General features: G+C 40.0%; 45 protein-coding genes, 1 pseudogene and 1 riboswitch (1 of these 47 running past the window's edge). Of the genes and pseudogenes, 43 read left to right on the top strand and 3 right to left on the bottom strand.

Going from position 1 to position 57,671, the window contains the following annotated elements:
- The 3 genes from BLS24_RS13415 to eno all read left to right on the top strand — a co-directional run.
- Positions 1–2,204, top strand: partial view of an ABC transporter permease gene (locus BLS24_RS13415; protein WP_091760189.1) — the 3' portion only. It extends 118 nt beyond the left edge of the window; the window shows 2,204 of its 2,322 coding nt (coding positions 119–2,322); its start codon lies beyond the left edge, outside the window; the stop codon is at positions 2,202–2,204.
- Positions 2,205–2,443: 239 nt separating this feature from the next.
- On the top strand, positions 2,444–5,386 hold the full coding sequence (locus tag BLS24_RS13410; protein ID WP_091760186.1) for a hypothetical protein: 2,943 nt from the start codon (positions 2,444–2,446) through the stop codon (positions 5,384–5,386).
- 147 nt (positions 5,387–5,533) lie between these two features.
- Positions 5,534–6,835: a phosphopyruvate hydratase gene (eno, locus tag BLS24_RS13405; protein ID WP_091760183.1), complete on the top strand. Its 1,302-nt coding sequence runs from the start codon at positions 5,534–5,536 to the stop codon at positions 6,833–6,835.
- Between the two features lie 46 nt (positions 6,836–6,881).
- On the opposite strand, the gene BLS24_RS13400 is transcribed toward eno, so the two are convergent.
- Complete coding sequence (locus tag BLS24_RS13400) at positions 6,882–7,931, bottom strand: ATP-binding protein (RefSeq protein WP_091760179.1); 1,050 nt, start codon at positions 7,929–7,931, stop codon at positions 6,882–6,884.
- 234 nt (positions 7,932–8,165) lie between these two features.
- Here BLS24_RS13400 and BLS24_RS13395 point away from each other — a divergent pair, with 234 nt between their 5' ends.
- Complete coding sequence (locus BLS24_RS13395; protein WP_091760176.1) at positions 8,166–8,672, top strand: O-acetyl-ADP-ribose deacetylase; 507 nt, start codon at positions 8,166–8,168, stop codon at positions 8,670–8,672.
- Here BLS24_RS13395 and BLS24_RS13390 read toward each other — a convergent pair.
- The gene (locus BLS24_RS13390; RefSeq protein WP_091760173.1) at positions 8,669–9,643 is read right to left on the bottom strand and encodes a helix-turn-helix transcriptional regulator; all 975 of its coding nucleotides are present in this window, start codon (positions 9,641–9,643) and stop codon (positions 8,669–8,671) included. The genes BLS24_RS13395 and BLS24_RS13390 overlap by 4 nt on opposite strands.
- A 364-nt stretch (positions 9,644–10,007) precedes the next feature.
- Here BLS24_RS13390 and BLS24_RS13385 point away from each other — a divergent pair, with 364 nt between their 5' ends.
- From BLS24_RS13385 to BLS24_RS13205, 37 genes and pseudogenes are all read left to right on the top strand, one after another.
- Positions 10,008–11,465, top strand: coding sequence for an extracellular solute-binding protein (locus tag BLS24_RS13385; RefSeq protein ID WP_176764441.1), 1,458 nt, complete (start codon positions 10,008–10,010; stop codon positions 11,463–11,465).
- Between the two features lie 133 nt (positions 11,466–11,598).
- Entirely contained in the window at positions 11,599–12,510 is a 912-nt protein-coding gene (locus BLS24_RS13380) for a carbohydrate ABC transporter permease (RefSeq protein ID WP_242872309.1), read from the top strand.
- Positions 12,510–13,424, top strand: a complete 915-nt coding sequence (locus BLS24_RS13375; protein WP_242872308.1) for a carbohydrate ABC transporter permease — start codon at positions 12,510–12,512, stop codon at positions 13,422–13,424. Before BLS24_RS13380 ends, BLS24_RS13375 begins: the two co-directional genes overlap by 1 nt.
- Positions 13,425–13,448: 24 nt before the next feature.
- Positions 13,449–15,443, top strand: a complete 1,995-nt coding sequence (locus BLS24_RS13370; RefSeq protein ID WP_091760163.1) for a right-handed parallel beta-helix repeat-containing protein — start codon at positions 13,449–13,451, stop codon at positions 15,441–15,443.
- Positions 15,444–15,675: 232 nt separating this feature from the next.
- A complete protein-coding gene (locus tag BLS24_RS13365) occupies positions 15,676–17,454 on the top strand; it encodes an ABC transporter ATP-binding protein (protein WP_091760159.1) in 1,779 nt (592 codons plus the stop codon).
- Between the two features lie 2 nt (positions 17,455–17,456).
- A complete protein-coding gene (locus BLS24_RS13360) occupies positions 17,457–19,190 on the top strand; it encodes an ABC transporter ATP-binding protein (protein ID WP_091760209.1) in 1,734 nt (577 codons plus the stop codon).
- Between the two features lie 130 nt (positions 19,191–19,320).
- A riboswitch (purine riboswitch) is annotated at positions 19,321–19,422 on the top strand.
- 144 nt (positions 19,423–19,566) lie between these two features.
- Positions 19,567–20,826 carry a BMP family ABC transporter substrate-binding protein gene (locus tag BLS24_RS13355; RefSeq protein ID WP_072700060.1) on the top strand — a complete coding sequence of 420 codons (1,260 nt, stop codon included), beginning with the start codon at positions 19,567–19,569 and terminating at the stop codon, positions 20,824–20,826.
- 99 nt (positions 20,827–20,925) lie between these two features.
- Positions 20,926–22,458, top strand: coding sequence for an ABC transporter ATP-binding protein (locus BLS24_RS13350; protein ID WP_091760156.1), 1,533 nt, complete (start codon positions 20,926–20,928; stop codon positions 22,456–22,458).
- Between the two features lie 2 nt (positions 22,459–22,460).
- A complete protein-coding gene (locus BLS24_RS13345) occupies positions 22,461–23,561 on the top strand; it encodes an ABC transporter permease (protein ID WP_091760153.1) in 1,101 nt (366 codons plus the stop codon).
- Positions 23,561–24,553 carry an ABC transporter permease gene (locus BLS24_RS13340; RefSeq protein ID WP_091760150.1) on the top strand — a complete coding sequence of 331 codons (993 nt, stop codon included), beginning with the start codon at positions 23,561–23,563 and terminating at the stop codon, positions 24,551–24,553. The genes BLS24_RS13345 and BLS24_RS13340 overlap by 1 nt, the downstream gene beginning before the upstream one ends.
- Before the next feature lie 40 nt (positions 24,554–24,593).
- Complete coding sequence (locus tag BLS24_RS13335; RefSeq protein ID WP_091760147.1) at positions 24,594–25,172, top strand: xanthine phosphoribosyltransferase; 579 nt, start codon at positions 24,594–24,596, stop codon at positions 25,170–25,172.
- 262 nt (positions 25,173–25,434) lie between these two features.
- The gene (locus BLS24_RS13330; RefSeq protein ID WP_091760144.1) at positions 25,435–26,730 is read left to right on the top strand and encodes an ATP-binding protein; all 1,296 of its coding nucleotides are present in this window, start codon (positions 25,435–25,437) and stop codon (positions 26,728–26,730) included.
- Positions 26,731–26,925: 195 nt separating this feature from the next.
- On the top strand, positions 26,926–28,023 hold the full coding sequence (ychF, locus tag BLS24_RS13325) for a redox-regulated ATPase YchF (RefSeq protein ID WP_091760142.1): 1,098 nt from the start codon (positions 26,926–26,928) through the stop codon (positions 28,021–28,023).
- A gap of 12 nt (positions 28,024–28,035) precedes the next feature.
- Positions 28,036–28,932, top strand: a complete 897-nt coding sequence (gene lgt / locus BLS24_RS13320) for a prolipoprotein diacylglyceryl transferase (protein ID WP_091760139.1) — start codon at positions 28,036–28,038, stop codon at positions 28,930–28,932.
- Positions 28,933–29,202: 270 nt separating this feature from the next.
- On the top strand, positions 29,203–29,643 hold the full coding sequence (gene mraZ, locus BLS24_RS13315) for a division/cell wall cluster transcriptional repressor MraZ (RefSeq protein ID WP_091760135.1): 441 nt from the start codon (positions 29,203–29,205) through the stop codon (positions 29,641–29,643).
- Between the two features lie 9 nt (positions 29,644–29,652).
- Positions 29,653–30,588, top strand: coding sequence for a 16S rRNA (cytosine(1402)-N(4))-methyltransferase RsmH (gene rsmH / locus BLS24_RS13310; protein ID WP_091760132.1), 936 nt, complete (start codon positions 29,653–29,655; stop codon positions 30,586–30,588).
- Positions 30,589–30,622: 34 nt separating this feature from the next.
- Complete coding sequence (locus BLS24_RS13305; RefSeq protein ID WP_091760130.1) at positions 30,623–31,063, top strand: cell division protein FtsL; 441 nt, start codon at positions 30,623–30,625, stop codon at positions 31,061–31,063.
- 68 nt (positions 31,064–31,131) lie between these two features.
- Positions 31,132–33,372, top strand: a complete 2,241-nt coding sequence (locus BLS24_RS13300) for a penicillin-binding transpeptidase domain-containing protein (protein ID WP_091760128.1) — start codon at positions 31,132–31,134, stop codon at positions 33,370–33,372.
- 19 nt (positions 33,373–33,391) lie between these two features.
- Positions 33,392–34,357 (top strand): phospho-N-acetylmuramoyl-pentapeptide-transferase, encoded by a 966-nt coding sequence (gene mraY, locus BLS24_RS13295; protein ID WP_091760125.1) that lies wholly within the window; start codon positions 33,392–33,394, stop codon positions 34,355–34,357.
- Between the two features lie 31 nt (positions 34,358–34,388).
- Positions 34,389–35,765: a UDP-N-acetylmuramoyl-L-alanine--D-glutamate ligase gene (gene murD, locus BLS24_RS13290; RefSeq protein WP_091760122.1), complete on the top strand. Its 1,377-nt coding sequence runs from the start codon at positions 34,389–34,391 to the stop codon at positions 35,763–35,765.
- 21 nt (positions 35,766–35,786) lie between these two features.
- Complete coding sequence (locus BLS24_RS13285) at positions 35,787–36,929, top strand: FtsW/RodA/SpoVE family cell cycle protein (protein WP_091760119.1); 1,143 nt, start codon at positions 35,787–35,789, stop codon at positions 36,927–36,929.
- Positions 36,930–37,047: 118 nt separating this feature from the next.
- Positions 37,048–37,749, top strand: a complete 702-nt coding sequence (locus tag BLS24_RS13280; RefSeq protein ID WP_242872307.1) for a cell division protein FtsQ/DivIB — start codon at positions 37,048–37,050, stop codon at positions 37,747–37,749.
- Positions 37,750–37,859: 110 nt separating this feature from the next.
- Positions 37,860–39,107, top strand: coding sequence for a cell division protein FtsZ (gene ftsZ, locus BLS24_RS13275; protein ID WP_091760112.1), 1,248 nt, complete (start codon positions 37,860–37,862; stop codon positions 39,105–39,107).
- Positions 39,108–39,407: 300 nt separating this feature from the next.
- A complete protein-coding gene (gene nrdR / locus BLS24_RS13270) occupies positions 39,408–39,920 on the top strand; it encodes a transcriptional regulator NrdR (RefSeq protein WP_091760109.1) in 513 nt (170 codons plus the stop codon).
- 110 nt (positions 39,921–40,030) lie between these two features.
- On the top strand, positions 40,031–41,620 hold the full coding sequence (locus BLS24_RS13265) for an ABC transporter substrate-binding protein (protein WP_091760106.1): 1,590 nt from the start codon (positions 40,031–40,033) through the stop codon (positions 41,618–41,620).
- Between the two features lie 26 nt (positions 41,621–41,646).
- Positions 41,647–42,591 (top strand): ABC transporter permease, encoded by a 945-nt coding sequence (locus tag BLS24_RS13260; RefSeq protein ID WP_091760103.1) that lies wholly within the window; start codon positions 41,647–41,649, stop codon positions 42,589–42,591.
- An 11-nt stretch (positions 42,592–42,602) separates the two neighbouring features.
- Positions 42,603–43,403, top strand: a complete 801-nt coding sequence (locus BLS24_RS13255; RefSeq protein ID WP_330388273.1) for an ABC transporter permease — start codon at positions 42,603–42,605, stop codon at positions 43,401–43,403.
- The gene (locus BLS24_RS13250; RefSeq protein ID WP_091760098.1) at positions 43,394–44,194 is read left to right on the top strand and encodes an ABC transporter ATP-binding protein; all 801 of its coding nucleotides are present in this window, start codon (positions 43,394–43,396) and stop codon (positions 44,192–44,194) included. Before BLS24_RS13255 ends, BLS24_RS13250 begins: the two co-directional genes overlap by 10 nt.
- Before the next feature lie 10 nt (positions 44,195–44,204).
- A complete protein-coding gene (locus BLS24_RS13245; RefSeq protein WP_091760095.1) occupies positions 44,205–44,960 on the top strand; it encodes an ABC transporter ATP-binding protein in 756 nt (251 codons plus the stop codon).
- A gap of 144 nt (positions 44,961–45,104) precedes the next feature.
- Positions 45,105–45,518: a hypothetical protein gene (locus BLS24_RS13240; protein WP_091760092.1), complete on the top strand. Its 414-nt coding sequence runs from the start codon at positions 45,105–45,107 to the stop codon at positions 45,516–45,518.
- A 254-nt stretch (positions 45,519–45,772) separates the two neighbouring features.
- Complete coding sequence (gene aroE, locus BLS24_RS13235) at positions 45,773–47,173, top strand: shikimate dehydrogenase (protein ID WP_091760089.1); 1,401 nt, start codon at positions 45,773–45,775, stop codon at positions 47,171–47,173.
- A complete protein-coding gene (locus BLS24_RS13230; RefSeq protein WP_091760086.1) occupies positions 47,170–47,886 on the top strand; it encodes an epoxyqueuosine reductase QueH in 717 nt (238 codons plus the stop codon). The genes aroE and BLS24_RS13230 overlap by 4 nt, the downstream gene beginning before the upstream one ends.
- Complete coding sequence (locus BLS24_RS13225) at positions 47,879–48,463, top strand: hypothetical protein (protein WP_091760083.1); 585 nt, start codon at positions 47,879–47,881, stop codon at positions 48,461–48,463. The genes BLS24_RS13230 and BLS24_RS13225 overlap by 8 nt, the downstream gene beginning before the upstream one ends.
- A gap of 5 nt (positions 48,464–48,468) precedes the next feature.
- Positions 48,469–49,080: a prolipoprotein diacylglyceryl transferase family protein gene (locus BLS24_RS13220; protein ID WP_091760080.1), complete on the top strand. Its 612-nt coding sequence runs from the start codon at positions 48,469–48,471 to the stop codon at positions 49,078–49,080.
- A 55-nt stretch (positions 49,081–49,135) separates the two neighbouring features.
- Positions 49,136–50,905: an arginine--tRNA ligase gene (gene argS, locus BLS24_RS13215; protein ID WP_091760077.1), complete on the top strand. Its 1,770-nt coding sequence runs from the start codon at positions 49,136–49,138 to the stop codon at positions 50,903–50,905.
- An 11-nt stretch (positions 50,906–50,916) separates the two neighbouring features.
- Positions 50,917–52,291, top strand: a pseudogene (locus BLS24_RS13210) (MATE family efflux transporter).
- Positions 52,292–52,316: 25 nt separating this feature from the next.
- Positions 52,317–53,372: a CPBP family intramembrane glutamic endopeptidase gene (locus BLS24_RS13205; RefSeq protein WP_091760074.1), complete on the top strand. Its 1,056-nt coding sequence runs from the start codon at positions 52,317–52,319 to the stop codon at positions 53,370–53,372.
- Between the two features lie 65 nt (positions 53,373–53,437).
- Here the strand turns inward: BLS24_RS13205 and BLS24_RS13200 are convergent, their stop codons facing one another.
- Positions 53,438–55,483 (bottom strand): HelD family protein, encoded by a 2,046-nt coding sequence (locus tag BLS24_RS13200; RefSeq protein WP_091760071.1) that lies wholly within the window; start codon positions 55,481–55,483, stop codon positions 53,438–53,440.
- Positions 55,484–55,680: 197 nt separating this feature from the next.
- Between BLS24_RS13200 and BLS24_RS13195 the strand changes: the two genes are divergently transcribed.
- Both BLS24_RS13195 and BLS24_RS13190 read left to right on the top strand, forming a co-directional pair.
- On the top strand, positions 55,681–57,255 hold the full coding sequence (locus tag BLS24_RS13195; RefSeq protein WP_176764440.1) for a cellulase family glycosylhydrolase: 1,575 nt from the start codon (positions 55,681–55,683) through the stop codon (positions 57,253–57,255).
- Positions 57,256–57,387: 132 nt separating this feature from the next.
- Positions 57,388–57,671 (top strand): transposase (locus BLS24_RS13190; protein WP_143015186.1); only part of this gene is annotated, 284 nt, incomplete at its 3' end.

Here is a 57,671-nt window from a genome sequence, read left to right as displayed (position 1 = left end):
CAGGCGAGAGCATGATACTTGCTTATAATGAGAGCTTTGACAAGTACAACATAGAAGATGGTAATTTTAGAACGGAAGATAGATTATCTGATTCACAAAAGGAGTCCATAGAGAAAAAAGGAGTTACAGTTTACGAGAATTTTTATGTGGAAAAGAGCTTTGATAATAGTACGAAGCTTAGAATATTTGCTAATAGAGAAGAGGTCGATAAGGTATGTGTAATGCAGGGAAGGCTTCCAGAAGCTTCTGGTGAGATTGCTATAGACAGGATGTATGCTGATAATAACGATCTTAAAGTCGGCGATACACTTACTTCTTGTGAAAAGACCTATGAAATAGTGGGACTTGTAGCACTATCTGATTACAGCGCACTTTTTTACAACAACAATGACATGATGTTTGATGCATCAGCTTTTGGTGTTGCCGTTGTTTCAAAAAAGCAATTTGCAAAGTTCAGTGAAGATGATGTTCATTACAACTATGCATGGATCTATGATAGAGCGCCTGCTTCAGAGGAAGAAGAAAAAGAGATGTCTGATGATCTTATGGAGGCAATATCCAAAAAGGTTACGCTAGAAAACTATATCCCAAGATATCTTAATCAGTCTATCACTTTTACAGGAGAAGATATTGGAAGCGACAAAGCTATGATGGAGGTACTTCTTTATATCATCATAATAATAGTTGCTTTCGTATTTGGAATAACTATCAACAACACCATACACAAAGAGGCTACAGTTATAGGTACTCTCAGAGCATCTGGCTATACCATAGGTGAGCTTATAAGGCACTACATGGAGATGCCTCTTATAGTTACTATTATTGCAGCAGTTATTGGTAATATTCTTGGATATACCATCTTTAAGAATATGTGTGCTGCAATGTACTATGGAAGCTATTCGCTTACCACCTATGTGACAGTGTGGAACGCAGAAGCCTTCCTAAAGACTACCATTATTCCTGTAGTGATAATGGTGATAGTAACGTATTTTATTCTTAGGAAGAAATTATCCCTTAGCCCGCTTAAGCTTATAAAAAGAGATCTTTCAGGCAAAACTCAAAAGACAGCGGTTCGCTTAAATAAAAGGATCAGATTCTTTGACAGATTCCGTATCCGTATCCTGATCCAAAATAAGAGTAGCTATATTATTCTCTTTTCAGGACTACTATTTGCAAACATGCTTTTGTTTTTTGGAATGATGTTGCCACCACTTCTTATTCATTATCAGGGAATTGTTACAAAAAACATGTTAGCAGAGCATATATATTTGCTTCAGATCCCTGCAGGAGCAATAGATGGGGATGATGGTATCTCAGCAGCTTTTTCATACACTTTTTTACAAAGTAAGATCACAACAAATAATCCTGATGCAGAAAAGTTCTCGGCCTACAGCCTGAAAACTACAGGAGAAGGCGGAACCAGAGTTGAGGATGTTACCCTATATGGTATTCAGGAAGACAGCAGATATATAGATGCCGAATTCGATGAGAAGACGGTCCTTATATCCTCGGCCTATGCGGATAAATACGGCCTTGGAAAGGGAAATGTCATTACCTTAAAAGAGCCCTACGAAGACAGATATTATGGCTTTAAGGTTTCGGGAATTTATGATTACGACGGCGGAATCACAGTATTTATGAGTAAGAAGCATCTAAATGATGTTTTGGGCTATGATGAGGAGTTCTTTTCAGGATACTTCTCAGATAGCGAGATCACTGATATAGAAAGTAAATACATCGGTACAACAGTTGATGAGGAGTCCCTTACAAGGGTTTCAAGACAGCTTATGATATCAATGGGTAACCTTATGTACATGGTTGATGGCTTTTCTGTGATAATGTTTGTTGTGCTCATATATCTTTTATCCAAGCTTATTATAGAGAGAAACGTGCAATCCATCTCAATGGCCAAGATACTAGGATATTCCAAGAAGGAGATATCTGCCTTATACATTATTCCAACGGCAATAGTTGTCATTGTTTCACTTCTTTTATCCTATCCAATCCTGTCATACATCATGGTAGGCATATTTAGAGTGATGCTCAAAAAGATGATGAGCGGCTGGATGGTGATCTGGCTCGATCCAGCAGCATATGTTAAGATGTTCCTCCTTGGAGTCATCACTTACGCAGTAGTAGCAGTTATCGAGTACCGCAAGATTGGTAAGATTCCGATGAATGAAGCATTGAAGAATGTGGAGTGACGGAAAGTGAGCCCTAGGGACGGAGGTTGGAGCTCATTTTTCGGGACAATGGGTTTTATCAGATGTCGAACACCAGGGCTTTCCCGAAAAATGAGCTCTAACCTCCGTCCCTAGGGCTCATTTTTGATAAAAGTTATCAATAGCCCATGTTGTCTGCGTTGACATGTTAGCATATACTAACTAGGACTGCTGACTATCGGTCATTTAGGCAGTAGTAATAAACATTAAAGGGGAATGCTATGAGAAAAGTAAGGACAGTGGGGAAGAAAATCCTGGCTTTGATCAGTGCGGTCGTAGTCGTTGCAACTATGATCGTACCAGGGAAAATGGTTAAAGCCGCAGACTTAGGAGAACTTCAAAATGGAGGAAGTACTCAGCTAAGCGTAGGGGATACGGTAACACTTAAATGTTCCAGTAACTATGCCTATAATGGCAGAACAGTTGAGTGGAGCATGGATCAGGAAGGTATCGTAGAGATTACAGATACTGATGACGGAGATTCCTATAGTTCCATCACAAGTGCAGACATCAAAGCAGTAGCGGCTGGTAAAGTTACTGTTACAATGCATGCAGAGGATTACTGGGGATGGTACAAGGATGATGAGGTTTTTGAAATAGAGGTAGTATCTGATGATCAGGAAGATCCAGAACAGCCTGAAGAGCCAACAGAACCTACAAATCCAAGTGAGCCAACAGAACCTGAGACCCCAGTGGAATCAGACAAGGCAGAGCTTAAAGTTAGTGATGTTTCACTTTCTGGCGGAGCAATCGTTATTTCTTTTAACTGTACAGGAGATGAGCTCTATAGCGTAGTACAGGCGGGACTTAAGGTAACAGTTGGGGAAAAAGAGATTTTCTATGAGCCTAACTACAGTTACTACGGAAATAACAATGTAGGAACATATATCAAGAGCGGTAACGGAATCTATTTCTATCCATCTGACTTTGCAGAGGGAGAGAATGTTGTAACACTAGTAGCAGCAGATCAGACTATCAAATTGGGCGTAAAAAAGACTACAACTGATCAGGGATGGTTTGGAAATACATATGAGATAGAGACTTTTGATGTAAAAGAAGATAGCGAAGGTGGTAATGAAGAGACACCAGTTATCAAGACACTCTATATTAGACTTGTAGGTGCCTTTGAATCCAAGATGGTTGGAGAAGAGGATATTGATGCTGTATCAAGTGCTACAACAGTATCTTACATGCCAGAGCAGACAAACTCTGTAAAGCTTCAGGCAGCACTTGTAGAGAATGTAGAAAAAGCTGAGGACGTAAGCGAATCTGATTGGCATGAGCTTAGCTTCTACAATAAAGAAGAAGGCGCTATTAAGGTAAACGAAGATCCAACTAAAACAAAGATAGTAATCGAGCCAGACTGTGAAGGTATTACAGCCGGCTATAACATCTTTACAGGTGACGTGGTCTTACAGGGAACACCTAAAAAAGAAGGGACCTATAAGGTATATGTAGTATTTACAGATAACGAAGGAAGAACTGCTACAAGTAATTCTGTAGATTTCAAGGTAAACTCTCAGCATGAGAAGCTTGCCGACAAGCTTACTTTGGAAAATTGCACCAAGACAGCAGATGGTAAATATATCTATGACCAGGATCCATGGTATCTTGAAGAGTTTGGCGAGGACACAGTCGTAGTTCCAAAAGAGATAAAGGCATGGTTTGGTTCACATACAATGGGAACATATTCAGAAGTTGGAGAGATCATCTCACTTACTAATGGAGATGAGCCAAAGCAGACACTTATAGTTCCTGATGGCTGCGACCTTACCCTTGTAAATGTAAGAGTTCATAGCGGCGTTAAGATCATTGTTCAGGGCGGTGGTAAGCTTACTATCAGACAGTCCACCTTAGAGGGAATTGTTGAAGTAGAAAATGGCGGAACCTTCTCTAGTGACTATTCAGGCTACGGTGGAAAAGGCTCTTTTATCTACGGATCAACAGTAAATGGACAGATCAGATTAAAAGATGGCGCAACCATCGAAAATGCAAGGATCATCTCAAAGACTAATTACTCGGTAAGAGATGATATGAATAGAAGAAATCAGGAGCCAGTCGTTGTAGTTGATGGAAATGTAAATGTCAAAGGAGATGTTTACATTCTTGCAAGCGAAGCTCCTAACGGCTCTTATGGACAGTCAGGACTAAAGGTAAATGGAACGCTTAATATTCCAGCTGGTTCAAGTGTTGCAGTTTATGGCGGTGGTGAGTCACATCTTACAGCTAAGGGCGGAGATGCAGTAGTTATGAATGGCGGTCTCATACAAGGCGATGGTAATCTTATTGCTGTTGGCGGCTTTGGAATGAATATCACAGGCGACAGGTCACTTCTTGGAGGCGGCGCAGCGATTTCGGGAAATGGCTCTGTGGATGTTAAGAATGTGTACGTTGAAGGTGGTTCAAGCTTTGATACTGTGAATAAGACAGTTCAGGGAAATGTTCTGGTTTCAACAAGGTCAGATGTTACAATGGTCAGTGGTAAAGCGACAGGTGAGACCAGCGATAAGTACTGGCACGGAACAGGTGATGAGAGTACTATTCCTGTTGTGAGCGCATATTTTGATGAGGGCAAGCTTTCTGCACCTGAGGTAAAAGAGAATACGAATAAGACTGAGAACACTGAAAAGAAGGATGCTTCTCAGAATAAATCTTCAGATACTTCAAATGATACTTCAAATAAAGCAGATGGAAGCGGCAACTCAGAGAGTACGGAGCGTTCAGATAGTAGCAATTCAGATAATGGTCATAGTAATACTATAGGTAATAATGTGACCACTCCTACAAACACTGCTAAGGCTTCTGTTCTTGGAGAGAATAGGGGAGAAAATATAGCTCAGGTTGCTAAGAATGACATGGCAAGTAATAAAACAATTCATACAACTTCTGCTAAAGCGCCTGCAATCGATACCTCTGATAAGTCAGAGGAAAAAGTGGATGATGCTTCAGATAACGATAACAGCGTTGAAAAGAAGGAAACTGTAGAAACTTCAGATAAAGAAATCACAGAATCAGAAACTCCACTTGCTGACGCAGTTGTAACACCAGCAGATGATGCCAAGAATTTCCCAATAGTAGCTACGTTAGTAGCAGTTGCTATCTTAGTTATCTTTTTTGTTGGAGCTAATACACTATTGAGAAAACAAGTCATGAAGAAGCATTGACGTTGGAAATTCAGTAATATAGAATAAACATTGTTAGCAGAAGCTAACATGTTGAGTAAATCATGTGAATTCCTCTTTTTATAACGGACCTATGAACCAGTTATGAGAAGAGGAATTCTGTGTTTAATAACGAAAGGAGCATTAGAAATGAATTACTTGGAAATTGAAAAGGTTGTAGGAAGAGAAATCCTTGATTCAAGAGGAAATCCTACAGTTGAGGCAGAGGTTACACTTGTAGATGGAACAGTAGCTACAGGTACTGCACCTAGCGGAGCTTCTACTGGCGAGTTTGAGGCTCTTGAGCTTAGAGATGGTGACAAGAACAGATACCTTGGAAAGGGCGTAACAAAGGCAGTAGAAAACATCAACACAGTTATCAGTGATGCAATCGTTGGACTTGATGCATCAGATACATATGCTGTTGATGCGGCTATGATCAAGGCTGATGGAACAAAGGATAAGTCAAAGCTTGGAGCAAATGCTATCCTTGCAGTTTCAATTGCTACAGCTAGAGCTGCTTCAAAGGCTTTAGAGATTCCTTTATACAGATTCCTTGGCGGCGTTTCAGGAAACAGACTTCCTGTACCTATGATGAATATCTTAAATGGTGGAGCACACGCTGATAGCGCAGTAGATACACAGGAGTTCATGATCATGCCTGTTGGAGCACCATCATTCAAAGAAGCTCTTCGCTGGTGTGCAGAAGTTTTCCACAACCTCAAAAAGCTAATCAAGGACATGGGAGACGTTACAGCTGTTGGTGACGAGGGAGGATTTGCTCCTAATCAGTTAAAGAGCGATGAAGAGGCTATCGAGAAGATCCTGGAAGCTATCAAGGCAGCAGGCTTTGAACCAGGAAAAGACTTCATGATCGCCATGGATGCAGCTGCATCAGAGTGGAAGAGTGAAAAAGGAAAGGGCTTCTATAAGCAGCCTAAGTCAGGAAAAGAGTTTACATCAGACGAGCTTATTGCTCATTGGGAGAGCCTTGTAGATAAATATCCAATCATTTCTATCGAAGATGGTCTTGATGAAGAGGATTGGGAAGGCTGGCAGAAGATTACAGCAAAGATTGGTAACAAGGTTCAGCTTGTTGGAGATGACCTCTTTGTAACAAACACTGAGCGTCTTAGCAAGGGTATCAAGCTTGGCGCAGGTAATTCAATCCTTATCAAGCTCAATCAGATCGGTTCAGTATCAGAAACACTTGAAGCTATCAAGATGGCTCATAATGCCGGCTACACAGCTATTTCATCACATCGCTCAGGTGAGACAGCTGATACAACTATCGCAGATCTTGCAGTTGCTCTTAACACATGCCAGATCAAGACAGGTGCACCTAGCCGTTCAGAGCGTGTTGCCAAGTACAATCAGCTCCTTAGAATCGAAGAGATGCTTGGAGACAGTGCAGTATATCCTGGAATGAATGCATTCCATGTTTGTAAGTAATGAGATAAGAAAACCTCAGATGCTAAAACATCTGAGGTTTTTACTATTATATTTCCATCTGCATATTGTTTACGAAAGTATCGAATCTAGGGAGTTTATATTTGATAATTCCTCTGGCAGATACATCAATAAGACCCTTGTCTCTTAAGCGTTCGCGGTACTGCGAAAATTCATTTTTCTTTTGACCTGTGATTTCAAGCAGTTCTGATACAGGCATAGATTCTTTTTTTACTATAAAAGACATGAACCACTTATCTTTTTCTGATAGTTCAGACCACATCTTTTTATATACATAGTGGCTTAATGCATCATCAAACTTAAGCATTACTGAATCAGTGATCTCGTGATCTTTTTCATCCCAAATGTATTTTCCAAGAGCCTGATAAGCAAAAGGATAACCTTTTGTGATAATGGCCATATCCATTGCCTTCTCTCTTGAAATGCCAAACAGAGTAGAATACCTATCAGCTATAAGGGTGAGATTTAATGGTTCCATCTCATATTGAGGAGTTCTGTACAAGAAGGTAAGATTTTTTTCATCCTTTAAGTCACTGATATTTTCATAAAGTCCTGCCATAAGTAAAAAGACAGGAAGATTTTCTCTTATAAGAATCTGAAAACTACTTACGAATTCTCTCATGTAAACGGTGTCTGATACTTCATCAACTGATACAAGAAGCTTTTTCTTTTTTCTCTTTATTTCTTTTATCAACAATTCGAGAGCAGATTCTATGTCAGCAACAGGAGATTTGGTACTTATATTAAGACCAATTCCAAATTTTGAAAGATTTAGATTTGCATCTACGAATTTAGTCATGAATTCTCTGCTGTCATAGAGCTTGGCAACAAGACTTTCAAGCATATTGCGCTCAGCGTTAAGTCTGACAACTATCCAGTCATCAGATTCAGATATTTTTTGCTCTATTGCGGTCATGGTAACGGTTTTGCCACTTCCTCTGGTACCTGTTAGCATAAAGCAGTTATTCTGAGAATCGTCTTCGGTCATATCCTGAACTATTTCATCTATGAGAAATTCTCTACTGATATATTGTTTTGGAACTTTGCCAAAATTAAGAACGAAGGGGTTTCTTTCCATGTATCAAGCACCTCCTATATACTCTTATATACTTCTATATACTTTTAAAAAGCTTATATACTTTTATATACTCTTATATACTTTCAAATTAATTATATACTCTTATATACTTTTGTCAAAATGCAGTCTCTTAACTTGCGGGTGCTAAACTTGAAACTATTTCTAATTTAATGGAAAATGAGTATTAGGATTTGAAAAATGTACTAATTTCGAAGGAGCATGCGAGTAACTAATATGGATAGAATAAAATATTATGTTGGTGATATAACTGTTCTTCATGTAGATGCTATCGTAAACGCAGCCAACAGTTCACTACTTGGTGGAGGTGGCGTTGATGGAGCTATTCATAGGGCAGCAGGACCAGAGCTCTTAGCTGAGTGCAGAACTCTTAATGGCTGCAGAACAGGTGAAGCCAAGATCACAAAGGGCTATAACCTACCAGCTGGGCACGTGATCCATACAGTTGGTCCTATCTACAGCGGAAAACCATCAGATCCAGAAGATCTTAGGAATTGCTACTATAACAGCTTAGAGGTTGCTAAATCTAATAATCTTCATAGCCTAGCGTTTTCAGGCATATCTACAGGAGTCTATGGCTATCCAAAGAAAGAGGCAGCTAAGATTGCTATTACCACGGTAAAAGAGTGGCTTAAAGAAAATGAAGGCTACGATATGGAAGTTACCTTCGTGCATTTTTCAAAAGAAGATCATCAGATATATCATGAGCTTATGGAAGTTTAAGTTTTAGCAAAATAAGGATTTGCAGTAAGCGGGTGCTTGGCCTCATTTAACATTCTAAATTGTGAGGGCGGGTACCCGGTACTTTTTTTGAAGGCTCTTGTAAATGCAGTGCAACTTGCAAAGCCTGCCTGAAAAGATATATCAGTAATAGAAAGCTCAGGATTAGATAAAAGAGTCTGAGCATAGTTAATACGCATCTGCTGCAGATACTGGTAGAAGGTCATTCCGGCGTATTCGCTGAAGATCCTTTCAAAGTGATACTTACTAAAACCAGCATAAGTTGCGATGCTTTCAAGACTTATATTCTCGGCAAAATGTTCTGAGATATAAGAGCACACATTACTAAGTGAGATAGTGTTCTTATAAGCTGATGAAACAGAGACAGAATCTGACTCTCTAAAGGTGCTTATGTTCTTGCAGCAGAAAGCGATAAATTCCAAAAGGATAGAATAAATCTCAAGTTCACCATATAGAGGAAGCTCAGAAAATAAAACAACATTTTCATCGTCTTTTTCCCCATCTCTTAATCGAATAGGTGGAGCAGAGCCAAAGTAAAGCTCCATGATCTTATTTAGATAATCGCAGACCTTACTATATATTTCTGGAGGACAGGTCTTTTTCTTTATATGTAAGGCTGGAGACATGAGTCGAAAGGCTTTGTCTATTTCTTTTAACGAAATAATGCCAGAAAAATCTGCCTGAATGTAGATCCGTGATCCAGGAGTAGGGGAAAAGATCTCATGTAGAACCGCTGGGCAGATGAGGAGTATATCATCTATCTCTACATCATAGGTCTGATTGGAGCATACTACCTTGTAAGGGGCCTCTTTTGGCCATATGATCTCAACGTCATTGTGCCAGTGGGGCGGAAAGTCAGTGTGGAGCCTGTTGATGAACATCCTAAGGTTGGTGCCAACTTTGTGCTGAATGTTTTCTTTTGCGCATGCTGCAAGGTCTAAGTCGCTTCTCATATTCTGTATATTCTCCTGAAGTAATTATAGAGATGCTAAATAGGTTAAAAATTGCTATGGGTAAAATACATATTGCCTAATAGCAATAAATGTATTCTGAAGATTGATGTAAATTATAACATATTCTTGCTTGATAAAAGCAATAAAAACCGACATTTTGATGTAAAAAGCAATATAAATCAAAAAAAACATTAATAATATGCATATCAAAATAGCAATTATGGTATGGTTATTAGCAACTTTGCACAAGCCAAAAAATATGAATCATTATAAAGTTGTATTAACAAATGATGATCCAATTGTTTCGAAACAAGGATATTCTCAGACTGTACAAAAACAAGGTATTTTATTAGGAGGATACGGTATGAAAAACAAATTTTTGGCTGTTTTGTTTGCGTCAGTACTTGCTGTAACAACACTTGCTGGCTGCGGATCAAGTTCAGCGCCTGCATCAGGAACATCTGATAGCAAATCATCTGAAACAAAGACAGAAACAACAGAGACAACAACAGATACTGCTAGTGCTTCAACAGGTAAGCAGACAGATGGAAAGAATCTTCCAACTCTTACAACAGAGCCTTTAGAGATTCTTCTTTGGGATATCGCTACAGATGATCCTGGAAAATCAACACAGGAAGCAGCAGTTCAGAGATTCATGGCTGATTATCCTAACATCAAGGTTACTCAGGTTCATCAGCAGAATGATAACTACAAGCAGCAGCTTGTTGTTGCTATGAGTTCAGGACAGTGTCCTGATATGTACATGCACTGGGGCGGCGGTCCTATGGCTGAGTATTACAAGTCAGGTCATGCGATCGATATCACAGATATGTATGCAAAATATGATCACCCTGAATTTATTGATGCTGCTATAGCTCAGTCTTCATATGATGGAAAGCTTCTTGCTATTCCTTTCGGTGGACTTTCTGGATGTGATATCTACTATAACAAGACAATCTTTGCTGAGCAGGGAATCGAAGTTCCTGAAACTATCGACGAACTTGAGGCAGCTTGCGAAAAGCTTAAGGCAGCAGGCTACATTCCATTCTCACTTGCAAATGCTTCTAAGTGGACAGGTTCAATGTACTACATGTATCTTGTAGCTCGTCACTCAGGAAATGCTGAATTCGATGCAGCTTATACACAGGAAAATGGTGGCTCTTTTAACAGCCCAGCATTCATCTATGCAGCTGAGAAGATTCAGGATTGGGTAAGAAAGGGATATTTCCCAGATGGTGTTAACTCTCTTACAGCAGATGACAACCAGGATAGAGCACTTATGTATGATGGCTCTGCAGCAATGATGCTTCATGGTTCATGGCAGTCTTCAGGAATGAAGAACGACAATGAAGAGTGGTACACACAGAACATCGGTGTATTCCGTTTCCCAGAGGATACAGAAGCTAAGGCAGCTGGTGTTCCTCAGAACGTTGAGATCGGAACAGCTATTGGTAACGGATTCTCATTCAACTGCTTCAAGGAAGATGGTTCTATCGACCAGGAGAAGCTTGATGCTTGCTACGTTCTTGCAACTCAGTACTACAACGATGATACATATAATCAGATGCAGGTTGCAGTAGGTGCAATCCCTTCAATCAAGGGCTACGGTGCTGATACTGTTGATGACCCTAACGATAAGGTTGTAGCAAACGTATTCTTTAGCGCATCAAACGTACAGCTTTGGTATGACCAGTACCTTCCAGCATCTGTTACAGAAGTTCACAAGAACTGCATGACAGAACTCTTTGGTCTTGAAAAGACTCCAGAAGAGATTGGTGCGGAAGAAGATGCAGCAATGCAGAAGGCAATAGCCGAACAGTAAGACGAAGGGGAACGTCTTTACTGTAGTCTTATAGAAAATAACTGCTCGCAGGATATAGAGCTTCCTGCGGGCGGTTTTTCATAATCACTAGTTGAGAATGTTTCGTCTTATAGGCGGCAGGGAAGGAGCTAATGTGAGTAAAGGTAAAAAAGAAGGGCTTGCTCAGGCAAAAGCAAAGAGTACAGCCAAGGCAGCAACTGTGTTCCTGTTGCCAGCGCTTTTGCTGATAGCAATATTTATCGTATATCCTGTAATAGATACATTTGCCATAAGTGGCTACAAATGGAATGGTATATCTACGGATAGAATATTTATAGGTTTTGAAAACTGGAAAACACTTATACACGACGAGATGTTCTGGAAATCCTTCAGACATAATCTGACTGTAATGGTTTTCTCTATTCTTTTACAGATTCCTATTGGAATGCTACTTGCAACTTTCCTTGATGCAGGTGGCAAGAAGTTTAATATCTTTAAGATCATCTGGTTTTTACCATATCTTATGAGTTCTGTTGCAATCGCGTTTCTTTTTATATACGCACTTGCAACTAATGGAGGTATCATTTCATCTCTTGCAACACTTATAAATGGTAAAAGAACTACCGTCGATCTTCTTGGAACATCTCCAAACGCTTTATTTACAGTTATTGGGGTAATGGCATGGCAGTTTACACCTTTCTATATGGTATATTTCATTGCCGGTTACGGAAATATCGATACTTCCATATATGAGGCAGCTATCATAGATGGCGCTACAAGAGGCCAGTATATCCGCCACATTGCTATACCTCTTTTGGGACCAATCTTTAAGACTGCATGCACTATGTCACTTATTGGATCTCTTAAGTATTTCGATATGATCTGGAATATGACTCAGGGTGGCCCTTCAGGCTCCACAGAGCTCATGGCTACATATATGTACAAGCTGTCGTTCCAGCAGTTTAACATGGGATATGGTTCGTGCGTAGCAGCAGGAATGTTCGTTCTGATCACAGCTATAGCACTGCTCTTTAACAAAGTATTCAAGGTTAAGGAGGATTACTAATGATAATCACACATGAAAGTGAACAGAATATGGTAGCTTTAGACAATAATCAGGATACTACAATTGAAAATGAATATAGAAAGTCCAAGATCAAATCTAGGATTGCTTGGACAATTGCTTTTATATTTGCACTTATACAGTTAGTGCTTACACTTACACCATTTTTCTTTATGCTGATCAATTCCTTCCGTAAACAGTTCGATATGCTTCAGCAGGGTGTATTCCATTTACCAGATCCTTGGTATTTTATGAACTATGTAGAAGTTGTAACTCATGGCTTCTTTGGATTCTTTTTTAGAAGCGTAGTGGTAGTTGGTATTTCTTTGGTACTTATGCTTATTATTTCAGCTTTTGCAGCCTATCCACTTGCAAGAATGAACTTTAAGCTTAATCCATTCATCTATGCGACTATAGTTGCCATGATGTCAGTACCAATGCATGTTACACTTATTCCTATCTTCAAACTTACAACAAATATAGGAATCTATGATTCACTTAAGGCTCTTATTGGACCATATGTAGCTTTCGCACTTCCAATGTCTGTATTTATCCTTACAGCATTTATGAAGACTATTCCAAGAGAGATAGAGGAATCAGCAGAAATTGATGGATGCAATCGCTATCAGAACTTCTTTAGGATGATCCTTCCACTTTCAAAGTCTGGATTATCAACACTGGCAATATATAACGGCGTAGCAATGTGGAATGAGTTTGCTTTTGCAAATACACTTATCATTACTCCTTCAAAAAAGACACTTCCACTTGCGCTTGGTCAGTTCAAGGGTGAGCATTCACTTGATATTCCTATAATCTTAGCAGTTTTGACACTCTCGGTGCTTCCTATGATCTCTCTTTTCATCATATTCCAGGACAAGCTGGTAAAAGGTATGATGGCAGGTGCGGTTAAGGGCTAAACAGACAGCAGAAAGAAGGTATTTATGACAATTTACGTAGACGTTAACGCAAAACACGATGGAAATGGAAGTAAACAGCTGCCTTTCAGAAGAATAAATGAAGCAGCAAAAATTGCATTACCAGGGGATGAGATAGTAGTTGCTCCTGGTGTTTACAGAGAGTATGTAAATCCAGTAAATGCAGGAACAGAAGAAAACAGAATAGTATATAGAAGCGAAAAGCCACTTGGTGCAATTATCACAGGCGCTGAGAAGGTCAGCTCTTGGGAAAAACATGAAGGTGATGTGTGGAAAACTAGAGTAAAGAACAGCATCTTTGGTGAATACAATCCATATACAACACTTGTTTATGGCGACTGGTATTTTGCAACACCAAACAAGCACACAGGCTGCGTATGGCTTAATGATGAAGCTCTTTATGAGGGTCAGAGCGTTGATGAGTGTATCAAAGCAGAAGTTTATGAGTGCTCATGGGTTCCTGAGAAGTCTACTAGAAAGTGGTATGCGGAGCAGGATAAAGAGAAGAACGAAACAGTATTTTATGCAAACTTTGGTGGAGCAGATCCTAATAAGGAAAATGTTGAGATCACAGTTAGGCGTGAGTGCTTCATGCCAGAAAAAGAAGGGGTAGGATTCATTACAGTTAGCGGCTTTAATATCAATAAGGCAGCTACAACATGGGCTCCACCAGCAGCTTATCAGGATGGAATGATAAGTCCACATTGGAGTAAAGGCTGGATCATTGAAGACTGTGAGATCTGGGGCAGTAAGTGCGCAGGAATCTGTGTTGGACGTTACTATGATCCAGAGAACAGCAACTACTATACAACAGAGCATTTAAAGAGCCCTACTCAGATGGAGAGAGACTCTGTATGCCGCGGTCAGTACTATGGCTGGTTAAAAGAAAAAATCGGCGGACATATCATTCGTCGCAATAATATCCACCACTGTGAGCAGGGCGGTATTATCGGACGTATGGGCGGAGTATTTAGTATTATCGAGGATAACCACATTCATCATATCAACAATATGATGGAGCTTGGCGGAGCTGAGATCGCAGGTATCAAGATGCACGCAGCTATTGACGTAGTTATGCGCCGCAATCACATTCACCACTGCACAATGGGAATCTGGTGCGATTGGGAAGCACAGGGTACAAGGATCACACAGAATCTTTTACATGACAATGAAAGACCAGCCTTTGCAAAGCAGCTTAAAGGCGGTATGACCTGCCAGGATATCTTCGTAGAAGTAAGCCATGGACCAACACTTATTGATAACAACATTTTGCTTTCAGATGTTTCGCTTCGTATAGCAACTCAGGGCGTAGCAATGGTACATAATCTCTGCGCTGGCTCTTTTACCATGGTAGGAGATGGTACAACTTGGAGATACACACCATACCATATGCCTCATAGAACAGAAGTAATGGGCTTTATGACTATCCTTCATGGTGATGACCGCATTTACAACAATATCTTTATCCAGAAGTGGCCTTCTGACGACCTGGTTCTTTTGAATGACTCAGAGCCAGACAAGAAGTACACAGAGAATAGAAAGGTTGGAACATACTGCTTTGATGAGTATCCAACTTATGATGAGTGGCTTCCTCAGTTTGACCTTGATGATCCATATCCAAATATGATGAAGCATGACCAGTTCCACTTTGCACATCTCCCTGTCTGGATTGATGGAAATGCCTACTTTGAAGGCGCCAAGGCTTGGGCAAAGGAAAAGAACTCTTTTACTGATGAGTCTGGAAAAGTCTATATAGATGTAGTTGAAAAGGATGGAGGGTACTTCCTTGATACTAACATCTATGATGTACTTAAGGATTTCAAGGTAGATATGATCGATACTGAAGTCTTGGGTAAAGCCTTTGAGCCTCAGCAAAAGTACGAGAATGCTGATGGAACACCAATTACCTTTAACGTTGACTATCTTGGAGAGCACAGAGGTGCAGACGTAATTCCTGGACCTTTTGCAACCAAAGAGGACGTGAAGAAGCAGATATTCTGATGTAGCCGAAATGAGCCCTAGGGACGGAGGTTGCGGCTCATTTTCCAAAAGTATTGAGTTCTAGGGATGCAGTGTGTGACTCACTTTTACAAAAATGAGCCGCAACCTCCGTCCCTAGGGCTCATTTTTATTGAGAAAAATTGTTAGTTGGCAACAACGTAAAGTGTTATCATTATGTATTGAAGTTAGCAATAGCTAACAAATAAAAAGCCAACTGAGGCGGGAGGAGAAAATGGGAGAAAAGAAGAAAAGTGTTATACCGCAGCTGTTTAAGTATGCAGGAAATCACAAGTATTTTACTATCAGTTCCTGGATACTGGCTGCAATAAGTGCGTTATTATCCCTTGCGCCATTTTACTTTATCTGGTGCATCATAAGGGAAGTAGTAGAGGTTGCGCCTGATTTTAGCAAGGCTACACATATCGTATCCTACGGATGGAAAGCTGTAGGAATGAGTGTTTTAGCTTACTTTGTTTATATCGCAGCTCTTATGTGTTCACATGTGGCTGCATTTAGAGTACAGACCAATATGAGAGTATCCTTGATGCAGCATATCATGAAGCTTCCACTTGGATACATCGAGACAGAAGGAAGCGGCAAGATCAGAAAGGTAGTAGCAGATTCAACTGCTGCAACAGAGACCTTCCTTGCTCACAGCCTTCCTGATAAGGCAGTTAGCTATGCTACACCTGTAGGTCTTATAGCAATGCTTCTTATATTTGACTGGAGAATTGGCCTTATCTGCCTTATTCCAGCTGTTCTTGCATTCCTTGCCATGGGCGGCATGATGGGAGAAAAGCTTCAGAACGACATGAAGGAATATCAGAATGCCCTTGATGAGATGTCGGCTGAGGCAGTTGAGTATGTAAGAGGTATTCCTGTTGTAAAGACCTTTGGACAGTCAGTATTTTCTTTTAAGAGATTTAAAGAAGCTATTGATAAGTACGAAGAGTGGACCATCAAATACACAGTTCTTATGAGAATTCCAATGGTTCTTTTCACAACTGCAGCCAATGCTGTATTTGCAGCTCTTATTGTATGTAGCTTCATCTTTACTAGAGGAGGTGTGACAAATACCTTTCTTTATAACATTCTCTTTTACCTGATCATTACACCACTTCTGACTATCACCCTTATGAAGGTTGCCTATGCAGGTGAGAGCGAGATGATAGTAAAAGATGCCCTTGGCAGAATGTACTCTATTCTTGATAAGGCACCTCTTGCAGAGACTACATCTCCCAAGGTTCCTAAGGATAGTAGCATTAGCATAGAAGATATCTCTTTTACCTATGATGAGAAAAAGAGTAATGCTATAGACGGCATATCTCTTGAGATAAATCCTGGTGATCATGTGGCATTTGTGGGACCTTCCGGTGGCGGTAAGACTACACTTGCTTCACTTATCGCAAGATTCTGGGATGTTAATAAGGGAAGCATTAAGATCGGCGGAGTGGATGTAAAGGATATTGCCAGCGATGAACTTATGAGACAGGTTTCTTATGTATTCCAGGATAGCAAGCTACTTAAGATGTCTATCTTAGACAATGTCAGAATGGGTAGACCTGATGCTACTGATGAAGAAGTAGTGAAGGCACTTAAAGATGCCATGTGCTGGGATATCATAGAAAAGCTTCCTGAGGGAATCAATACTATGATAGGAAGCAAGGGCACATACGTATCTGGCGGCGAAGCTCAGAGAATATCAATTGCAAGAGCTTTCCTTAAAAATGCGCCTATCTTGATCCTTGATGAGGCTACAGCTTTTGCTGATCCTGACAATGAGGTTATGGTTCAGAAGGCTTTTGCAAATCTTTCAAAGGATAAGACGGTCATCATGATCGCTCACCGCTTATCTACAGTAGTTGATGCAGACAAGATCTGTGTTCTGACAGATGGTAAGATTGCTGAATCAGGCAAGCACGAAGAACTTATTGCTAGATCTGGCATCTACAGCCACATGTGGAATGAGTATCAGAAATCAGTTAATTGGAAGGTAGGTAAGGGAGCATGAGTATAATAGAAAAAATGCAGCACAAATACGCGCTCTCTGAGCAGGGAGCCAAGGATATGATAAAGGCTATCGGAGCATGCACATTAGCAAATTTTGCTCAGATGATGCCGGTTGGACTTCTTTATTTTTTGACCTGTGATCTATTTAATAGAGAACTTCCAAAGTCTCATATCATGATATATGTAATTGGAACTATCGTATGCTTACTTGCTATTGCTGGAACAGAATACCTTCAGTACAACGCAACTTTCTTTTCTACATATGTAGAAAGTGGTGTCAGAAGGCGTTCACTTGCTGAGAAGCTTAGAAGGATCCCTCTTTCATTTTTTGGTAAAAAAGATCTGGCTGACCTTACAAATACTATAATGGCTGACTGTGCCATGATAGAGACAGCTTCTTCTCACTGGCTTCCTGAGCTGGTTGGAGCTTTTATAGCAACAACACTTGTTGTTATCAGTCTTTTCTTTTATGAACCCAGAATGGCTCTTGCAGCAGTTTGGGTACTTCCTGTTTCTTTTATCATTGTATTTACATCTAGAAATGTAATGCACAAGGTCAACAGAAGAGGTAACAGATACAAGGTTGCCTGCCTTGATGGTATTCAGGAAGCACTTGAGACAGTTCGCGACCTTAAGGCATATAATGCACAGGATACATACTTAGAAGGTCTTAACCAAAAGATCAAGGCTGTAGAAGAGCACAATATCTTTTCAGAGTTTTTGAATGCAGCCTTTGTGTGCAATGCTCAGATGATCCTTAAATTCGGAATTGGTACTGTGGCTATCGTTGGTTCAGCTCTTTTGATAAAAGGAGACATCAACATAGTTACATTCTTCATGTTCCTGTTGGTGGTATCTAGAATGTATGAGCCTCTTCAGATCGCACTTCAGAACTTCTCAGCTCTTATTGCTACAGATACTCAGTGCGAGAGAATGGATGAGATCTTGTCACATGATGAGCAGGTTGGAATTGAGAAGCTTTCTAATAACGGCTATGACATTGAGTTTCAGAATGTTAAGTTTGCTTATGATGACGGCGAGACAGTACTTAGTGACGTTAGCTTTGTAGCCAAGCAGGGCGAAGTTACAGCTCTTATTGGTCCATCTGGTGGCGGTAAAACTACAGTTTCTAGACTTGCAGCAAGATTCTGGGATATTAAGAGTGGCCGTATTACAGTTGGTGGCATGGATGTAAGTCAGATTGATCCGGAGACTCTTTTGTCTATGTATTCAATAGTGTTCCAGGATGTAACACTGTTTAATAACACGGTCCTTGAGAATATCAGGATAGGAAGAAAAGATGCAACGGATGAGGAAGTCAGGGCAGCAGCAAGACTTGCCCACTGCGAGGAATTTATTGATAAGCTTCCTGAGGGTTACAACACTCTCATTGGAGAAAATGGTTCAGAGCTTTCAGGCGGCGAGCGTCAGAGAATATCTATCGCAAGAGCGTTCCTTAAGGATGCGCCTATTATCCTCATGGACGAAGCTACAGCTTCCCTTGATGTTGATAACGAGTCAGTTATCCAGGAAGCTATCAGCGAGCTTATCAAGGACAAGACAGTTCTCATCATTGCCCACCGCATGCGTACTGTAGATGGCGCCGACAAGATTGTAGTTCTCAAAAACGGCAAGGTTGCAGAATTCGGTAGTCCTAAGAAATTAAAAGAAGAAAACGGAATATACAGTCATATGATCTCAATGCAGATGCAGTCAGATAACTGGAAACTTGCGTGAGGGTGTGGACTTGTTGTGGGAGCGGCGATGTCGCTCCCTTTTTGTGAGGGAATTTGTGTAAATTGAAAACTAGTCAAAATTTGCTATTAAAAAGATTAAAAAAAGCTTGTAATCTTGATGTTACTTTGCTAATATAAGCGGGTATTTTATCGATATAGGTCAAATGATATGGATTTGATGTTTCTACCCGGTTACCGTAAATTACCGGACTATCGAGTGTTTGATGCATATACAATAGTTTATTATATTAATTGTTGAAGATATCAAAACAGATAGGCGTAGAAACTTAAGTTCTACGCCTTTTTATTTTGCTAAAAAGACTAGAATATTCATCCTTACAAATGACCTGTGCACGGTAACAAAATAGGAGGATGAGATGAAAAAGATTAAAAAGGTATTGTCAGCAGTTCTTGCTGCAACAATGGTAATGTCACTTGTTGCTTGCTCAAACGAGACTGGAACAGAAAAAGAAGCAGAGACAGCATCTGAGGCTACTGAAACAGAAGGTGCAGAGCAGACAGCTGCATCAGACGTAAAGGTTGGATTTATTTTCTTACACGATGAGAATTCAACATACGATCTTAACTTTATCAACGGTGCTACAGAGGCTTGCAAGGCTGCAGGTGTTGAATATATGTTCAAGACAAATATTCCTGAGGGACAGGAGTGCTATGAGGCTGCATGTGAGCTTGCAGATGCAGGTTGCGATATTGTATTTGCAGATTCTTTTGGTCATGAGGATTACATGATCGAGGCAGCTAAGGAATATCCTGAAGTTCAGTTCTGCCATGCAACAGGTACAAAGGCACATACTGAGAATCTTTCAAACTATCACAACGCTTTTGCTACGATCTATGAGGGACGTTATCTTGCAGGTATCGCTGCAGGAATGAAGCTTAATGAGATGATCGCAAATGGTGAGATCACAGAAGACCAGACAAAGATTGGCTATGTTGGTGCTTACACATATGCAGAGGTTATCTCAGGTTATACATCATTCTTCCTTGGCGCACGTTCAGTTTGCCCATCAGCTACAATGGAAGTAACTTTCACAGGTTCTTGGTATGATGAGACAGCTGAAAAGGAAGGCGCTAACAAGCTTATCGAAGATGGCTGCGTACTTCTTTCACAGCACGCTGATTCAATGGGTGCTCCTACAGCATGTGAAAAGGCTGGTGTACCTGATGTATCTTACAACGGAAGCACAGCATCTGCTTGCCCTAACACATTCATTGTTTCTTCAAGAATTGATTGGGCTCCATATTTTGCATACATCATCGACTCTGTAGCAAATGGAAAAGCAATTGATACTGACTGGGTTGGAACACTTGAGACAGGTTCAGTTGTTCTTACAGACCTTGGAGATGCTGCAGCAGAGGGTACAGCTGATGCAATTGCAGAGGCTGAGAAGGCTATGAATGCAGGAACACTTCATGTATTTGATACAACTACATTTACTGTAAACGGTGAGACACTTACATCATACATGGCTGATGTTGATACAGATGCTGATTACACAGCTGATACAGAAGTTATCACTGATGGTTACTTTGCAGAGTCTGGTTCAGAATTCCGTTCAGCTCCTTACTTCGATTTACAGATCGACGGAATTTCACTTCTTGATACTGCATATTAATTATTACATTATGTAATTTGAGGAAATCTTTGTAGAAGCACAGATAATTCTGTGCTCACAAAGATTTCCTATTTTTAGTCTATAAAGAAATTTTGAAAGGTGATAATTGTGGAAAATAGGGAAGTAGCCATATCGCTTCGTGGCATTACAAAGTCTTTTGGTGATGTAACGGCAAATAGTAATGTTAATCTCGATGTTTACAAGGGCGAGATATTATCTCTTCTTGGTGAGAATGGAAGTGGAAAGACCACTCTTATGAATATGCTTGCGGGAATCTATTATCCTGATGCCGGTCAGATAATCATAAACGGCAAAGAGGCTGTTATCCGCTCTCCTAGAGATGCTTTTGATCTGGGAATAGGAATGGTTCATCAGCACTTTAAGCTTATTGATGTATTTAATGCGACAGAGAATATTATTCTTGGTCTTGAAGGTAAGCTTAATATAAAAGAGGCTGAGAAAAGGATAAAAGAGATCTGCGACAAATACGGATTCGAGATCAATACCAAAAAGAAGATATATGATATGTCCGTTTCTGAAAAGCAGACAGTCGAGATCGTTAAGGTACTTTATAGGGGAGCAGACATTTTAATATTGGATGAACCTACAGCCGTACTGACACCTCAGGAAACCGAGAAACTTTTTAATGTCATGCGCAACATGAAACATGATGGAAAATCCATAGTTATCATTACTCACAAGCTAAACGAGGTACAGAGCATATCTGACAGAGTTGCAGTTCTGCGTCATGGAGAATTCATTAATGACATGAAGACAAGCAAGACCAATGCTCAGGAGATGACTGACATGATGGTAGGCCATTCTGTTTCTCTTAATATTGAAAGACCTGAACCAGTAGATCCTAAGCCTCGCATCACAGTAGAGAATCTTACTGTTGTTGACGAAGAGGGATTAGTTAAGCTTGATGATGTTTCTTTTACTGCTAATACAGGAGAAATTCTTGGTATTGCAGGAATATCAGGCTGTGGACAAAAGGAACTTCTCCGTGCAATTGCAGGTCTTGAGATTGTTAAAGAGGGAAAGATCACATATATCCATCAGGATGGAAGGACAGAGGAACTTCTTGGTAAATCTCCAAGAGAGATATCTGAACTTGGCGTAAAGCTTTCATTTGTTCCTGAAGATAGACTTGGAATGGGACTTGTTGGAAACATGAATCTTGCTGATAATATGATGCTCAGGTCCTATAGAAACGGTAAGTCAAGATTCTTTACTGAGAAAAAACAGCCTAGAGAACTTGCGAGGAAGGTTGTAGATAAGCTTCAGGTAGCAACTCCAAGTATCGACACACCAGTACGACTTTTATCTGGCGGAAATGTACAAAAGGTTCTTGTTGGAAGAGAGATATCTTCAAGGCCTAAGGTACTTATGACAGCATATGCGGTAAGAGGTCTTGACATCAGTTCTTCCTACCAGATCTATGATCTTATCAACCAGCAAAAGAAACGTGGAGCAGCGGTACTCTTTGTAGGAGAAGATCTGGATGTTCTTGTTGAACTTTGCGACAGGATCCTTGTTCTTTGCGGTGGTAAGGTTACAGGAATCGTAGATGGAAGAAATACCGATAAATATACACTTGGATCAATGATGACACAGAAAGGAGAGGCTTAATAATGGAACAGAAAGTAAAAGAGCCTCGTTATCATATTGTAAAAAGAGCAGATATAAACGGCAAAGAAGCGTGGATCATTAGGGTAGTTGCAATTCTGTCAGCTCTTTTGTTATGCGCAATAATCACTATGGTCTGCACAGGCGACAATCCAATATCCATATTTGCAACAATCTTCAAAGGGGCATTTGGTACCCAGAGAAAAACCTGGATAACACTGCAGTATGTTGCTGTTCTTCTTATTATTTCTCTGGCACTTACACCTGCATTTAAAATGCAGTTTTGGAATGTCGGTGGTGAAGGACAGGTACTTATGGGAGGTCTTGCGGCTGCAACTTGTATGATCACATTAGCGGACAAGCTTCCAAATGCAGTTGTGATCCTTCTTATGGTCGTTACTTCTATATTGGCAGGTGCTATATGGGGAGTTATCCCAGCACTTTTTAAAGCTATGTGGAATACAAATGAAACTCTTTCTACCTTGATGATGAACTATATCGCAACTCAGCTTGTAGCGTACTTTACTATAGTTTGGGAAGTTCCTAAGGGATCAGGTAAGATTGGTATCATTAATCAGAATTCAAACGTTGGCTGGCTTCCAAATGTCGGCAACAAATATCTTTTAAGTATTATCGTTGCTACCGTTGTAACCATTGGAATGATGATCTATCTGAAATATACCAAACATGGATATGAGATAGAAGTAGTTGGTGAAAGCCAGAATACAGCTAGATACGTAGGTATCAGCGTTGAGAAGGTTATTATCAGGACCATGTTACTATCTGGAGCAATCTGCGGCTTGGCAGGACTTCTTTTGGTTGGAGGTATTAACCATACGATAACCACAACTATTTCTGATGGTCAGGGCTTTACAGGTGTTATGGTTTCTTGGCTTGCCAAGTTTAATCCGATCGCAATGATCTTTACTAGCCTTCTTATCATTTTCATGGGCAGAGGCGCCAGCGAAATATCTACAGCCTTTGAGCTTAATCAGAGCTTTGCAGATATTCTGACTGGAATCATCTTGTTCTTTATTATTGGATGTGAGTTTTTTATCAGATATAAGATTGTAGCACGTAAAGATTTAGGAAAGGAGAACGCATAATGTTTAGTTTGGTTGCATTTATACCAAGAGCTGTACAGCAGGGCGTTCCTCTGCTTCTTGGAAGTACAGGTGAGACGATCACAGAAAAATCAGGAAACTTAAATCTTGGAATTCCTGGTGTTATGTATGTAGGCGCAATAAGCGGTGTTATAGGATCATTTTTCTATGAACAGTCTTGTGCATCAGGAGAGTTAAATGGTTTCTTTGCAATCTTTATACCTCTTATGTGTGCGCTTATAGGATCTCTTTTAATGGGACTTTTATATTGCTTTTTGACCGTTAGCTTAAGGGCAAATCAAAATGTTACTGGTCTTGCCATGACTACCTTTGGTATAGGTTTTGGTAATTTCTTTGGGGGATCACTCATAAAGCTTGCAGGTGCTGATGTTCCATCAATTTCACTGTCAGCAACTTCTGCTTATTTTAGTAAGAGCCTTCCTTTTGCATCAAAAACAGGCTGGTTTGGCAAAGTGTTCTTATCATACGGATTTTTGGCATATGTAGCTATTATCATTGCATTGATCTGTGCTTATGTGCTTAAAAAGACAAGAGTAGGCCTTCACCTTCGTGCTGTTGGCGAAGATCCTGCAGCAGCGGACGCAGCTGGTATTGATGTAAAGAAATACAAATATGTTTCAACATGTCTTGGTTGTATGATCGCTGGACTTGGCGGATTATACTATGTAATGGATTATGCATGCGGCGTATGGTCCAATGATGCCTTTGGCGACAGAGGATGGCTTGCTATTGCGCTTGTTATCTTTACTATCTGGAAGCCTGACATTGGTATTTTGTCTTCAATCCTTTTTGGTGGACTTTATATTTTGTACTTGTATCTTCCTTCTGGAACACATACTGAGTATAAAGAGCTATATAAGATGATTCCTTATATTGTAACTTTAGTAGTTCTTGTTATTACTAGTATGAGAAACAAGAGAGAGGATCAGCCTCCAAAGAGTCTTGGAACCAATTACTTCCGCGAAGAAAGATAAAGAATTATAATCTTAATATATAGATAAAGAGGATATAGAGATGAATTGTCTTGAAGAGAGAATTTTAAAAGACGGTGTTGTTAAAGAGGGCAACATATTAAAGGTAGACAGCTTCTTAAATCATCAATTGGACGTTGAGCTCTTTGATGAGATGGGCGCAGAATGGGCAAAAAGATTTGAGGGTGTTGAGATAAATAAGATTCTGACTATCGAAGCATCAGGCATAGGTATTGCCTGCGTAGCAGCAAGACACTTTAATGTTCCAGTTGTTTTTGCTAAAAAGACACAGAGCGTCAATCTTGATGGTGAAATGTATACTGCAGAAGTAGAGTCTTTTACCCACAAAAACAAGAACAATGTTATCGTATCCAAAAAGTTCCTTAATGAGAATGACAAGGTTCTCATCATCGACGATTTCCTTGCAAATGGATGCGCATTGCAGGGACTTATTTCAATCATAAATAGCGCAGGTGCCTCAGTAGCAGGCATTGGTATAGCTATAGAAAAGGGCTTCCAGTCTGGCGGACAGATAATAAGAAACTTGGGCTACAGACTTGAATCTCTTGCAATAGTTGACGGAATGGATCCTGCAACAGGGGAGATTAGCTTGAGGAAATGATGACCCGATAAAATCGTAGTTTGTAGAGCTCTTTTTCTGGAAAAAGGCATCGATAAATTCCAGTTTGTCGGACAAAACTAAATAGAACCTTACATAGGCCAGTACCCTGGGGACGCCCAGCAAGTGCTGGTCTATTATTATCCATGAAAAAATTGTGGATATCCGCAAAAATTTCATGTGAATTATTGTAATGCAGGTTAGGAATGTTATAATATATACATGAAAAAAATGCGGATAGCCGCAAAAATGTCGTGAGGTTAAAATGTTTGCAAGAAAGCAGTATTTAGATCAATTAATAAAAAAAAGAGATAATGGTCGTGTAAAAATCATTACAGGAATGAGACGATGTGGCAAGTCGGTATTATTATTTCAACTTTACAAGGAGTATTTATTGTCTGAAGGTGTAAAAGAAAGTAATATTATCACCCTTGCGTTGGATACCTTGGAATATGCAAAATATCGAAATCCTATTGAATTAGATAAATACATTAGAGAAAAGATTATTGATGATAAAAAAAGATATTACGTTTTTATTGATGAAATCCAGTTTGTTTCTGAAATTAGAAACCCATATGTAGATGATCCTGAAGCGAAGATTACATTTATAGATGTGATTATGGGGCTTATGAAGATTACGAATGTGGATGTGTATGTTACTGGAAGTAATTCAAAGATGCTTTCATCAGATGTCTTAACTCAGTTTAGAGATCGAGGCGATGAAATAAGAGTATATCCTTTATCATTTGCAGAGTTTTATGAGGTTTATGAAGGTGATAAAAGAGGTGCATGGCAAGATTATTACACATATGGAGGCATGCCTTATTTAGCAACCTTAAGTACGCATGAAGAAAAAGGAAAGTATCTTAAGGATCTATTTGAAAGAACCTATATTAGAGATGTTATTGAGCGACATAAAATAAAAAATAACTCCGAGGTTCTTGATGTTTTATTAGATGTATTAGCTTCCTCGATTGGCTCGTTGACGAATCCTAGTAAGTTGGCAAACACATTTAAAAGCGAAAGGCAAATTTCAGTTGGATCTGAAACAATAGATAAATACATTGGATATTTTGAAGATTCATTTCTTATAAAAAAAGCTGTCAGATATGATGTAAAAGGACGCAAGTATATCGGTACACCAGCTAAGTACTATTACTGTGATATGGGACTTCGGAATGCTAGGTTAGAATTCAGACAGTTAGAAGAAACTCATATCATGGAAAATATTATCTATAATGATTTGATTCGAAGAGGCTTAAATGTGGATGTAGGCGTGGTTGAATATAATACTAAAGATTCAGATGGTAAGAAAATTAGAAAGCAGCTTGAAGTTGATTTTGTTGTTAATAAGGGAAATAAAAGATTCTATATTCAATCAGCACTGAGCATTGCTGATCCTGAAAAAAGGGAACAGGAAATTGCATCACTTAAACGCATACCTGATTCATTTAGCAAGATAGTTGTTGTCAGAGATTATTTGAAACCATGGCAAGATGATAACGGTATTACTTATATTGGGATTGAGCAGTTTTTATTAGATGAAGAAATCCTGAAATAATAACCTTACATAGGCCAGTACTCTGTGAGACGCCCAGTCGGTACTGGTCTATTTGTTTGATTTCTAGGGTGGAGATATTCCATGGATTGTGATACTATAATTGAGGTTTTGTTCCAACAAAATTGGCACAAGATTATTTTGAAAACGTAAGAAATGGCTTAAAATCAAGCTTTTTAGAAGGAGATATAAGAAAAAATGAAACTAGGCATTGTAGGATTACCTAACGTAGGTAAGAGCACACTTTTTAATTCACTTACAAACGCTGGAGCGCTTGCTGCAAACTATCCATTTGCGACAATCGATCCTAACGTTGGAATTGTAGCAGTTCCAGATAAGAGACTTAAGGCTCTTGGAGATTTATATCATTCCAAGAAGGTTACACCAGCTACTATCGAATTCGTTGATATTGCTGGCCTTGTAAAGGGAGCATCAAAGGGTGAGGGACTTGGAAACCAGTTCCTTGCAAATATTCGTGAGACAGATGCTATCGTTCACGTAGTTAGATGCTTTGAGGATACTAACGTAGTTCACGTTGATGGCAGCGTTGATCCAGCAAGAGATATCGAGACAATTAACTTAGAGCTTATCTTTGCTGACCTTGAGGTACTAGAGCGTAGAATTGCCAAGGTTGCTAAGCTTGCAAGAATGGACAAGACTGCAGCCAAAGAACTTGAGATTCTCGAAAAGATTAAGGCTGTCCTTGAAGATAATAAGATGGCTAGAGAACTTGAGATCGAAGATCCAGATGATAAGGCATTTGTAAACAGCCTTGATCTTCTTACATGGAAGCCAGTTATTTACGCAGCTAATGTTAAGGATGATGACCTTGCAGATGATGGCGCTTCTAATAAGTATGTTGCAGCTGTAAGAGAGCTTGCAGCTAAGTCAGGTAGCGAAGTGTTTGTTATCAGTGCTCAGATAGAGGCTGAGATTTCTGAGCTTGATGAGGATGAGAAGGCTGAGTTCCTTGAGAGCCTTGGACTTTCCGAGTCAGGTCTTGATAAGCTTATTGCAGCAAGCTACAGAACACTTGGACTTATGAGCTTCCTTACATCTGGTGAAGATGAGACAAGAGCTTGGACAATTAAGATTGGAACTAAGGCTCCACAGGCAGCTGGTAAGATTCATACAGACTTCGAAAGAGGATTCATCAAGGCTGAAGTTATCAATTATGAGGATCTTCTTCGTGAAGGATCAATTCCTGCAGCTAAGGAAAAAGGCCTTGTACGTATGGAAGGAAAAGAGTACGTTGTTCAGGATGGAGATGTGATCCTGTTTAGATTCAACGTCTAATAGGAGGATTTTATGCCAGATATAATGGGAAAGATGGACATTGCTTTTCCTAATCTGAATATATATTTAGAGAATGTCCCTAAAAGTTTTACTATCTTTGGTTTTACCATAGCTCTTTATGGCGTGATCATTGGCTTTGGATTCTTTCTTGCGCTGATACTTATCACAAATGTAGCCAAAAAGACTGGTCAGAATCCTGATACATATTGGGATGTGGCAACTTATGTGATTGTCTTTTCTATAATAGGTGCCAGGTTATACTATGTATTTTTTGCCTGGGACTATTACAAAGATGACCCGATCAGCATTCTGAATATAAGAAATGGCGGCCTTGCGATCTATGGCGGCGTTATAGCAGGTTTTTTGACAGCTGCGATCTATTGCAAGATAAAGAAGACCAGCTTCCTCAAGATGGCTGATACTTGCATGTATGGATTACTTCTGGGCCAGACTATGGGAAGATGGGGTAATTTCACCAACAGAGAAGCTTTTGGTGAATACACAAACGGCCTTTTTGCCATGAGACTTCCTGTAGAAATGGTAAGAGGTGGCGAGATCACAGAGCTTATGAAAGAGCATATGAGTGCTGCCACCAATTACGTTCAAGTTAGCCCAACATTCCTTTATGAGAGTATGTGGAATTTGGGACTTTTGATTCTGCTTCTTCTATATTTAAAACACAAGAAGTTTGATGGCGAGATAATGCTTCTTTATCTTGGTGGATATGGACTTGGAAGAGCATGGATCGAGGGGCTTAGAACAGATCAGCTTATCATGCATACTACAGGACTTCCTGTATCACAGATGCTTGCTATCTGTCTTGTGATCTTTGCAGTTGTTGCAGAAGTGGTAGTAAGGCTCAGGCTTATGAGGACTGGAGCTACTGAGAAAATAGAAAAAGAAAATTGAGAAAAAGAAAAAGTGGGCCTCGGGGACGGGGTTAGTGGTTCATTTTGCAAAGCAAAATGAACCACTAACCCCGTCCCCGAGGCCCACTTTTTCTTTTTTTTACTTCCAACCACAATTATTTGTGGTTATTTTTTTGCCAAAACACAAATAACAGACTTTATCTTTTTTTTATAGAAACCTAGGAAAAATCTATTGTTTTAAGCAAAAAGTTAGTTTATAATAATCTCAGGTGGTAAAAAGTGGCAAAAAGTGGTTGAAAGTGGTAGATAAGTGGGAACAGCATTTAAAGGCGAATATAGTCATTTCATCGATGCTAAGGGAAGACTCATAATACCTGCAAAATTCCGCGAGCTTCTGGGTGACCAATTCGTAGTTACCAAAGGCTTTGACGGATGCCTTTTTGTGTTTGCTGAAGAGGGCTGGGAACAGTTCGAAGCTAAACTCCAATCACTACCTATGGATAAGCCGGAAGCCAGAATGCTTGGAAGATTCTTCATCGCAGGTGCGATTGATGCAGAAACTGACAAGCAGGGAAGAATTCTTTTACCAGCCAACCTCTTACAACACGCCAAGATTGAAAAAGAAGCCGTTATCGCAGGCGTTGGTAACAGAGCCGAGATTTGGAGTAAGGCTGAGTGGGAGAAGGCAAGTACCTTTGATGACATCAATAGTATTGCAGCTAAGATGAGCGAGTACGGATTGAGTATATAAGGAAGATAAATGGAATTTAAACATTATTCGGTACTCCTTGAGGAGTGTCTGGACAATCTGAATATCAAACCTGATGGAATATATCTTGACGGAACTCTTGGGGGCGCAGGACATTCATCACACATTGCTGAGAGGCTTAGTGAGAACGGACACCTGTATGGAACGGATCAGGATGAGGATGCAATAGCAGCAGCTACCAAGAGACTTGAACCCTTTGGGGATAAGGTTACGATCATCAGAGATAATTATGAAAACGCAGTTGCAAGACTCAAGGAACTTGGAGTTAAGGGCGTAGACGGAATATTACTTGACCTTGGAGTTTCATCCTATCAGCTTGATAACGCTGAGAGGGGATTTACTTATAAAGAAGATGTCCCGCTTGATATGAGAATGGATCAGAGGCAGCCTCTTACAGCAAGAGATATCGTCAATGACTATTCGGAGACAGAGATCTTTCATATTATTAGAGATTACGGCGAAGATAAATTTGCCAAGAATATAGCCAAGCATATCTGTATAGAGAGAGCTAAGGCACCAATTGAGACAACAGGACAGTTAAACGACATCATTAAGGCTGCCATACCTGCCAAGATGAGAGAAAAGGGAGGACATCCTTCCAAGAGAACTTATCAGGCAATCAGAATTGCACTTAACAGAGAACTGGATGTACTTCAGAACTCACTTGATGGATTCATAGATTTTTTAAATCCAGGTGGAAGGCTTTGCGTAATAACATTTCATTCTCTGGAAGATAGAATTACCAAGAACAATTTCAGAAAAAACGAAAACCCTTGTACTTGCCCGCCAGATTTTCCGGTATGTGTTTGCGGCAAGGTGTCTAAGGGAAAGGTAATAACAAGAAAACCTATTTTACCTTCAGAAAAAGAACTGGCAGAAAATAAGAGATCTCAAAGCGCTAAGCTGAGAGTATTTGAAAAAGCTTGATAAAAAATATTAAAGAAGAGAAAGGAGGCCAAACATGGCTAACGAGTATATTCGTGGAAACACAGTTAGAAAAGTAAATGAGCCTGATAGAAGAAGAGAACATGTCCATGTTCATGAGCCTCAGCCAAATAGAAAAAGACATCACATGAGCTTTGGATACCTTGTATTCTTATCTCTTGCGATGATGATGATGGTTGGAACACTTGCATGGTATATTTCCTTGCAGTCACAGGTACAGAATTCAGTAAAGAACATTGCTAAGCTTGAGAGTCAGCTTAACACTCTTAAGCAGGACAACGATGAGGCATATAATAGAGCTAACGGCAGCATCGATCTTGAGGAAGTAAAGAGAATAGCTATTTCAGAGTATGGAATGACTTATGCTACTGAAGGACAGATCGTGTCATACTCCGATGGTGGCGGAAATGACTACGTTCGTCAGCTTGCTCCAATCCCACAGGAAACAGTTAATTAAAAAAGTTGCCACAACCTACTAAAAGTGGATATAATTGTTAGGTGTGATTGGAAGGATTTTATGTTGTAATGAAACAAAGGAAAGTTAAAAACGCGCAGAAATTTACTATAGGAATGAAGAAAAAGCTGGTGGTACTTTTTGTATTAGTACTACTGGCTTTCGTTGGGTTAGGGGTTAGGCTTATCCTTATAACCAAGAATAACGGTGAGGAATATCAAAAGCAGGTATTGTCACAGCAGCAGTATGACTCTACTACACTCCCTTTTAGAAGAGGGGAGATATTAGATGCCAATAATACAGTACTTGCATATAGTGAAAAGGTTTATAACGTTATTCTGGATGCTAAGCTCCTTCTTAGAAACGATAAATATGTTGAACCAACCATCAAGGCACTGGTAAAGTGTTTTGGTCTTGATGCAGGTGAGATTAGATCATATTTGCAGGATCACCCAGGTTCACAGTACTACATATTAGCCAAAAAACTTACTTACGATCAGATAAGTGAGTTCCAGGGACTTATAACTATTGGCTCAGATACTTATGATGAGAATATCCAGGGTGTCTGGTTTGAAGCTGGTTATATCAGAAAGTATCCAAACAATACTCTTGCCTGCGATATCATCGGATTTACATCAAGTGATAATAATGGTATGTACGGTCTAGAAGAGTACTATAATAGTGTGCTTAGCGGAACACCTGGTAGAGAATATGGTTATCTTGATGATGACTCGCAGCTTGAGAGAACAACAATTCCTGCTACTGATGGAGACAGCATCGTAACTACTATCGATGGTAATCTTCAGAATATAGTAGAGAGACATCTTCAGGAATTTAATGATACCTACGCCAATAATGCGAGACAGGGTAATGGTGCCAATAACGTAGGTTGTATCATGATGGATGTCAACACTGGTGAGATCCTTGCTATGGCCAGCTATCCATTCTTTGATCTTAATAATCCAAGAGATACATCAAGACTTATCGGTATGCCTTCTGTTGATGAGAAAGGAAATAAGGTTAAGGGCGAATCTGTCTTTGATTCGGGTGTTTATATTACTCAGGAGATGATAGATGGCTTCTCTGATGAAGTACTTTATCAGAACTACAATGCATTGTGGAAGAACTACTGTATTTCAGATACTTATGAGCCAGGATCTGTCGCCAAGCCATTTACAGTTGCAACTGCCCTTGAAAGTGGATCTATCACAGGTGATGAGGTGTATAACTGCAAAGGATTTCTTGAAGTTGGTGGATGGGAGATCAAGTGCCACAATACCTATGGTGATGGCGCTGTTTCAGTAGAAAGAGGTATCGAGATCTCTTGTAACGTAGCTATGATGTATGTTGCTCAGGCTACAGGAGTTAATACCTTTACCAAGTTCCAGAAGGATTTTGGCTTTGGACTTAAGACCAACATTGACCTTGCAGGTGAGGCAAGAACAGAAGGCCTTACATACAGCGCAGCCAACATGACGCCTACTGACCTTGCCACTAACTCTTTTGGACAGGGCTTCAACGTAGATATGATCGAGATGATCACTGGATTTTGTTCATTGATAAATGGTGGCTATTATTATGAACCTCATATCGTGAAAAAGATTGTTTCAAGTAGCGGTGCTACAATTAAGAATATTGAACCTAGAATATTAAGGCAGACTATATCACAGAGTACATCAGACAAGATTGTTCAGTATTGCAACAAAGTAGTTGCAGGTGAAGAGGGTACTGGTAAGACTGCCAGACCTGCCGGTTACATGATTGGCGGTAAGACAGGAACTGCGCAGACACTTCCTCGTGGAAATCATCAGTATGTAGTATCATTTATGGGGTATGCACCTGCTGACGATCCACAGATTGCAATCTATGTAGTAGTTGACAGACCTAATGTTACATATCAGGCTGATGCCAAGTATGCAACTAGGATTGTAAGAGCAATCCTTACAGAGGCTCTTCCTTATCTTAACTTCCCTATGACTGAGGAACTTTCAGAGAAGGAACAGGCAGAGCTTGCAGAGCTTCGTGAGCAGCTTGTTACAACATATGTTTCAGAAAATGCAGAAGAGCAGACAGAAGAAAATGCTGAAGAGACAGAAGAGGCAGCTACAGAGAGCTCTTCAGAAGAAACTGTAGAAGAAAAAGACAGATCTTCAATCTGGGAGTCATTCTCAAAGGATCCTGCAACAGGATATCTTGTGGATCCTAATACTGGCAATATGGTTGATCCTGATAGCGGAGCTGTTCTTGGAGGAGATGATCTTCCTGATTTTAATGAAGCATCAAATACTGCATCCTCAGAGGGCGGTAATTAAATTTTAGAGGTTTATAGAGATGAACGGTTATTTACTTAGAACACTTATACCTGTACTTGGATCTTTTGCTGCATCAGTGCTTATTGGACCAAGTATCATCAAAATGCTTAGAAAGCTCAAGGCTGGACAGACAGAGCGTGAGGAAGGTCTTGAATCCCACCAGAAAAAGACTGGAACACCAACAATGGGTGGTATTATTTTCCTTATTCCATTCCTTGTTATTGGACTGTGCTATGGAGCATTTCACAAAGAGGTTATTCCTGTTCTGATATTAACCTTTGGTTCAGGTATCATCGGATTTATTGATGATTATATCAAGGTAGTCAAAAAGCATAATCTTGGCCTTCGTGCTTGGCAGAAGATGGCTGGTCAGTTCCTTGTAACTGTTATATTTGCTTTTTATATTGAACAGTTTACAGATCTTTCACTTGCTATGAAGATCCCATTTACGGACAAGATGGTAGATTTTGGATTCTGGAATATTCCAATCCTTTTCTTTATCACACTTGGAACAGTTAATGGAACAAACTTTACAGATGGTGTAGATGGTCTTTGCGCATCTGTAACTGCTGTAGTAGCAGGATTTTTCGCAATAGCTGGTATGTTCTACGGAGCAACAGGAGCAGAGGTTATGTCTTCTGCTATGATGGGAGCTCTTTTGGGATACCTTGTATATAACGTATATCCAGGTAAGGTTATGATGGGCGATACAGGTTCTCTTGCAATAGGAGGCTTTGTTACAGGAATAGCGTATGTTATGCATATGCCTATTTTCATCGTGATCGTCGGATTTATTTATGCATTTGAAGTTATATCAGTTATTCTTCAGGTTTCATTCTTCAAGATCACACATGGCAAAAGAATCTTTAGAATGGCGCCTATTCACCATCACTTTGAAAAAGGTGGCTGGTCTGAGACTAAGGTTGTTAATGTATTCACCACAGTAACATTGCTACTGTGCCTTATAGCATATATGGGACTATAAAATAACTAGCGATACAATAAGGAAGAAGTAAATGAAAGCAGCAGATATTATTGGAAAAAACGTACTTGTAATTGGATCAGGTTTATCAGGAGTAGGTTCAGTTAGACTTTTAAATCAGGTTGGAGCCGTTCCTGTAATGCTTGAAGAGAACACTAAAGTTACAGAAGACGATATCAGAGCTAAGCTCCACGAAGAGGATAGAGATAGCACCAAGATTATCATTGGCGAGTTGTCAGATGAAGTTCTTGACACAATAGCTCTTACAGTTCCTAGCCCTGCGGTACCTCTTGATGCTCCTACAGTTATGAGAATTAAGGAAAAGAATATTCCTATCTGGAGCGAGATCGAGCTTGCCTACAATTTTGCAAAGGGCAAAGTTATCGCCATCACTGGAACAAATGGAAAGACAACTACAACAACTCTTGTGGGCGAGATCATGAAAGCTCATTTCGCAGATACTTATGTTGTTGGTAATATTGGAGTTTCATACGCTGAGAGTGCACTTCTTATGAAAGAGGATTCAGTTACAACTGGTGAGATCAGTTCATTCCAGTTAGAGGCTGTGGATAATTTCCATGCCAATGTATCTGCAATCCTTAATATCACACCAGATCATCTTAACAGACATCACACCATGGAATGCTACGCAGCCATGAAGGAGAATGTTACAAACAGACAGACAAAGGATGATACCTGCGTCCTTAATTATGACAACGAATATACAAGAGACTTTGGAAGCCGTTGCCCAGCAAAGGTAGTATTTTTCTCAACTAAGGAAAAACTGCAGGATGGTTTCTATCTTGATGGAGAAGAGATATTCCTTAGCACAGCAGGAAATCCTATGAAGGTCATGAACATTCATGATATGAACCTTGTAGGAGAGTGCAATATTCAGAACGTGATGGCTGCTATAGCAATTTCACTTGCTATGGGAGTTCCTCTTGCAACTATTCTTGAAGTTATCAGAACCTTTAAGGCAGTTGAACATAGAATTGAGTATGTAGCAACCAAGAAGGGGGTTGATTACTACAATGATTCTAAGGGCACTAATCCAGATGCTGCTATCCAGGGCATCAGAGCTATGAGTAAACCAACTATCCTTATAGGCGGTGGCTATGACAAAGGTAGCGAGTATGATGAGTGGATCCAGTGCTTTGGAGATACAGTTAAGCTTCTTGTTCTCATTGGTCAGACCAGAGAAAAGATAGCAGAGTGCGCTAAAAAGCATGGATTTACTAAGTTTGTATTTAAAGATACCTATGAAGAAGCTCTTGAGTTCTGCACAGAGTCAGCTGAGCCAGGAGATGCAGTACTTCTTTCTCCAGCCTGCGCTAGTTGGGATATGTTCCCTAACTATGAGACTCGAGGTAAGAGATTTAAGGAGTACGTAAATAAATTATCTGATTAACTAATTGTCTGAGGGGTAAAAGTGGAAAAGACCAGATTTTTGAAAAAACCAAAGGTTGAATCATACGTTGACTATAGCCTTATCTTTATTATTTTGTTCCTACTGGCCTTTGGTCTAGTAATGCTATATTCTACAAGTTCATATGAAGCTAATCTTGATTATGGGGATTCTGCCTACTATTTCAAACATCAGCTTGTACCGACACTTATTGGCCTTGCTCTCATGATCTTTTTGTCCTATTTCCCATATGGACTACTTAAAAAGTTGGCATTTCCTATCTATATAGGTGCGGCGGTTCTTTTGCTTCTTCTCATTCCTTTCGGAAGAGAGATCAACCACGCTAAAAGATGGATCTTCATCATGGGAATATCCATCCAGCCGGCAGAGATCGCCAAGTTTGCTGTTATTGTATTTACTGCTACGATCATTGTTACGCTTAAGCGTAAATTGCTTGATCCAAAGGGATATCTTACAACCCTTGGATTCCCAGCTCTTTTAGCACTGATGGTATATGGTATTACCAAGAACCTTAGTTCAGCTATTATCATCATGGGAATTGCTGTTATCATGCTTTTTATCTCAACACCTGGATACAAAAAGTATGTGATAGCTGCTTTATCAGTCATTGCCCTGGCAACTGTGATCGTTTTGATCGTTGCTAATTCAGCTAATTCAAGCGGTATGAACTACCGTTTTAAACGTATCTTAGTTTGGCTTGATCCTGCAGCTTACGCCAGTGAAAAAGGTTTCCAGACTATTCAGGCTCTTTATGCCATTGGCTCAGGCGGAATATTCGGAAAAGGCCTTGGCGAGAGTATGCAGAAGATGGGATTTATCCCTGAGGCTCAGAACGATATGATCTTTTCTATCATCTGTGAAGAGCTTGGACTTTTTGGCGCAATAGCAGTTATGCTCATGTTCATGCTCCTTATCTGGAGACTTATGATCATTGCCAATAACGCTCCTGATATGTTCGGAGCTCTTTTGGTCATTGGAGTTATGGGACATATTGCAATTCAGGTTATCCTGAACATTGCGGTTGTAACTAACACTATCCCTAACACAGGTATCACACTTCCGTTTATCAGTTACGGAGGTTCCGCTGTTATCATGCAGCTTGCAGAGATTGGAATGGCTCTTAATGTAGCTAAAAATATAGGATGATTGTTTTTGGATGGCGAAAAGAAGAAAGATCAAAAAAGTAAAAACAAAAAGAAATAGAAGAAGCATCTTCGACATAATAAAGGACTCCTTACGATACAACAGGAGTCTTTATATTATTATGGCCATTGTGATCACGGTGTTTATTGTAGGAGTCCTGGGGATAACCTACATTAGGGACAACTATACCATCACAAATGTCTATGTTTCTGGTAATACTCATTATACCAATGAAGAGATCATAGATATGGTCATGACGGACAAACTGTGCAATAACTCTATTTATCTTTCTTTGAAGTATAGGAATAAGTCTATTGAAGGCGTTCCTTTTATTGAGAAGATGAGTGTAGAGATCGTTTCTCCAGATACTGTCAGGATAAATGTCTATGAGAAGGCTGTTGCCGGATATATCTCATATTTAGGCAGATATATGTACTTTGACAGAGATGGAATAGTGGTAGAAAGCTCGCTTGAAGCTGCAAGTAATGTTCCTGAAGTATTGGGACTTAGCTTTAACTACGTGATCATTCATGAAAAGCTTCCTGTAGAAAAGCAGGAGGTCTTTGAGGAAATACTTGATATCACTCAATTGTTATCGAAATACAATCTTCAGGCCAATAAGATTTTCTTCGATAGTGAGTATAATGTTTATCTGTATTTCGATGGTATTGAAGTAAGCATAGGAACCAAAGATTACATTGATGAAAAAATAATTCAGCTCCAATATATACTGCCAAACCTAGAAGGAAAGAGTGGAATTTTGGAGATGAAAGACTTTAATGAAGACACCAAAAATGTTACTTTCGAAGAGAAAAAACAGTAAATTGTATACTAAATGGTACAAATTTATTCAAAAAAAACAGGTTGATAATTAACAAAAAAAATCGTATCATAGCATATAGGAGTCTTTAGGATTATGAAGGAGGAGTTGTTTTGCTGGAGATTAAGTCAAATGAAGCAGAAAACGCCTGCAGAATTATCGTCGTCGGGGTTGGCGGTGCAGGTAATAATGCTGTAAATAGAATGGTAGACGAGAATATTACTGGTGTCGAGTTCATCGGTATTAATACTGATAAACAGGCGCTTCAGCTTTGCAAAGCCCCTAAGCTTTTACAGATCGGTGAGAAGCTTACAAAGGGCCTTGGAGCTGGTGCAAAGCCTGAAATTGGACAGAAGGCTGCTGAGGAGAGTTCAGAGGAGATTTCTGCAGCTCTTAAGGGTGCAGACATGGTATTCGTTACCTGTGGTATGGGTGGCGGTACTGGTACTGGTGCAGCTCCTGTCGTAGCTAAGCTTGCTAAGGAGATGGGTATTCTTACTGTTGGTGTTGTTACAAAGCCTTTCAGTTTCGAAGCTCGTGTTCGTATGCAGAACGCTATGCTTGGTATTTCTAATATTAGAACAAATGTAGATACACTTATCGTCATTCCTAATGATAAGCTTCTTCAGATAGTTGATAGAAGAACTACAATGCCTGACGCACTCAAGAAGGCTGATGAAGTACTTCAGCAGGCTGTACAGGGTGTTACAGACCTTATCAATGTACCAGCAGTTATCAATCTTGACTTTGCTGATGTACAGACAGTCATGAAGGACAAGGGTATTGCTCATATCGGTATCGGTACTGGTAAGGGTGATGACAAGGCTTCTGATGCTGTTAAGATGGCAGTAGAGAGTCCACTTCTTGAGACAAAGGTTAATGGTGCAACAGATGTTATTATTAACATTTCTGGTGACATCACACTTACAGATGCACAGGAGGCTTCCGACTATGTTCGTAACCTCGCTGGAGATGATGTTAACGTTATCTTTGGTGCTATGTATGATGAGAGCAAGACAGATTCTTGCACAGTTACAGTAATTGCTACAGGAATTGATGACAAGGCAGCAACTGGTACACAGAATAGCAGGATCAACAAGGTTGCTACACCTGTTTCACAGCCTACAGCTACCCCAATTACTCCTGCAACTCCAGTTCACATGGCTACAGTCCCTGTTACACCAGTTACTCCAATTACACCAATCACACAGGCACAGCCTAGCGTATCAACAATTGGATTTGCAACAGAAGGTGTTGCAGCTACTCCTAGACCAAATATGACGATCAATAGACCAACTGAGATCAAGAGCACAGTTGAGCCTAAATCTCTTAAGATCCCAGATTTCTTACAGAGAAAATAATTGATATATCGGCATTTAGCCCTACTCAATAATTTGAGTAGGGCTTTTTTATTGAATAGGAATTTCCTATTCAATAAAAAACGCTCCGCTAAGGATGCGCACTCGCGCGATAGGTAGATGTTGCATAAATGCAACCGCGCTCGGCGCGAGAATGTCGCAAGCGACATTCTTTCTTACTGCGCAAAACGTTATTTAGTGTGGAATTATTGCAAAAATAATGCTACAATAAATTGTGTGATGCCTTATATGGCAGCCAAGATATAGTGGAGATATCACTTTGATAAAAATGGAGGGAATGCTATGAAATGCCCATTCTGCGGTAAGGATGATACAAGAGTAATTGATTCAAGACCTGCTGACGAAAATACGTCTATCAGGAGAAGAAGAGTTTGTGATTCCTGTGGAAAAAGATTTACCACATATGAAAAGGTAGAGACTATTCCTCTTATTGTTATTAAAAAGGGTGATATCAGAGAGCCATATGACAGGGCTAAGATAGAGGCAGGCGTATTTAGAGCTTGTCACAAGAGACCGGTAAGTGCAGAACAGATCACCAAGATGGTGGATGCGGTTGAAACAGAAGTATTCAACCTGGAACAGAAAGAGATTCCAAGCAGAGCTATCGGTGAGATAGTAATGGACAAGATGCAAGACCTTGATCCAGTAGCATATGTAAGATTTGCATCTGTTTATAGAGAGTTTAAGGATGTGAATACATTTATGGATGAGCTTAAGTCAGTTCTCAAAAAAGAGGCTGATGGAACAATAGCTAATACATCGGATAATAATGTTCCACTTCTAAAAAAAGAGTAAGCTAATAGCCTTGACAGAAACTTGTCAAGGCTATAATATTTCCTTGAGCTCGGAATGAGCTATACAATTTAATATAGGAGGAAGATTTTAACATGATTAAGAGGAGTTTTATGAAAAGGAGTGTATCCTCACTATTACTAGTCGTGTTAACAACACTGACTGTTGCATTGAGCGGATGCTCAAGTGACAAGGCAGGAGAATCTACGGAAGGTGACCAGGGCACAGGGGCAAGCACTGAAACAGTGACTAGCACAGCCGATTCAGATGTTACCAATACGTCAGATGATCTTTCTAAGCTTATCGTTGGAGTACCTCAGGACATCAGCGAGCTTGACCCACACACATCTACAGGGGCAGGCATTCAGGAGGTATTGTTTAATGTTTATGAAGGCTTAGTCAAGCCTGATGAGAGCGGTAATCTTATCCCTGCTGTAGCCAGTGATTACACGATTTCGGATGATAGTAAGGTATACACATTCACACTTCGTGATGGAATCAAATTTCACGATGGAAGTTTAGTTACGGTAGAGGATATCAAATATTCTATAGATCGTAATAGAGGAGCAGATGGCAGCGAGCCACTCATTTCTTCATTTTCCAGTATTGACAGTGTGAATATTGTTGATGACAGTCACGTAGAGATAGTGCTTAAGGAAGCTAATTCAGAATTCCTTCCACTTCTTACAGTTGCGATTGTTCCAGAAGCTAACAAGGATTTGAATACAAATCCTATCGGTACAGGCCCATACAAGTTTGTATCACGTTCCCCACAGGAGAACTTCGTGGTAACAAGATTTGATGATTATTGGGGCGAAAAGGCATATATCAAGGACGTAGTGTTCAAGGTAGAGGCTAATAGCGATGCGATCGTTATGGACCTTGAGGGTGGCTCTATTGATATGATCGCCAGAGTTACAAGTACTCAGGCAGCTCAGCTCTCTGATAAATTTGAGATCTACGAGGGAACAATGAACCTTGTACAGGCTCTTTACCTCAACAACGCTGAGAAGCCATTTGATGATGTAAGAGTTAGACAGGCTCTTTGCTACGCTATCGATCCACAGGAGATCATGGACTTTGTATCTGATGGCGCAGGAACTGAGATTGGTAGTGCTATGTTCCCAGCATTTACTAAGTACTATGATTCAAGCCTTAATGACACTTACAATCAGGATATAGAAAAGGCTAAGGCTCTTCTTGCTGAAGCAGGCTACCCTGATGGATTTGAGTTTACTATCACGGTTCCATCAAACTATGCTCAGCATATTGATACAGCACAGGTTATCTCTGAAGAACTCAAGAATATTGGCGTAACAGCTAACATTCAAGAAATTGAGTGGAACACATGGCTTGATGAGGTTTATAAGCAAAAGAAATATCAGTCGACAGTAGTTGGTTTTGATGCTTCAACACTTTCTGCATCAGCTCTTCTTGCAAGATATGTATCAACATCAAGTAAGAACACATTTAACTATAGCTCAGCTGCTTATGATGAGGCTTATGCCAAGGCTGTAGCTTCAAATGACGACGCAGAGAAGACTAAGTATTATAAAGAGTGCCTTAAGATTCTTTCAGAAGATGCTGCTAATGTATATATTCAGGATCTTCCAGCTTTTGTAGCACTTAACAAGAAATTCACAGGTTATGTTTTCTATCCTCTTTATGTTCAGGATATTTCAAAGATAAGACCTGCTCAGTAATTTAAAGATTTGCGAGGAATATGCATATGAAATATATCATCAAAAAGTTTTTTTCTATGATCATTACTTTGGTGGTGGTTTCATTTTGCGTATTCCTCGCTTTTAACGTAATACCTGGTGATCCTGCCCTTAGAAAGCTAGGAACAGAGGCTTCTCCAGAGCTTATCGCTCAGGTGAGACATGAGATGGGCCTTGATGCTCCTCTTATTGTCAGATATTTTAATTGGTTCACATCTTTTATTCATGGGGATATGGGAATGTCCTACAATTACAATGTCCCTGTTGCAGGCATGGTTCTTAACAAAGTGCCTATCACACTTACAATGGCTATTATGTCATTTGTTCTTACTATACTTGTATCTATTCCACTTGGAATCTTTACAGCTAAATATGAAAATGGCTTTATAGATAAGGCTATTACTATGATCAATCAGATAATAATGGCGATTCCTCCTTTCTTTTCAGGAATCATCATTACTTTTATTTTTGGAATGATATTTAAGCTCTTTACCCCAGGAGGATTTGTATCCTATTCAGAAGACTTTGGGGGATTTTTAAGATATCTTATTTTCCCTTCTGTTGCGATTGCTCTTCCAAAGATCGCAATGACAGTTAAGATGCTCAGGGGAAGTCTTATTGATGAAGCAGCCAAGGATTACACAAGGACTGCCTTTAGCAGAGGAAACAACACCAATGGTGTTCTATATAGACATGTACTAAAAAATGCCATGATCCCAGTGATCACATTCCTTGGAATGTTGCTTGCAGACATGGTTGCAGGAAGTATCGTTATTGAACAGGTATTTAGCATTCCAGGAATCAGCAGAATACTTCTTTCTAGTATCAGCAATAGAGATTATCCAGTAGTAGAGGCCATTATCATGGGCGTAGCTGCTATTGTAATAATAATAAATCTTTTAGTAGATATAATTTACAGGATCATTGATCCAAGAATTGAGATAACAGACTAATGAAGGCTTTTTTGAAAAAACTTAAGAAAAATCCATATATGATAGCGGGACTTATTATAACAGGACTTATAGTTCTTATGGTTATAGTAGGCCTCTTTTGGATGCCCTATGAACCTACCAAGATGAGCGCCGGTGAGAAGCTTCAGGGTATATCTTTGAAGCACATCATGGGTACGGACAATATGGGAAGAGATGTGTTTAGCAGAGTTATGTACGGAAGCAGGATCACGCTTTTGATAGCTCTTGGAACAGTTACTATTGGTGTTGTACTTGGCACTATCATAGGTGCTCTTACAGGCTATTTTGGCGGAATACTTGATGAAGTAGTCATGAGGATCATTGATGCTATGTTTGCTTTCCCAAGTATCTTGCTTGCACTTGTTATTGTCAGTGTATTTGGAACAGGGTGGGCTCAGCTTCTGATGTCTCTTGGAATAGCGTTTATTCCTAGTTATGCCAGAATTGTAAGAGGTGAAGTCCTTAGATGCAAAGGAATGGACTATGTTGAGAGCGCAAGACTCCAGGGAGTATCACAGTTTAGGATGATCTTTGTTCATATCCTTCCTAATATCAAGGGAGTTCTTGCTTCATCAATACTTATTGGCTTTAATAACGCGGTTCTAGCTGAGGCAGGTCTTAGCTACCTGGGAGTTGGTTCACAGCCTCCATATGCCAGCCTTGGTAAGATGCTTTCTGATGCTCAGCAGTACATGTTTACAGTACCAAGCTATTGTCTGTGTCCTGGTATTGTGATCGTTTTTATCGTTTTAGGTTTTTCATTTTTGGGTGAAGGAATTAGAAGATGGAAATAATACTTGATGTAACTGATCTTCATATAGAATTTCACGATGGCGATACCCCTACTATAGCTGTAGATGACTTTGATCTAATGCTTGGGAAGGGTGAGATAGTCGGTATCGTAGGAGAATCTGGCTCTGGTAAGAGTATGAGCGCCCTTGCTATTGCTGGTCTTCTTAACAGAGGATCTATGAAAAAGACAGGAAGGATCATGTTTAATGGTGATGACCTTCTGACAATCGATAGAAGTAAGCTTCGTACCTATCAGGGAGATGAGATATCGATCATTTTCCAGGAGCCTATGACAAGTCTTAATCCGGTTAAAAAGATTGGCTGGCAGGTTGAGGAATCTCTTTATATCCATCAACCTGAGATAGATAAAAAGACAAGAAAACAGAAAGCTATCAACATGCTAAAGGACGTGGGCCTTACAAATGCTGAGGAAGTATATTATATGTATCCTCATGAGCTTTCTGGTGGTATGAGGCAGAGAGTTATGATCGCAGCTGCTATGATCGGAGGTCCACAGATACTTATTGCGGATGAGCCTACAACAGCTCTTGATGTAACAGTTCAGGCTCAGATCGTTGAACTACTCAAAAAGCTTAATAGGGAAATGGGAACATCAATAATATTCATTTCTCATGACCTTAGCCTTGTAAATCAGCTCTGCGAGAGGGTAATCGTTATGCAGAAGGGCAGTATTGTAGAGTCTGGTAAGACTGCAGATATATTCAAGGCTCCAAAGCATCCATATACTCAGAGACTGATTGCAGCTATACCCAAGATCGATATTGGTGAGTGAGGCATTTTAGATGGAAGAAACAAAGGTACTTAAGGTATCACATTTAGATGTTTTTTATAAGAATAGAAAAAGAAAGCTCTTTTCCGGAAAAAAGAAGGTTCAGGCTTTATTTGATGTGTCTTTTGACATGGATGAGGGTGAAGTGCTGGCAATAGCAGGTGAATCAGGATGCGGTAAATCTACTCTTGCAAGGGCAATCGTAGGCATCAACAAGGACTATGAGGGCGCAATGTGGCAAAAGTACGAAGGTCCACAGATGGTATTCCAGGATCCTTACAATTCACTTAATCCTTCCAAGAAGATTGGCTGGCTATTAGAGGAGCCTCTTAGGGTTGATAAAAAGAAAAAATGGACTCCTGAGGAACGTAAGAAGAGAGTTGAGGAGATCATGACTCAGATTGAGCTTCCTATGGAGATGCTAGACAGGTATCCATCACAGCTTTCAGGTGGACAGAGGCAGAGAGTGTGCATAGGTATTGCTCTTATGAGAAATCCTAAGCTCTTGATAGCGGATGAGCCGGTTTCAGCCCTGGATGTTACGATTGCTTCCCAGATAATGGAGCTATTATCAAGGATTCACAAGAATCTTGGAATCTCTATCATTTTCATCTCTCATGATCTTAGAGTTGTTTATCAGATAAGCGACCATGTTATGATCATGAAAAATGGCAGAGTTGTGGAGTATGGAGATACCAAAGAGGTATATAAAAATCCTAAGGAAGAGTACACAAAGCAGCTCTTAAAGGCTGCAGGAATCAAAGAATAAAAAAAGTCTAAAAAGTCTTAAAATTCTCAGAAATACTGAGGTTTTGGGACTTTTTTTAATATAATGGTATTAAGTTATTCGGTAAAAATCCGATATTTTAATTATCAAGTGGAAATATAATTATTTAGAAAGGGGGCGGATATTATGGCACTAAATAGAATTGGTTTCATGCAAGGCTATGATGCATATAATATACCTGCCGCCGGCGATAAAGTACTTTCTGATCCCAAGAATCTTCAGGGGCAGATAAGTAGCGACCTTAAAGATGATCAACCTAAACAAGATAATAAGTTAGACTTAACTGTGGAAGTTCCCAAAAGAGAGAGCAACGCTTCCATCGAGAATGTTGCCATATCTCTTGGAACTTATGATAATACTTCGATAGATCTTTTTAGTGGAAATGGCCTTGCTTCTGACAATATGAAGAGTGCGATATCAGGAATGCAGAAGGATCAGATCCTTCATGAGTATCAGTACTTTGTAGGAAGCAAAGACCTTACAGGTAAGGAGAGCAATGTGATTGCCGGAACAGAGGACGGAGTTGTTATAAAACTTTAAGATTCAAGTGAAAAAAAGTATTAAGAAACCTTGACCAAAGCGGATACTGGTCGAGGTTTTTTTATGCAATAGATAATTGCTCTGCAATTCCTATTGCATAAAGCACTCCGTTATGGATGCGCACTCGCGCGAAAGGTATTTGTTGCATAAATGCAACCGCGCTCGGCGCGAGAATGTCGCAAGCGACATTCTTTATTGATTTAAAAGGTTTTTCCTTGTAAAATTTACACTAAAGAGCCTTAAAGGGGGAAACTATGAACTATACTGATGGACATACTAGGATCTGCGGACTTATAGGTAATCCGGTTAAACATACATTATCTCCACTTATTCATAATTCATTGTCTGATATGTTTGGCATCAATATGGTATATGTGCCATTTGAAGTTAAGGAAAGTGATGTTAAGGCGGCAATTAAGGGTGCGCTTGCCCTTGATATAAAGGGACTTAACGTGACAGTTCCTTACAAGAGTGAGGTAATTCCTTATCTTGACGATATAGATCCTTTGGCTAAGAGTATTGGTGCTGTTAATACCCTTGTAAGGACTGCAAATGGCGGATTTAAAGGGTACAACACTGACGTTACAGGCCTTTATCACGCTATGCAGGATGAAGGAATTGACCTGTCTGGTGAAGTGGTAGTTATCCTTGGAGCTGGCGGAGTTGCCAGACCAACAGCTTTTTTGTGCGCAGATAAGGGGGCTAAAAAGGTCTATATACTTAATAGAACCTTTGAAAAGGCTGAAGCTGTAGCAGAAGAAGTAAATACTGCTCTTAATACAGATGTTGTTACACCAATGAAGCTTGAAGACTACAAGAGAGTACTTATGGCTCATGATAAGTTCATTGCTCTTCAGTGCACATCAGTAGGTCTTTTCCCAGATGTGAACAGCGCAGTTATTGAGGATAAAGAGTTCTACAAGCATGTAAGCTGTGCTCTTGATGAGGTGTATAGACCTCTTGAGACCAAGTTCATGAAGCTTGCTAAGGAAGCTGGAGCAAGGAACTTTTCAGGGCTTAAGATGCTTCTTTATCAGGGAATTGATGCCTATGAGCTATGGCATGCTGATGACAAGATCAAGGTTACCAAAGAGCAGGCCGACGTTATCTATAGATCACTTATGCTGGACGTAGTAGGAGCTAGCAATATTATACTTGAAGGCTTTATGGGAAGCGGCAAGAGCGCTGTTTCAGCTCTTTTGGCAGATGAGCTTAGCATGGAACTGGTTGATACAGATGAGATCATTGAGGAGACAGAAGGCTGCACTATAAATGAGATCTTTGAAAAAGAGGGCGAGAAGGCCTTTAGAGATATGGAGACAGACCTTCTTGAAGCTATAACAGGTGATCACTGGAGAGAATTTGTTATATCACTTGGCGGTGGAATGCCTGTTAGAGAGGAAAATAGAAGGCTCCTTAGAAAGGCTGGCAAGATAGTGTTCTTAAAGGCTAGTCCTGAGACTATCTATGAGAGAGTTAAGGATGATGACAGTCGTCCCCTCCTTAGGTGCGAGGATCCTCTTTCCAAGATAAAAGAACTGATGGCCTCCCGAATGGAAGCCTATGAAGATGCCGCAGATATTGTGGTAGATACAGATAACAAGACTATTGAAGAGGTAGTAGGAGAGATAGTCGATAGATTAGGAATTAGATGAACAAAAGAAATTATGCAAAGGAATTAGAAAATCAAATATCAAAGTTTCAGGAAAAGAAGGAGTATCCAAAGCTTTTATTACATGCTTGCTGTGCTCCGTGCTCATCCTATTGCCTTGAGTATCTTAGAGAGTACTTTGATGTGACAGTCTTTTTCTATAATCCCAATATCACATCCGATGGGGAGTATAGCAAAAGAGTCGCAGAAGAAAAGAGACTTATCGAGGAATATAACAGGCAGATAGATGAAGGATGCTTTGATGGGATGAATTCTGATGAGAATGCCAGAAAGATCGGTATTATCGAGGGAGATTATGATCCTAAAGTGTTCTACGATGCAGTTAAGGGCTATGAAGACTGCAAAGAGGGCGGAGACAGATGCAGAAAGTGCTTTGAACTTAGACTTTTAGAGACTGCAAAGAGCGCAGCAGAAAACGGATTTGAGTTTTTTACAACTACGCTTACTATCAGCCCTTTAAAGAACGCTGACGTTCTAAATGAAGTTGGAGAAGAGGCTTCAAGGGTGATATCGCAGGAGACAGGCAAGACGATCACCTTTTTACCATCTGATTTTAAGAAAAAGAACGGCTATAAGCGATCTATAGAGCTTTCACAAAAGTTTGGGCTTTACAGACAGGATTTTTGTGGATGCAGTTTTTCTAAGGCCCAGAGAGAAAAGGAAAAGAAGGAAAGAGAAGGGGAATTAAATGGATAATCAGCCAAACAATGAAAACGGAGTATTTAGCGGAATTGGACATGATCCTCAGACAGGACAGCCTATTATGCCAGAACCAGTAGAGGTACCAGTGATCGAACCTCAGGTTCAGCCACAGCAGTATACTCCAGAGCAGATGGAATACATGAATCAGCAGCAACAGTATCAGCAACAGCAGCAATTTCAACAACAGCAGTACCAGCAGTATCCTCAGCAGGGTATGAATACTGCAGAGCATCCTGATAATTTAGATCCTACTGCCAAGAAGCTTTGCTGGTCATCTCTTATCTGTTGGATCATCAGCAGGATTGGTGGATGGAGCCTTGGCTATGTTTTTTCATCGCTTGATGGCGAAGATTATATCAGACTTGCTCCAGGGGCACTTATCGGACTTGCTGGACTTGCAAGCTACATACTTATGATCTATGTCAGGATCAAATATCCAAAGAACAGATTTGGTAAGGGACTTATGTGGGTATACATAATTGACCTTGTTTTGAGAGTTCTTTTGGTAGTGGTAGCTATTCTTGCTTTTGTATACCTTGTTGAGTCTGTGTGCTCAGGCATTCCTGGATAATAACTATGTATATTTTTCTGATACTTTTAGCAGGCTTTTCTGGAATAGGAGGAGCCTGCTTTGAACTTCATAAGGCCAAAGTTTCTGGGCAGGTCCTTGGTTTTTCTATAATGCTTAATTTCTGCATGGGAATTTATTTTGCAGTGATGTGCGGATATTTTTCATCGGGACTTAGGACCATTAAGTGCGACAGCACAGGCGGCGCCTTGGGCATGATCCTTGCCTGCTTTATCATGGACAGAATAGTTCCTGGGGCAAAAAAAGATATATACAGGGCGTATTTTTTATTCATGCCCCTAGTGTATGGAATAGGTAAGCTTGCTTGCGCTTACAAGGGATGCTGCGGCGGACTATCCATACATGGAGAGAGATTTCCTATTCAGATGGTAGAGGCTATAAGCTTTATCGTATTGTTTTTGATCTCTGTTTATCTGGTAAAAAAAGACTTTTTTAAGCCGGGAATAATAGTTATCATCTGCACTGTACTTAAGTTTTTACTGGATTTTTTGAGGGACACTCACGAGGAGAGATTCATTTCTTTTAACCAGTGGGCATGCCTTGTAACTCTTGCTATATTACTATGTATTTTTGCCATTGATAGAAAAGCTTTATTTTGATAAAATCTTTTACGTTAACGAAAAATAATCAAATTGATTGAAAGAAGGAAGAATTTTGGAAAAGGTACTTGAACTTATATCAAAAGAGGTTGGAGATGCGTTTGAAGCTGCCGGATATGACAGGGAGCTTGGAAAGGTAACTATCTCAAACAGGCCTGATCTTTGTGAATATCAGTGTAACGGTGCTATGGCTGGAGCCAAGAAGTATGGTAAGGCACCATTTATGATCGCTGATGAAGTGGCTGAGAAGCTTCAGAATAACGAGATGTTTGATAAGGTAGAGTCTGTTAAGCCAGGTTTTTTGAATATTATCGTAAGCGGAGACTTTGCTAGAAGCTACATCGTTAAGATGCTTCATGAGAAGCACATGGGAGTTACACTTCCAGGTCATGAGCCTACATTTATCCTTGATTACGGCGGACCAAACGTTGCTAAGCCTCTTCACGTAGGACATCTTCGCTCAGCTGTTATCGGTGAGAGTATCAAGAGAATTCTTAAATATACAGGACACAAGGTTATCGGTGATATCCATCTTGGTGACTGGGGACTTCAGATGGGACTTGTTATCACAGGGCTCAAGGAGAGAAAGCCAGATCTTTGCTATTTTGATCCTGATTATCAGGGAGCATATCCAAAAGAGGCTCCATTTACAGTGTCAGAGCTTGAAGAGATCTATCCTGCAGCCAGCAAGAAGTCAAAAGAAGATGAGCAGTTCAAGGCAGAAGCTATGGAAGCTACTAAGCTCTTACAGGATGGTTACAAGCCATATAGAGCTCTTTGGCACCATATCTTAAATGTTTCTGTTGCTGACCTTAAGCAGAACTACAAGAAGCTTTCTGTAGACTTTGACCTTTGGAGAGGTGAGTCTGATGTTCATGAGGTTATTCCTGGAATGGTAGACTACATGAAGCAGCACGAATATGCTCATGAGAGCCAGGGCGCCCTTGTTGTTGACGTAGCAGAAGAGACAGATACCAAAGAGATTCCACCATGCATGATCCTTAAGTCAGATGGAGCATCTCTTTACAATACAACAGACCTTGCAACTATCAAGCAGCGTATGGAAGAATTCCATCCAGAAGGACTTATCTACGTTGTAGACAAGAGACAGGAACTTTACTTTACACAGGTATTTAGATGTGCACGCAAGACTAAGCTCGTTCTTCCTGAGACAGAGCTTCATTTCGTTGGCTTTGGTACTATGAACGGCAGCGATGGCAAGCCATTCAAGACCAGACAGGGCGGCGTAATGCGTCTTGAGAACCTTATTGCTGAGATCGATGAAAAGATGTATGCAAGGATCAAGGAAGGTAACCTTGATATCAGCGACGAAGAGGCAAAGGATACAGCTCACAAGGTAGCTCTTTCAGCTATCAAGTATGGCGATCTTTCTAACCAGCCTTCTAAGGATTACATCTTTGATGTTGATAAGTTCACATCATTTGAAGGAGATACAGGCCCATACATCCTTTACACAATGGTTCGTATCAAGTCTATCCTCAAGAAATATGAGGCTGAAGGCGGAGTAGTTAAGGATGCTAAGCTTGATAACCCAGATAGCGACGCTATGAAGGCACTTATGCTCCTTCTTACAAGATTTGCAGATTCAGTAGAGAGCGCAGCTGCAGACCTTGCGCCAAACAGAATCTGTGCATATATCTATGACCTTAGTAATGCATTTAACAGTTTCTATCATGGAACCAAGATCCTTGCAGAAGCTGATGAAAATAAGAAGAGCAGCTACATCGCACTTCTTGCTACAACACTCAAGATCCTCGAAACAGGTATTGATCTGTTAGGATTCAGTGCTCCTGAACGTATGTAATCGGAGAATACATGGAAGACAAACACATTTTCAGCAACAGGAAGCTTTTTCTGTTGCTGATTCCTATTATAGCTGAACAGTTTTTAAACTCCCTTATGGGTATGGCTGACTCTATGATGGTTAGTAACGTCGGAGCTGCGGCCCTTTCAGGAGTATCTCTTGTTGATTCCATCAACAACCTGGTGGTACAGGCATTTAACGCCATGGCTACAGGTGGAGTCATTATCTGTTCTACCTATATAGGCCAAAAAGACAAAAATAGAGCAAGAGAATCAGCAAGGCAGGTACTGTTAGTATCTACCTTGATTTCAGTTACCATGATGATATTAGGGCTGCTTTTTAGGATGCAGCTTTTAAGACTTATCTTTGGTACAGTTGATGCTGATGTTATGGAAGCTGCTGGAATATATTTTCTTTTGACAATTCTTTCTTATCCAGGCGTGGCCCTTGCTGCAGCTGGAAGTGCTATTTTCAGAGCTCAGTCTAACACAAGGCTTCCAATGAATATCGCTATTGTTTCAAATATCTTAAATGTGGCGGGCAACGCACTCCTAATCTGGGGCTTTGGACTTGGTGTTTATGGAGCAGCCCTTGCTACACTTATTTCACGTATATTTTCAGCAGTAGTTCTTTTGGCATTTCTAAGAAATGATAAGCTTGAGATATTTGTAAAGGATTATCACAAGATCAGACCAGATGCAGGCAAGATAAAGAGAATCCTTGCGATGGGTATACCAAATGGCATAGAGAATTCAATGTTCCAGTTCGGTAAGCTTGCTATCCAGTCATCTGTTTCACTTCTTGGAACAGCGGCTATTGCAGCTCAGTCTATGACTAACATATTTGAAAATGTAAATGGCGTTGCAGGAATTGGCGTAGGAATCGGCCTTATGACTATTGTGGGACAGTGCCTTGGTGCTGGCCGCAAGGATGAGGCTATATATTATACCAAGAAGATGATAGGATGAGGCTATATATTATACCAAGAAGATGATAGGATGGGGATATATAGCAATACTCGTTAGCTGTCTCTTTACCTATGCAATTGCTGGACCTGTGACGATACTTGCAGGTATGGCACCAGAAAGTAGAAAGCTCTGCCTTTATATGCTGGGCTGGATCACTATCGTTAAGCCACTTTTATGGTCACCATCATTTATAACTCCTTATGCCATGAGGGCTGCAGGAGATGTTAAGTTCTCAATGATAATTGCAACGCTTACAATGTGGTTTTTGAGAGTTACTCTTGCTACCTTCCTTATCAGGGTGGTAGGACTTGGTGCAATGGGCGTTTGGATCGGTATGTTCGCTGATTGGGGCGTTAGAGGTATCATCTTTACCATTAGATTTAGAAGCAACAAATGGATCCACAAGGTGGTTTCCTGAACACAATTATAAAAGGAGAAAAGGTATGAAAAGTATTGAAAAAAAGAGGCTTTGGATGTTTATTGCCATTGCCTACGGTGTGACAGTGTTAATGAGTTTACTTATGATCGTTGGCAAGAACAACGGCAAGGATCTCACAGCCTTTGTCAATGTTCAGATGGCTTACCCTATGTGCGGCGTCATCTTAGGTAAGCTTTTCTTTAGGGAAGAAGACAAAAAGCTCCCTATGGCTGGATATATCACAGTTCTTGTGACAGCAGCCATTATGATGGTACTTGCTATTCTCTCAGTTTTCCTTCCAGAAGTTATGATCGATAATGGAATTACAGAGTATTCTAACTGGAATATCTATTCACAGTATGTGCTCATAGCAGGAAGCTTTGTGGCATATATCCTTTTCTGGGTATGTGGCAAAGAAAAGAGAGCAAACGCAGGACTTAGCAGAAATAAAGTTAAGCTCAGTATCCTGCTTGTAATCTTATTTATCGTTTTATATTTACTTAGAAGTCTTATTTCAAGTTTTATGTTTGATGCCCTTACAGGCGGATCAAATATTGATACATTAAGTGGTTCCTTGTTGAATCCTACTATTGTAACAGTGATTATAAGTCTTGCTATCAACTTCCCGCTTACATTTATCGCATTTATGGGTGAAGAGTATGGATGGAGATATTATCTTCAGCCTATTATGCAAAAGAAATTTGGCTTAAGACTTGGTGTTTTACTCCTTGGTCTTGTATGGGCAGTTTGGCACATCTTTGTTGATTATCTTTTCTATGCAAAAGAGACAGGTCTTCAGATGTTTGTAAGCCAGATCATTACATGCGTTGCTATGGCTATTTTCTTTGGCTATGCATTTATGAAGACAGAGAATATATGGGCAATTTCAATCATGCACTATATCAACAATAACATGATCGCTGTATTTGCTGGCGGTGATGCTAACGTTCTTCAGAACCAGACAGTTACATGGGGGATGCTCCCTATCATGCTAGTTCAGAATATATTGTTCTTCTTATTTATCCTTGCACCTGTTTATGGCAAGCTAAGAAAAGACAAAGAAGAGCAAAAGACAGCGTAATAATTTGAGAAGATAATAAGAAAGCCCTTGCTTACGTAGAGTGAGCAAGGGCTTTTTGAACTTATTTAGTTAATATTTGGTGATAGCTTATCATTTGATAAGATGGCGAGGTTCTGAGTTGCTCTGGACATTGCAGTATACAGGCAGTGTTTTCCAAGCTCATCATCAGGGTACCCTTCTGAATCAGCATCTGCCAGGATAACATGGTCAAATTCAAGACCCTTAGCAAGAGGAAGCTCTATGATAAACGCGCCTTCCTTTGGAAGAGAGTCGTGACCAGATACAATGACAGGTGCCTTTTCTCCAAGATTAACGATAATGTTCTCGATAGTAGACTGCTTTTTGCAGATAATAGCAGTAAGGCCATCATTTTTCTCAAACTCTTTTATTTTATCATTTAACTCTTTATAATATTCAGCATCATTCTTGCAGGCTTTGATTGTGACTGCTTCGCCAGGACGCTGCACAGAGGATACCATTAGCTTTTTATTTTCTGGTAAAAGAGCTGCGAACTTATCTGTGATCTCTGGTGAGCTTCTATAGCTTGTCATAAGTGGAAGTTCTACGAAACTCTTATTTTCTTCCTTTGCCATTTCTTTTATCTCGTCAAAGGAGATGGTGCCTTCCCTTATAGCCTGGAACTCATCTCCAAGGAGCATGAATCTTGCATTAGGGAAGTATTTCTTAAATACAAGGAGCTGAGCTTTGGTGTAGTCCTGAACTTCGTCTATCATGACGTAGCGCATGTTTTTATCGCACATACCTGTAAGCTCCATCTTGGTAAAGAGCCACTCGCAGGCGGTGATGCGCTTAGTTCCAAGAATCCTTTGAGCAACGTGAGTGACATTTACAAAGCTGCAGTGCTTGATGTCTCTAAGAGCTCCGCCAAAGTCATTTTCAATCCTGTTGTTTTCAGCTGAATCTGACTTGGATACAGAAGTTGTCTCGTCGTCAGTATCTCTATCCATATTTCTTAATGAGTTTTTGGCTCTAAGCTCTAACTCATCTGATGCTGTCTGGATAAGTCTCATTCCCATAGGGAACTGCTTGAACATCTTTATTACTGATAGAACCTCGTTTTTATTCATGACAAGGGTTTCTTTTTGCTTGATATCATAGAAGTCTTCAGCTTCTGGAATCAAGGTTGGGAGCATGTCATGGATCTTTTTAAGATTCTCAGCTTCTGTAGAATCAATCTCTTTTGTCTCAAATGGAATATGGACCATTTCAAGGAATTCCTGCCAGGTGATGGTGAGAGGATTGGACTCCCCAAGATCTGGAAGTACGTTGTCTATATAGTCTCTAAATACCGGATTAAGTGTCATGAGGCACACCTGATCAGGCCTTAAGGTATTTCTTTTCTGGAAAAAGAGATATGCTATACGCTGAAGGAGGACAGAAGTCTTGCCACTTCCGGCGATGCCGTTTACTAAAAGAACTGGGACATCAGGATATCTGATGACAGTGTTCTGCTCCTTCTGGATAGTAGCGGTGATGGCCTGCATCTTGTCAGTGTGAGTCTGTGACAAAGACTTAAGAAGCATTGGGTCTTCGATAGCAATCTGAGTATCAAAGAAGGAGATGAGCTTATCTTTATTAAGACTAAACTGTCTCCTGAGCTTTAAGTCTACAGGAATCTCTCTGTCTTCAACCTTATAGCTTGTATGACCGCTTTCCTGGTTGTAATAAACTTCTGCAATAGGAGATCTCCAGTCGATGACCATCTGGTCGTAGCCATTTTCTGAGATGGCAGCGCGGCCGATGTAATAATCCTCAACAGGCTCTGAAGGATCAAACTGAACCTGTATCTTGGCAAAATATGGTGATTCCAAGAGCTTTTTTACTATGCCAAGGCGCTTACCAAGGGAACTGCTCTCGATATTGTAGGTGTCGATATATCTGTTCCAAACTTCAATCTCACCAAGAGTTTCCATGGTGGTCTCTGCATCAGCATAGTCGAAGCGGATATTGTCACGAATATCATTCTTTTCGTCAGTTGCCTTAGCATCAAGGTCCATGATCTGGGATTCTAAGTCCTTTTTCATATCAAGGAGCTTGTTGTAGGTCTTGGTCAGGTGCTTTTGTTCACTATCAAATATTTCTTTTTCCATAAAAAAATCCTCATAAAAGATAAAAATAATCGTAAGTTACTACCGTGGTTATCTTTTAAGTATAACATATAAAGGCAAGAAAATTATTGTTACAAGAAATTACAAATATTTACAAAAATTGTTAAAAATCTATTGACGTAAGAGCCAGCCTCACATATTATATTGTTGTCGCGACAGAATATATGGAGGGTTTAATAATGCGAAATATAAAACGCATAACACGAAGACTTACACTATTATTAGCATTATTTCTAGTTTTTACAGCTATTCCTGTACAGACAGTTCACGCAGCTGGTGGAACAAATAAAACTGCTACAGAAGTTGTAAAAGATATGACAGTAGGATGGAACCTTGGAAACACTCTGGACTCAGTTGGACAGAAATCAAGCTTTCCATACACTATGTCACTTGAAATATTTTGGGGAAATCCAAAGACAACCAAAGAGATGATCGATGAAGTAGCTAAGGCTGGCTTTAATACAGTGCGTATCCCTGTTTCATGGGGCCAGTACACTACAGGCGATAACTACGAGATCCCTGATTTCTTCATGGAAAGAGTAAAAGAAGTAGTAGATTACTGTATCGCAAATGATATGTATGTAATCCTTAATACACATCATGATATTACTTCTGAGTATTGCTTCTATGTACCAAACAACGCAAATAAGAGCCGCTCTGAGGCGTATTTCAAGTCTGTTTGGACACAGATTGCTAATGAGTTCAAGGATTATGATTATCACCTTATTTTCGAGACAATGAACGAGCCTAGACTTGTAGGACATGGTCAGGAATGGTGGTTCCCAAGAAACAATCCTAGCAGCGATATTCAGGAAGCTATTGAGTGTATCAATGATTACAACCAGGTTTCACTTGATGCTATCAGAGCTACAGGTGGTAACAACGCTGACAGATGCGTAATGGTTCCTGGTTATGATGCTTCAATCGAAGGTTGCATGACAGATGGATTCAAGATGCCTAAGGATTCAGCATCTAACAGACTTATCCTTTCAGTGCATGCTTATATTCCATATAACTTTGCTCTTGCTAGTGATTCTTTCATCACAAACTTTGATCAGAGCAACAAGACAGATATTGACGTATTCTTTAATGATCTTAATTCTAAGTTCATGTCAAATGGTATTCCTGTAGTTGTTGGAGAGACAAGTGCTTCTAACAGAAATAACACAGCAGACAGAGTAAAGTGGGCTGATTATTACTGGTCAGCAGCTTCTAAGTACAGCAATCTTGCTATGTGCCTCTGGGATAATAACTTCTATGACAATGATGCATCTGGTTCAAACGGAGAGTGCCATAGATATCTTGATAGAAAATCACTTACATGGGCTGATCCTGAGATCATCACAGCTATCATGAAGCATGTTGATGGAACACCTGCTACTATCGATGGTAACAAAGTTCCAACACCACAGCCAGATCCTGAAAATCCAGATCCAGAGCCCTCACCAGCTCCAACACCTGGAAAAGACGGACTTAAGGCTGATTATGTGATCCATAATTGGGGTTCAGGATATCAGGTAGTCATTAAAGTAAAGAATGAATCTGATAGCAAGACAGAAGGCTGGACAGTCAAAGTCAGCAAAAAAGACGTAAAGATCGATACAAGCTGGTGTGTAAACATCGAAGAGACTGATGATTACTATGTGATCACACCACTTTTCTGGAATTCAAATCTTGAGCCAGGTGCTTGTGCAGAATTTGGAATCCAGGGAACAGGTTCAATCGGAGATACTGTAGACGTTACAGTAGAATAAATCTAATTAACTATACTTATACTAATCTAATGAAAGTTGTGAACTGAAAAGAGAAGCGGTGTGCATATTGTGATATGATTCCCCTAAAGTAGACAATGGAAATAACCAAAGTCTCCTTTAGGGGGATTTTTTATGGCTAAAAGGAAACATTCCGTAGAATGGATGATTGATAGAGTAAATGAATACCTTAGCGGAATGGGCTCATATGATTCAATTGCCCATGCTAACGATATAGCTCAAGCCACACTTATAAGATGGGTGGCTGCTTACCGTAATTATGGAGCAGACGCATTTACTAAAGGGGCTGGAAACAAGCGGTATAGCAAAGATTTTAAAACATCTTGTGTAGATACAGTTATAAAAGGTGAGTTAAGTGTAAATGGATGTGTTGCAAAGTTTGGGATATCTAGTGATAG

The organism is Butyrivibrio sp. INlla18, assembly GCF_900103635.1.
In the GTDB taxonomy this organism is placed as follows: Bacteria; Bacillota; Clostridia; order Lachnospirales; family Lachnospiraceae; genus Butyrivibrio.
Note: the sequence above shows the minus strand (reverse complement) of the source record. Positions and strands in the feature narration are given on the sequence as shown.

Coding starts and splice junctions, on each gene's coding strand:
- BLS24_RS13410 (WP_091760186.1), top strand. CDS start 2,444: ATGAGAAAAGTAAGGACAGTGGGGAAGAAAATCCTGGCTTTGATCAGT.
- eno (WP_091760183.1), top strand. CDS start 5,534: ATGAATTACTTGGAAATTGAAAAGGTTGTAGGAAGAGAAATCCTTGAT.
- BLS24_RS13400 (WP_091760179.1), bottom strand. CDS start 7,931: ATGGAAAGAAACCCCTTCGTTCTTAATTTTGGCAAAGTTCCAAAACAA.
- BLS24_RS13395 (WP_091760176.1), top strand. CDS start 8,166: ATGGATAGAATAAAATATTATGTTGGTGATATAACTGTTCTTCATGTA.
- BLS24_RS13390 (WP_091760173.1), bottom strand. CDS start 9,643: ATGAGAAGCGACTTAGACCTTGCAGCATGCGCAAAAGAAAACATTCAG.
- BLS24_RS13385 (WP_176764441.1), top strand. CDS start 10,008: ATGAAAAACAAATTTTTGGCTGTTTTGTTTGCGTCAGTACTTGCTGTA.
- BLS24_RS13375 (WP_242872308.1), top strand. CDS start 12,510: ATGATAATCACACATGAAAGTGAACAGAATATGGTAGCTTTAGACAAT.
- BLS24_RS13370 (WP_091760163.1), top strand. CDS start 13,449: ATGACAATTTACGTAGACGTTAACGCAAAACACGATGGAAATGGAAGT.
- BLS24_RS13365 (WP_091760159.1), top strand. CDS start 15,676: ATGGGAGAAAAGAAGAAAAGTGTTATACCGCAGCTGTTTAAGTATGCA.
- BLS24_RS13355 (WP_072700060.1), top strand. CDS start 19,567: ATGAAAAAGATTAAAAAGGTATTGTCAGCAGTTCTTGCTGCAACAATG.
- BLS24_RS13345 (WP_091760153.1), top strand. CDS start 22,461: ATGGAACAGAAAGTAAAAGAGCCTCGTTATCATATTGTAAAAAGAGCA.
- BLS24_RS13340 (WP_091760150.1), top strand. CDS start 23,561: ATGTTTAGTTTGGTTGCATTTATACCAAGAGCTGTACAGCAGGGCGTT.
- BLS24_RS13335 (WP_091760147.1), top strand. CDS start 24,594: ATGAATTGTCTTGAAGAGAGAATTTTAAAAGACGGTGTTGTTAAAGAG.
- BLS24_RS13330 (WP_091760144.1), top strand. CDS start 25,435: ATGTTTGCAAGAAAGCAGTATTTAGATCAATTAATAAAAAAAAGAGAT.
- ychF (WP_091760142.1), top strand. CDS start 26,926: ATGAAACTAGGCATTGTAGGATTACCTAACGTAGGTAAGAGCACACTT.
- lgt (WP_091760139.1), top strand. CDS start 28,036: ATGCCAGATATAATGGGAAAGATGGACATTGCTTTTCCTAATCTGAAT.
- rsmH (WP_091760132.1), top strand. CDS start 29,653: ATGGAATTTAAACATTATTCGGTACTCCTTGAGGAGTGTCTGGACAAT.
- BLS24_RS13305 (WP_091760130.1), top strand. CDS start 30,623: ATGGCTAACGAGTATATTCGTGGAAACACAGTTAGAAAAGTAAATGAG.
- BLS24_RS13300 (WP_091760128.1), top strand. CDS start 31,132: ATGAAACAAAGGAAAGTTAAAAACGCGCAGAAATTTACTATAGGAATG.
- mraY (WP_091760125.1), top strand. CDS start 33,392: ATGAACGGTTATTTACTTAGAACACTTATACCTGTACTTGGATCTTTT.
- murD (WP_091760122.1), top strand. CDS start 34,389: ATGAAAGCAGCAGATATTATTGGAAAAAACGTACTTGTAATTGGATCA.
- BLS24_RS13280 (WP_242872307.1), top strand. CDS start 37,048: ATGGCCATTGTGATCACGGTGTTTATTGTAGGAGTCCTGGGGATAACC.
- nrdR (WP_091760109.1), top strand. CDS start 39,408: ATGAAATGCCCATTCTGCGGTAAGGATGATACAAGAGTAATTGATTCA.
- BLS24_RS13265 (WP_091760106.1), top strand. CDS start 40,031: ATGAAAAGGAGTGTATCCTCACTATTACTAGTCGTGTTAACAACACTG.
- BLS24_RS13260 (WP_091760103.1), top strand. CDS start 41,647: ATGAAATATATCATCAAAAAGTTTTTTTCTATGATCATTACTTTGGTG.
- BLS24_RS13250 (WP_091760098.1), top strand. CDS start 43,394: ATGGAAATAATACTTGATGTAACTGATCTTCATATAGAATTTCACGAT.
- BLS24_RS13245 (WP_091760095.1), top strand. CDS start 44,205: ATGGAAGAAACAAAGGTACTTAAGGTATCACATTTAGATGTTTTTTAT.
- BLS24_RS13240 (WP_091760092.1), top strand. CDS start 45,105: ATGGCACTAAATAGAATTGGTTTCATGCAAGGCTATGATGCATATAAT.
- aroE (WP_091760089.1), top strand. CDS start 45,773: ATGAACTATACTGATGGACATACTAGGATCTGCGGACTTATAGGTAAT.
- BLS24_RS13230 (WP_091760086.1), top strand. CDS start 47,170: ATGAACAAAAGAAATTATGCAAAGGAATTAGAAAATCAAATATCAAAG.
- BLS24_RS13225 (WP_091760083.1), top strand. CDS start 47,879: ATGGATAATCAGCCAAACAATGAAAACGGAGTATTTAGCGGAATTGGA.
- BLS24_RS13220 (WP_091760080.1), top strand. CDS start 48,469: ATGTATATTTTTCTGATACTTTTAGCAGGCTTTTCTGGAATAGGAGGA.
- BLS24_RS13205 (WP_091760074.1), top strand. CDS start 52,317: ATGAAAAGTATTGAAAAAAAGAGGCTTTGGATGTTTATTGCCATTGCC.
- BLS24_RS13200 (WP_091760071.1), bottom strand. CDS start 55,483: ATGGAAAAAGAAATATTTGATAGTGAACAAAAGCACCTGACCAAGACC.
- BLS24_RS13195 (WP_176764440.1), top strand. CDS start 55,681: ATGCGAAATATAAAACGCATAACACGAAGACTTACACTATTATTAGCA.